46 protein-coding genes and 3 tRNA genes are annotated in these 49524 nt (G+C 59.2%); 20 read left to right on the plus strand and 29 right to left on the minus strand.

Features of this window, described 5'->3' with window-relative positions:
* The first annotated feature begins 35 nt into the window (after positions 1-35).
* The 3 genes from ACB042_RS19040 to ACB042_RS19050 all read left to right on the plus strand — a co-directional run bounded on the left by ACB042_RS19040 (position 36) and on the right by ACB042_RS19050 (position 316).
* Positions 36-111 (plus strand) — tRNA-Val (locus tag ACB042_RS19040).
* Positions 112-147: 36 nt separating this feature from the next.
* A tRNA-Lys gene (locus ACB042_RS19045) sits at positions 148-223 on the plus strand.
* Positions 224-240: 17 nt separating this feature from the next.
* Positions 241-316 (plus strand) — tRNA-Val (locus ACB042_RS19050).
* Positions 317-629: 313 nt separating this feature from the next.
* Here ACB042_RS19050 and ACB042_RS19055 read toward each other — a convergent pair.
* Positions 630-1943, minus strand: a complete 1314-nt coding sequence (locus ACB042_RS19055) for a sodium-dependent transporter (protein ID WP_371178928.1) — start codon at positions 1941-1943, stop codon at positions 630-632.
* A 430-nt stretch (positions 1944-2373) separates the two neighbouring features.
* Here ACB042_RS19055 and ACB042_RS19060 point away from each other — a divergent pair, with 430 nt between their 5' ends.
* Positions 2374-3093, plus strand: coding sequence for a substrate-binding periplasmic protein (locus tag ACB042_RS19060; RefSeq protein WP_371178929.1), 720 nt, complete (start codon positions 2374-2376; stop codon positions 3091-3093).
* 3 nt (positions 3094-3096) lie between these two features.
* Here the strand turns inward: ACB042_RS19060 and ACB042_RS19065 are convergent, their stop codons facing one another.
* Both ACB042_RS19065 and ACB042_RS19070 read right to left on the minus strand, forming a co-directional pair.
* The gene (locus ACB042_RS19065) at positions 3097-4410 is read right to left on the minus strand and encodes a sodium-dependent transporter (RefSeq protein ID WP_371178930.1); all 1314 of its coding nucleotides are present in this window, start codon (positions 4408-4410) and stop codon (positions 3097-3099) included.
* Between the two features lie 211 nt (positions 4411-4621).
* A complete protein-coding gene (locus tag ACB042_RS19070) occupies positions 4622-5461 on the minus strand; it encodes an isopenicillin N synthase family dioxygenase (protein WP_371178931.1) in 840 nt (279 codons plus the stop codon).
* A 206-nt stretch (positions 5462-5667) separates the two neighbouring features.
* On the opposite strand from ACB042_RS19070, the gene ACB042_RS19075 reads away from it, so the two are divergent.
* Entirely contained in the window at positions 5668-6231 is a 564-nt protein-coding gene (locus ACB042_RS19075) for a DUF2799 domain-containing protein (protein ID WP_201904415.1), read from the plus strand.
* Positions 6232-6282: 51 nt separating this feature from the next.
* Here the strand turns inward: ACB042_RS19075 and ACB042_RS19080 are convergent, their stop codons facing one another.
* Complete coding sequence (locus ACB042_RS19080; protein ID WP_371178932.1) at positions 6283-7101, minus strand: Cof-type HAD-IIB family hydrolase; 819 nt, start codon at positions 7099-7101, stop codon at positions 6283-6285.
* Between the two features lie 110 nt (positions 7102-7211).
* On the minus strand, positions 7212-8441 hold the full coding sequence (locus ACB042_RS19085) for an MFS transporter (protein WP_371178933.1): 1230 nt from the start codon (positions 8439-8441) through the stop codon (positions 7212-7214).
* A 106-nt stretch (positions 8442-8547) separates the two neighbouring features.
* Here ACB042_RS19085 and ACB042_RS19090 point away from each other — a divergent pair, with 106 nt between their 5' ends.
* Together ACB042_RS19090 and ACB042_RS19095 are read left to right on the plus strand one after the other, a co-directional pair.
* Positions 8548-9171 carry a metalloregulator ArsR/SmtB family transcription factor gene (locus ACB042_RS19090; protein WP_042052419.1) on the plus strand — a complete coding sequence of 208 codons (624 nt, stop codon included), beginning with the start codon at positions 8548-8550 and terminating at the stop codon, positions 9169-9171.
* Positions 9172-9482: 311 nt separating this feature from the next.
* Positions 9483-9959, plus strand: coding sequence for an Lrp/AsnC family transcriptional regulator (locus ACB042_RS19095; RefSeq protein WP_005304871.1), 477 nt, complete (start codon positions 9483-9485; stop codon positions 9957-9959).
* A 131-nt stretch (positions 9960-10090) separates the two neighbouring features.
* Here ACB042_RS19095 and ACB042_RS19100 read toward each other — a convergent pair whose 3' ends face one another.
* Together ACB042_RS19100 and ACB042_RS19105 are read right to left on the minus strand one after the other, a co-directional pair.
* The gene (locus ACB042_RS19100; RefSeq protein ID WP_005343224.1) at positions 10091-10408 is read right to left on the minus strand and encodes a hypothetical protein; all 318 of its coding nucleotides are present in this window, start codon (positions 10406-10408) and stop codon (positions 10091-10093) included.
* Between the two features lie 145 nt (positions 10409-10553).
* On the minus strand, positions 10554-10781 hold the full coding sequence (locus ACB042_RS19105) for a hypothetical protein (protein ID WP_005335715.1): 228 nt from the start codon (positions 10779-10781) through the stop codon (positions 10554-10556).
* Positions 10782-10987: 206 nt separating this feature from the next.
* Here ACB042_RS19105 and ACB042_RS19110 point away from each other — a divergent pair, with 206 nt between their 5' ends.
* Together ACB042_RS19110 and chrA are read left to right on the plus strand one after the other, a co-directional pair.
* Positions 10988-11434 (plus strand): NUDIX hydrolase, encoded by a 447-nt coding sequence (locus tag ACB042_RS19110; protein WP_371178934.1) that lies wholly within the window; start codon positions 10988-10990, stop codon positions 11432-11434.
* An 82-nt stretch (positions 11435-11516) separates the two neighbouring features.
* Positions 11517-12668, plus strand: coding sequence for a chromate efflux transporter (gene chrA / locus ACB042_RS19115; protein ID WP_371178935.1), 1152 nt, complete (start codon positions 11517-11519; stop codon positions 12666-12668).
* A gap of 73 nt (positions 12669-12741) precedes the next feature.
* On the opposite strand, the gene msrB is transcribed toward chrA, so the two are convergent.
* The 4 genes from msrB to malQ all read right to left on the minus strand — a co-directional run bounded on the left by msrB (position 12742) and on the right by malQ (position 19802).
* A complete protein-coding gene (msrB, locus tag ACB042_RS19120; protein WP_040068248.1) occupies positions 12742-13128 on the minus strand; it encodes a peptide-methionine (R)-S-oxide reductase MsrB in 387 nt (128 codons plus the stop codon).
* Between the two features lie 68 nt (positions 13129-13196).
* Positions 13197-15353: a glycogen debranching protein GlgX gene (gene glgX / locus ACB042_RS19125; protein ID WP_158110549.1), complete on the minus strand. Its 2157-nt coding sequence runs from the start codon at positions 15351-15353 to the stop codon at positions 13197-13199.
* Positions 15353-17530 (minus strand): 1,4-alpha-glucan branching protein GlgB, encoded by a 2178-nt coding sequence (glgB, locus tag ACB042_RS19130; protein WP_100652812.1) that lies wholly within the window; start codon positions 17528-17530, stop codon positions 15353-15355. The genes glgX and glgB overlap by 1 nt, the downstream gene beginning before the upstream one ends.
* 82 nt (positions 17531-17612) lie before the next feature.
* Positions 17613-19802: a 4-alpha-glucanotransferase gene (malQ, locus tag ACB042_RS19135; RefSeq protein WP_371178936.1), complete on the minus strand. Its 2190-nt coding sequence runs from the start codon at positions 19800-19802 to the stop codon at positions 17613-17615.
* 347 nt (positions 19803-20149) lie between these two features.
* Between malQ and gap the strand changes: the two genes are divergently transcribed.
* Positions 20150-21145 carry a type I glyceraldehyde-3-phosphate dehydrogenase gene (gene gap / locus ACB042_RS19140; protein ID WP_005335708.1) on the plus strand — a complete coding sequence of 332 codons (996 nt, stop codon included), beginning with the start codon at positions 20150-20152 and terminating at the stop codon, positions 21143-21145.
* Positions 21146-21231: 86 nt separating this feature from the next.
* Positions 21232-22098 carry a D-hexose-6-phosphate mutarotase gene (locus ACB042_RS19145; protein WP_069529712.1) on the plus strand — a complete coding sequence of 289 codons (867 nt, stop codon included), beginning with the start codon at positions 21232-21234 and terminating at the stop codon, positions 22096-22098.
* A 70-nt stretch (positions 22099-22168) separates the two neighbouring features.
* Here ACB042_RS19145 and nadA read toward each other — a convergent pair whose 3' ends face one another.
* On the minus strand, positions 22169-23242 hold the full coding sequence (gene nadA / locus ACB042_RS19150) for a quinolinate synthase NadA (RefSeq protein WP_005362945.1): 1074 nt from the start codon (positions 23240-23242) through the stop codon (positions 22169-22171).
* A 140-nt stretch (positions 23243-23382) separates the two neighbouring features.
* On the opposite strand from nadA, the gene ACB042_RS19155 reads away from it, so the two are divergent.
* Entirely contained in the window at positions 23383-25488 is a 2106-nt protein-coding gene (locus tag ACB042_RS19155) for a methyl-accepting chemotaxis protein (RefSeq protein WP_371178937.1), read from the plus strand.
* A 69-nt stretch (positions 25489-25557) separates the two neighbouring features.
* Here the strand turns inward: ACB042_RS19155 and ACB042_RS19160 are convergent, their stop codons facing one another.
* Together ACB042_RS19160 and ACB042_RS19165 are read right to left on the minus strand one after the other, a co-directional pair.
* Complete coding sequence (locus ACB042_RS19160) at positions 25558-26013, minus strand: NfeD family protein (protein ID WP_005335704.1); 456 nt, start codon at positions 26011-26013, stop codon at positions 25558-25560.
* On the minus strand, positions 26010-26933 hold the full coding sequence (locus tag ACB042_RS19165) for an SPFH domain-containing protein (RefSeq protein ID WP_005335703.1): 924 nt from the start codon (positions 26931-26933) through the stop codon (positions 26010-26012). The genes ACB042_RS19160 and ACB042_RS19165 overlap by 4 nt, the downstream gene beginning before the upstream one ends.
* Positions 26934-27130: 197 nt before the next feature.
* On the opposite strand from ACB042_RS19165, the gene cysG reads away from it, so the two are divergent.
* The 5 genes from cysG to cysC all read left to right on the plus strand — a co-directional run bounded on the left by cysG (position 27131) and on the right by cysC (position 33539).
* On the plus strand, positions 27131-28576 hold the full coding sequence (gene cysG, locus ACB042_RS19170; RefSeq protein ID WP_371178938.1) for a siroheme synthase CysG: 1446 nt from the start codon (positions 27131-27133) through the stop codon (positions 28574-28576).
* Positions 28577-28672: 96 nt separating this feature from the next.
* Positions 28673-29641, plus strand: a complete 969-nt coding sequence (gene cysD, locus ACB042_RS19175; protein WP_371178939.1) for a sulfate adenylyltransferase subunit CysD — start codon at positions 28673-28675, stop codon at positions 29639-29641.
* Positions 29642-29653: 12 nt separating this feature from the next.
* Complete coding sequence (gene cysN, locus ACB042_RS19180) at positions 29654-31081, plus strand: sulfate adenylyltransferase subunit CysN (RefSeq protein ID WP_139410352.1); 1428 nt, start codon at positions 29654-29656, stop codon at positions 31079-31081.
* Between the two features lie 4 nt (positions 31082-31085).
* The gene (locus ACB042_RS19185; RefSeq protein WP_005354701.1) at positions 31086-32810 is read left to right on the plus strand and encodes an SLC13 family permease; all 1725 of its coding nucleotides are present in this window, start codon (positions 31086-31088) and stop codon (positions 32808-32810) included.
* A 138-nt stretch (positions 32811-32948) separates the two neighbouring features.
* Positions 32949-33539 carry an adenylyl-sulfate kinase gene (gene cysC, locus ACB042_RS19190; RefSeq protein WP_331377778.1) on the plus strand — a complete coding sequence of 197 codons (591 nt, stop codon included), beginning with the start codon at positions 32949-32951 and terminating at the stop codon, positions 33537-33539.
* A gap of 242 nt (positions 33540-33781) precedes the next feature.
* Here cysC and ACB042_RS19195 read toward each other — a convergent pair whose 3' ends face one another.
* The 12 genes from ACB042_RS19195 to ACB042_RS19250 form a co-directional block, all read right to left on the minus strand.
* Positions 33782-34705: a hypothetical protein gene (locus tag ACB042_RS19195; RefSeq protein WP_270905617.1), complete on the minus strand. Its 924-nt coding sequence runs from the start codon at positions 34703-34705 to the stop codon at positions 33782-33784.
* Between the two features lie 109 nt (positions 34706-34814).
* On the minus strand, positions 34815-35303 hold the full coding sequence (locus ACB042_RS19200) for a hypothetical protein (protein WP_371178940.1): 489 nt from the start codon (positions 35301-35303) through the stop codon (positions 34815-34817).
* A gap of 84 nt (positions 35304-35387) precedes the next feature.
* On the minus strand, positions 35388-36125 hold the full coding sequence (locus tag ACB042_RS19205; protein WP_371178941.1) for a hypothetical protein: 738 nt from the start codon (positions 36123-36125) through the stop codon (positions 35388-35390).
* A 595-nt stretch (positions 36126-36720) separates the two neighbouring features.
* On the minus strand, positions 36721-38358 hold the full coding sequence (locus ACB042_RS19210; RefSeq protein WP_371178942.1) for a PAS domain-containing methyl-accepting chemotaxis protein: 1638 nt from the start codon (positions 38356-38358) through the stop codon (positions 36721-36723).
* Between the two features lie 276 nt (positions 38359-38634).
* Complete coding sequence (locus ACB042_RS19215) at positions 38635-39495, minus strand: TIGR03899 family protein (RefSeq protein ID WP_047439578.1); 861 nt, start codon at positions 39493-39495, stop codon at positions 38635-38637.
* Positions 39496-39599: 104 nt separating this feature from the next.
* The gene (locus tag ACB042_RS19220) at positions 39600-40073 is read right to left on the minus strand and encodes a DUF3299 domain-containing protein (protein WP_026034852.1); all 474 of its coding nucleotides are present in this window, start codon (positions 40071-40073) and stop codon (positions 39600-39602) included.
* Between the two features lie 32 nt (positions 40074-40105).
* The gene (locus ACB042_RS19225) at positions 40106-41353 is read right to left on the minus strand and encodes an ABC transporter permease (protein WP_206877523.1); all 1248 of its coding nucleotides are present in this window, start codon (positions 41351-41353) and stop codon (positions 40106-40108) included.
* Positions 41347-42036 carry an ABC transporter ATP-binding protein gene (locus tag ACB042_RS19230; RefSeq protein ID WP_005335686.1) on the minus strand — a complete coding sequence of 230 codons (690 nt, stop codon included), beginning with the start codon at positions 42034-42036 and terminating at the stop codon, positions 41347-41349. Before ACB042_RS19230 ends, ACB042_RS19225 begins: the two co-directional genes overlap by 7 nt.
* A 4-nt stretch (positions 42037-42040) precedes the next feature.
* Positions 42041-42631: a DUF2796 domain-containing protein gene (locus tag ACB042_RS19235; protein WP_371178943.1), complete on the minus strand. Its 591-nt coding sequence runs from the start codon at positions 42629-42631 to the stop codon at positions 42041-42043.
* A gap of 31 nt (positions 42632-42662) precedes the next feature.
* Positions 42663-42962, minus strand: coding sequence for a DUF2607 family protein (locus ACB042_RS19240; protein WP_100645133.1), 300 nt, complete (start codon positions 42960-42962; stop codon positions 42663-42665).
* A gap of 44 nt (positions 42963-43006) precedes the next feature.
* The gene (locus ACB042_RS19245) at positions 43007-43549 is read right to left on the minus strand and encodes a YtfJ family protein (protein ID WP_005343253.1); all 543 of its coding nucleotides are present in this window, start codon (positions 43547-43549) and stop codon (positions 43007-43009) included.
* 220 nt (positions 43550-43769) lie between these two features.
* Positions 43770-44660 carry a hypothetical protein gene (locus ACB042_RS19250; protein WP_110303536.1) on the minus strand — a complete coding sequence of 297 codons (891 nt, stop codon included), beginning with the start codon at positions 44658-44660 and terminating at the stop codon, positions 43770-43772.
* Between the two features lie 139 nt (positions 44661-44799).
* Between ACB042_RS19250 and ACB042_RS19255 the strand changes: the two genes are divergently transcribed.
* Positions 44800-45147, plus strand: a complete 348-nt coding sequence (locus ACB042_RS19255) for a hypothetical protein (protein ID WP_371178944.1) — start codon at positions 44800-44802, stop codon at positions 45145-45147.
* A 28-nt stretch (positions 45148-45175) separates the two neighbouring features.
* Here the strand turns inward: ACB042_RS19255 and ppa are convergent, their stop codons facing one another.
* From ppa to ACB042_RS19270, 3 genes are all read right to left on the minus strand, one after another.
* Positions 45176-45706, minus strand: coding sequence for an inorganic diphosphatase (ppa, locus tag ACB042_RS19260; RefSeq protein WP_005335667.1), 531 nt, complete (start codon positions 45704-45706; stop codon positions 45176-45178).
* A gap of 216 nt (positions 45707-45922) precedes the next feature.
* Entirely contained in the window at positions 45923-47503 is a 1581-nt protein-coding gene (locus tag ACB042_RS19265; protein WP_371178945.1) for a DUF3369 domain-containing protein, read from the minus strand.
* Positions 47504-47612: 109 nt separating this feature from the next.
* Positions 47613-48494, minus strand: a complete 882-nt coding sequence (locus tag ACB042_RS19270; protein ID WP_005354677.1) for a LysR family transcriptional regulator — start codon at positions 48492-48494, stop codon at positions 47613-47615.
* Positions 48495-48652: 158 nt separating this feature from the next.
* Between ACB042_RS19270 and ACB042_RS19275 the strand changes: the two genes are divergently transcribed.
* Both ACB042_RS19275 and ACB042_RS19280 read left to right on the plus strand, forming a co-directional pair.
* Positions 48653-49039 (plus strand): multidrug efflux SMR transporter, encoded by a 387-nt coding sequence (locus ACB042_RS19275; protein WP_005335660.1) that lies wholly within the window; start codon positions 48653-48655, stop codon positions 49037-49039.
* Entirely contained in the window at positions 49036-49356 is a 321-nt protein-coding gene (locus tag ACB042_RS19280; protein ID WP_201902495.1) for an SMR family transporter, read from the plus strand. The genes ACB042_RS19275 and ACB042_RS19280 overlap by 4 nt, the downstream gene beginning before the upstream one ends.
* Positions 49357-49524: the final 168 nt, after the last annotated feature.

A 49524-nucleotide genomic window follows, 5' to 3' on the forward strand; every position in this document is an offset into this window, starting at 1 on the left:
AATCCAGCACGACCCACCATCATTTCAGAATCCCAGGTCGTTTAGCTCAGCTGGGAGAGCACCTCCCTTACAAGGAGGGGGTCACTGGTTCGATCCCAGTAACGACCACCATATTTGCAGTAAAAAGTTTAAAAAAATGATTTAGATGGGTCGTTAGCTCAGTCGGTAGAGCAGTTGACTTTTAATCAATTGGTCGCTGGTTCGAATCCAGCACGACCCACCATCATTTCAAGAATCCCAGGTCGTTTAGCTCAGCTGGGAGAGCACCTCCCTTACAAGGAGGGGGTCACTGGTTCGATCCCAGTAACGACCACCATATTCGCAACCGAAGCTGAGATATCAGCTGCGGTTGCAGAGAAAGTCCCCACTCAGATGGGGATTTTTTTTGCCTGAAATTCAGTACTCCAGCTTCTTCTGTTGCCGTTGTGGCGAGCAAAGCACCACCTCTTATTGTGCCACTCTGCCACTTTGCCACTCCGATCCTTCTTCATCCTGCTCTTCCGAGATTGTTCGACGGCCACTGACTTCACTCCTGTCCATCGTGATGCTGCTCATATGAACGCCTGTTAAAGCAAACGCCAGCAATAAAAAGGGCAGGCCAAGGCCTGCCCGCACGGATTCGCAAGGTGTTACATGATCCCGCGGATCAGGATCCCGCTGATCAGCAGCGGCGCCACCACGCGCCAGCACCAGAGCAGCGCCAGACGCAGGGCGGGTGACAGGCCTACAGGGAGAATGGCATCACCCAAGCGCCAGCCCAGCAGCAGGGTCAGTACCAGACCAAACAGCGGCATCATCAGGTTGGAGGTGAGATAGTCGAGCAGCTCGAAGATGGTCTTGCCAAACAGGGTCAGATCGCTCCATGGGCCGAACGACAGGCTCACCGGAATGCCGGAGGCCATGATGAGCAGAGTCAGTACCCGGCAGGCACCACGGCGCGACCAGCCCCACTCCTCGGTGGTGAAGCGCACCAGATGCTCCAGCATGGAGATGGAGGAGGAGAGGGCGGCGACCAGCAGCAACAGGAAGAAGACTACCCCCAGCCCCTGACCGAGCGGCAGATGACTGAACACGGCAGGCATGGTCATAAAGGTGAGTCCTGGGCCTGCGGTAGGGTCGATACCGGTGGAGGCCAGCGCCGGGAAGATCATCAAGCCCGCCAGCACCGAGATAAGGCTTGCCAGTGTGACCACCCAGACCCCGGAACGCAGCACCCCTTCGCTATTGGGCAGGTAGGCGCCATAGGTCGTGTGTACCCCGAGCCCGATGGAGAGGGAGAAGAAGGCCAGCCCCAGCGCGTCCAGCACGCTCTGGCCGGTCAGCATGGAGAAGTCCGGCAGCAGCAGCTGGCGCACACCCGCCATGGAGCCCGGCATGGAGAGACCGACCCCCACCAGCAACAACATCATGATGAAGAGCGCGGGCATCATCCAGCGCAGTGCCCGCTCCACCCCTTTCTGAATACCGCCCTGCACGAACCACCAGGTGAGCCCGGCAAAGATCAGATGGGTCAGCACCGGCCACCAGGGGTTGCTGACATAGCCGTTGAACAGGGCGGTGAGGGAACTCCCCTCGCTCAGGTTGAGCTTGCCTGCCATCGCCAATGCGGCATAACCCACGGTCCAGCCGCCCACCACGCTGTAGAAGCTGTAGATAAAGAAGCCGCAGAGGATCCCCATATACCCCATCCAGCGCCAGTTCGGCCCCACCAGCTTGCGGAAGGCGCCGAGCACCCCGCGCTGGCTATGGCTGCCGAGCAGGGTTTCGCCGACCTGTACCGCTACCCCCAGGGTGAAGCTGAACAGCAGAAAAACCAGCAGGAAGGCGCCACCGCCATTGGTGGCGGTCACATAGGGAAACTTCCAGATGGCACCAAGGCCAATCGCTGTGCCTGCTGCGGCCAGCACATGACCGAGACGGGAAGACCACTGAACCTGGCTCATACAACCTCCGGGTAACACGACATCGAAGCAATACTCCTCTGTAGCAATAAACGACAGACCATAAAAAAGGCCGCCTGAGGCGACCTTTGCAATGAACATTCAGAAAAACTGTGCGTGCAAGGTCACCTCTCTTGCGAGCTAAAAAATCGACCAAACAGCACGAGGATGGCAGACATGAGGTGACAACCTGACTAATGAATGAGGAAACAGCCTAAACCATGGAAAGAATAATTGACACATAAAATCAAAATTTTTTTGTGTGCCGCTGTCACCACTCTGACTATACGTACAACTCAATGGGGGAAAACCTCGCCGAGCCGTATCTTTTCTACCTTGTGGCTATTTACTGGGCGATAATCGACGTAGCTTCTTCTGGAACTAGTGACCGCGACATGGCGCTGACGGGAACAACGATGAGACAGGATGTCGTATGAGATGGATGGTGCTGCCCTGGTTATTGATCAGCCTGAGTGTGTCGGCGCAGCCCGGATTAACCCTGCTGAGTCACGACTTACCCCCCTTTACCGAATACCGCGACGGCAAGCTCGACGGATTCGCTATTCGTTTGATTGATGAGGTGCAGGAGGAGCTTGGCACCCGCTATCCGGTGCGGATTTACCCGCTCAAACGGGCGCTGGCGCTGGCACGGGTCGAGCCCGGCTATGGACTGTTCGTGGTACAGCGGCTCCCGGAGCGGGAGTCCCATTTCAAATGGGTTGGCCCGCTCTTTATCAATCGGGTCTTTATCTATCAGGCGCCGGATAGTCGCCACCCGCTGACCTCGCTGGCGCAGCTGCGGGAGCTGCCCAGAGTGGGGGTCGTGCTGGGTAACGCCGATGATGTGCGGCTGACCCATGAGGGCTACACCAATCTGGTGCGCTACAAGACGGTCGGGGAGGCGATAGAGCGGCTGATGCTGGGCAAGATCGATGCCTTGCCGATGGCGGAGCTGGTGATGGAGGCCACCCTCGACAAGATGGGGTTATCCCGGCGCAGCATCATCAGTAGTGGTGTTCTGCTTCATCAGGCCGGTCTCTATATCGTCTTTTCCAAGGGGACGGATGATGCCGAGATCACCCGCTGGCAGCATGCCCTGGAGGCCGTCAGAGCGGCCCAGGGACGGGCCGATAGGCCCACCCGCGAAGAGTAACCGTTACACCAGACCGCGAATCAAGATCCCGCCGATCAGCAAGGGGGCAATCCAGCGCCAGCAGTTCATCAGCAGGTGATGCCAGTGGCTGGCAATCCCCTGCGGCAGCGCCTTGCGTCCCAGCTTCCAGCCCAGCAGCAGCGTCAGCATCAGGCCGAACAGCGGCATCATCAGGTTGGAGGTGACAAAGTCCAGCAACTCGAAAATGGTTTTGCCAAACAGGGTGGCGTGTTGCAGCGGGCCAAACGACAGGCTGACCGGAACACCGCTAACCATGACGAATCCAGTGATGGCGCTGCAGGCCGTGCGGCGTGACCAACCCCAGGTCTCGCACAGGAAGCACTGCAAATGCTCCAGCAGGGAGATGGCCGAGGAGAGCGCCGCAAAGACCAGCAGGGCGAAGAAGATCACCTCAAGCACCTGACCAAAGGGCAGCAGCTGAAACACCGCTGGCATGGTCATAAAGGTGAGACCGGGGCCGGAGGCCGGGTCGATACCGGTCGAGGCCAGCACCGGGAAAATCATCAGCCCCGCCAGTACTGCCACCATGCTGGCCAGCAGCACCACCCAGAGGCTGGAGCGACCAACCCCTTCGCTGGTCGGCAGATAGGCACCGTAGGTGGTGTGAATGCCCAGACCGATGGAGAGGGAGAAGAAGGCCAGCCCCATGGCATCGAGCACGCCGGACATCCCCAGCTTGCTGAAGTCGGGCATCAGGAAGTGACGTACCCCCGCCATCGCATTGGGCAGGGTGAGGCCAAAGGCGACCAGCATCAGGATCATCAGGAACAGGGCTGGCATCATCCAGCGCAAGGTGCGCTCCACCCCTTTCTGAATGCCCCCTTGCACCACCATCCAGGTGAGGGCGGCAAATAGCAGATGGGTGAGAATGGGCCAGACGTCGCCGCTGACATAGTCATTGAAGCGGGCGGTGAGGGCTGCTGCATCACCATAGTTGAGATCGCCGGAGATGGCCATGCCGGTATAACCCAGGGTCCAGCCGCCCACCACGCTGTAGAAGCAGTAGATGAGCAGGGTAGAGATCACCCCCATTACCCCAACCCAGCGCCACTGTTTGCCGAGCAGATCGGAGAAGGCACCGACTACCCCGCGGCGACTCATGCTGCCGAGCAGGGTCTCCCCCATCAGTACCGCCACCCCCAGGGTGAAGCTGAACAGCAGAAAGACCAGCAGGAAGGCGCCGCCACCGTTGACTGCGGTGACATAGGGGAATTTCCAGATTGCGCCGATACCGACCGCGGAACCCGCTGCGGCGAGGATGTAGCCGAGTCGGGATGACCATTGGGACTGCTTCATAAGAACTCCAATCGAGCGCCCCTTGGCAGGGGCAGAATGGCGCTCATGTTACGGAGGTCACGGCGCAATCACTACGACGGTTATCAGGTGTAAATGCGATTTGTTGGCATGAATGGCTAATTTAATTCTGTTTTTTGCCCAATCCTGCCACCAAATAAAAACCGGAGCGAGATTGCTCCGGTTTGGTCTCTGACAATTGCTCGTCGGTGGACTAGATCACTCCGAGCTCCCGCAGCCGCTCCATCAGGTAGCTGTGGGCGGTATGACGCTCGGAGAGCACCACATCCGGGCGCGGGTGGAGGAACAGCGGCAGGGAGATACGCGACTTGGCGGCACTGCCACCGGTCGGGTTGATGACGCGGTGAGTGGTGGAGGGGTAGTAGCCGCGAGAGGCCTCCTGCAGCATGTCGCCGATATTGATGATGAGGGTGCCAAAGTCACACGGCACGTCCATCCACTCGCCGTCGGAGCCCTTCACCTGCAGCCCCGGCTCGTTGGCGGCGGGCAGAATGGTGAGCAGGTTGATATCTTCGTGGGCGGCTGCACGGATGGCGCCCGGCTCCTCGGTGCCATCGAACGGCGGATAGTGCAGCACCCGCAGCAGGGTCTTCTGGCTCTCTTCGATCATCGAGGAGAGGGGGCTGCTGTAGTTGGCGGCGATATCGGCCGGGGTGTACTGCTCGACCCAGCCCAGCAGCTCGGCGGCCAGACCGTTGGCCAGACGATAGTACTCCATCGCCTGCTCCTTCAGCTCTTCCGGCATCTGGCCCCAGGGGTAGATGTGGAAGTACTCCTTGATGTCTTTCTGGCTATGGCCCTTGGCCACCTCGGAGACCGACGGCGGGAAGTAGCCATCCTGAGTCTCGCGGTTGAACAGGAAATCCCGCTTCTGCTCGCTCATGAAGAAGCGATACCAGTTGTCGTAGATGGACTGCACCAGCTCTTTCGGGATGGGGTGGTTGGTCAGCACGCCAAAGCCGGTGGTTCGCAGGGATTCGGTGAAGCGTTGGGCCGCATCGGGTGAGCGGTAATCGACGGTCAGGACTTTCATTGTTTTTGTTGCGCGCCAGTTAAAATATGGCGCAGTTTACCTTGCGCCTGATAACAAGGAAAGCGGGTTGGCCGCCCGTCTGGCACGGCGTTGAATAGTGACAAAAACATCAAATAAACCGCGCCAGACCGCACGGGAGCGCATCCCTTGTTATGGCCTTTTATCCTCTCTAGAATGCCGCTCACTATCTTTTCCGGAGTCTGTTCATGTCCCCCAAAATCCTGTTGCTGACCCTGCCGGTATTGCTGGCGGGATGCAGTGCCCTGTCAGAAGATGAGTGCCGCACCATGAGTTGGTACAACCTGGGTTATCAGGATGGAGCGGAGGGCAAAACCCGTCAGGCGACCCGCGATTACGTTTCGTCTTGCAGCGAATATGGCCTCAAAGTGGATGAAGCCGAGTGGAAACGGGGCTACGACAAGGGGCTGGAGCTCTACTGCATTCCCGAGCTGGCCTACAGCAAGGGCAAGGAGGGGCAGGCCTATCTGGGGGTATGCCCCAATGACGCCAGCTTCCTCAAGCAGTATCAGCGTGGCTACGAAGAGTACAAACTGGCTGCTCGCCTGCGGGAGATCAGCGACGAGCTGGAGCGTACCGAGCGTGATATCGATACGCTGGAGCGCAGCATCCGCAACGAAACCAACACGGAACAGCGCGACTACTACCGCGCTAAGCGCGATCGGGCCATTCGCCACTACGAATCCCTGCGCCGGGAGTACAACCGTCTGCGCTATCCGGATCGGGTGATCCAGTTCTCCTTCGGCGGTTAATCTCTCTCTTCATGGCCAGCCCGCGTGCTGGCCATGTTGCATCTTGTCAGCTCAGGGCAGTACCCAGCGCTGTAGCGCCAGTGCGATGCCATCTTCGTTGTGGTCGGCCGTGACCCGATGGGCATGGCTTTGGATCTGCGGGGCCGCATTGCCCATGGCCACCGCCAGCCCCACCTGCTCGAACATGCTGATGTCGTTGTTGTTGTCCCCAAACGCCACCACCTGCTCCATCGCAATCCCTTCGCTGGCGGCCCACTGGGCCAGCCGGTTGCCCTTGCTGCAACCGGGCTGTACCAGCTCCACCGCATAGGGGGCCGCCCAGTCACGGGTAAAGGGCATCTGCTCGACCACCTCGCCCATAAAGGTGTGCAGGCGTGCCGGATCCTGATTGAACAGCTCCAGTTTCCAGACCGGGTTGTCGAGCCAGCCTGCCAGCTCCTCGACCGGGTGGAGGGCGATCTTGAGGTGGTCCGGCTGATTGGCCGACCAGTGGCGGATGCGGGTGACATGCTCTTCGCAGCCGATGTAGCCGATCCCCTCGCTCAGGTGGAACAGGGCGCCCATCTGCTGTGCCTCGACCGCGGCCAGCAGCTCGGTAAGCGGGGCGACCGCCAGCGGGTCGCCGCTGAGGAGCCGGTTTTGCACCGGATCATAGAGATAGGCGCCGTTGCTGCAGATGAGGGGGGTATCGAGGGCCAGTTCGTGGTGGAAGGGGCGTGCCGTCATGTAGTGGCGCCCCGTGACCAACAGCACCTTGATGCCGTGGGCGCGGGCCTGCGCCAGTGCTGCCCGGGTGGCCGACGAGATCTTGTGATCCCGGGTCAGCAGGGTGCCATCCATATCGAGCGCGATGGCCTTGTACTCACTCATAGCTCCTCCAGCATCGAACAAATCCGTAAAGAGCTTTACCGTCCCAGACCCGGCGCCCCGATGCAAGTTTTGCCCGCGGCCGAAGCGCCGAACTGTGATCCCTTCGTGGCTCAGGTGCAGCTGGCCAGCTGTTGACGACGGTCGGCACGGCGGCGCAGCAGATAGAAACCGGCGGCACTGGCAAGGGAGCAGAGGGTGGCGAGATAGAAGGGCCACTCGGTACCGGCCAGCAGCACCAGACTGCCGAGCAGCACCGCCAGGATCTCGCTGCCTACGGCGAGGGCGCGGTAGAGCCCCATCGCCTGCCCCTGTTGCTCCGGGTGACTGCGGTTGGAGATCGCCACCGAAGTGGCCAGCTCCCCCAGACTCATGCCGATGCCAGCGGGAACGAAGGTAAGCGCCAGTCCCCACCAGTGCACGGGCAGGATAAAGAGCAGCATGCCGCTCGCCATCACCAGATGGCCGACAATCCCGAGGGAGCTGCCGCGCCAGTGGCGGGCTATGCGAGAGCCGAGCCAGGAGCCCGCCATCATGGGCAGGCTCACCAGCACCGCCGCCTGCGCCAGCTGGGCCGGATCCCAGGCCAGCCGCTCCACCAGCCAGATATTGAAGTAGGTGAAATAGAGCTGCACGGCGCCATAGCTGATCAGGGTGAGCGCGAAGTAGGGCAGCAGGACCGGTTGCAACAACAGCTGGCGGCTGGAGAGGGTCGGGGCCTGCCGGGCGGCCGCCACCGGCGGACGATAGGGGATCAGCCAGTAGACCAGCAGCAGGTTGAGCAGGGTCATTCCTACCGCCAGCCAGGCGGCCAGACTGTAATCCCCCGAGATCACCGCGGCGTAGCCCCCGATCACCGGCCCCACCACCCAGCCCAGATTCATGCCGATATTGATCCAGGCGAAGCTGCGCGCCTTGTGCTCCTTGCCGGCGAGATCCGCCGCCATCGCCTGCACGATGGCGATGTTGCCGTTGCACAGCCCCTCCACAATCCGGCTGAGCAGCAACAGGGGGAGGGAGCGCCAGGCGATACCGAGTGCCATCAGGGCATAGCCTGCCAGTACCCCCGCCAGCGAGAGCAACAGCAGTGGCTTGCGGCCATAGCGGTCGGAGAGGCGACCGAGCCAGGGGCTGCCCACCAGCTGGAACAGGGGATAGAGCCCCATGATGACCCCCAGCCACACCTTGCGGCTCCAGTCGGAGGCTTCCGGCGTCAGCATGCCGTGGGCCGGATCCAGCAGCAAAGGTGCCAATACCGGGGAGGGGAGACTGAAGCCTGCAACTGCCAGCGTGACCGTCATGACCAGCACCCAGAGGGGATTTTTGTGCTCGTGTTTCTCCATGCTGCACCCATTAAGTAAAGTTATTGGTTTATTTATGCTGGTTCATAGACGGGATTAAGTAAAGTGAATTGTTGATTTAATAAAGGGCGCTCCCCATAATGAGATCATGAACGCAAGCACCGACAAGATCCTGTTTCTGCTCAAGAGCCATGGCCCGCAGAGCGCCGCCGCGCTGGGGGAGCAGTTGCAGATGACCTCCATGGGCGCCCGCCAGCACCTGCTCACGCTGGAGCAGGAGGGGTGGGTCACATTCAGCGACGAGGCGCGCGGGCGCGGTCGTCCCGTGCGGCTGTGGCAGCTCACCGAGCAGGCCTGGCAGCGCTTCCCCGATAGCCATAGCGACCTGACCGTGCAGTTGATCGACAACGTGCGCGAGCTGTTTGGCGAGGAGGGGATGGAGCGGCTGATCCAGCAGCGGGAGCAGCAAATGCTTGCTCGCTATCAGGAGGCGCTGGGGTCCCATGGTCTATCTGGCCGGCTGGCGGCGCTCAAGGAGCTGCGTACTCGCGAGGGCTACATGGCGGAGATCCGCCGCGAAGAGGATGGTAGCTGGCTGCTGTGGGAGAGCCACTGCCCCATCTGTGCGGCAGCGCGTACCTGCCGCGGTTTCTGTCGCAGCGAGCTGGCGCTGTTTCGCCAGCTGCTGGCGCCGGCGACGGTGGAGCGGGAGCAATATCTGCTGGAGGGGGCGCACCGCTGTCTCTATCGCATCACGCCGCCCGCGCTCTGATTGCGTCAAACGCCCAAAAACAACAAAGCAGGCGCCGGGATGCCTGCTTTGTTGCCTTCGGGGAGGGGGTTCTCTCGTTCCAGCCCGTCGTTTCCCGATAAGGTAAGACGGCTGATGGGGCTCTTGACCCGGTAAGGTCCTTCACCGCAGAGACCCGGTCAGGTATCTGCTTTGCCACCGGAAGATGTAACCATAGTATCCCTCCCGTGCCGGTGAGTGGTTGCAAAGTAACCACTTATTTCGGTTGTTTTTGCAATAGTTCACCCTTAATCTAGGAAAAGTGGATTAGTCATTGCAACGAGGAAGGGTAAATGCTGAAACTTGATCGCATAGACAGACATATTCTCGAGCTGATGCAGGAGAATGGCCGCATCAGCAATCTGGAACTGGCCGAGCTGGTCGGGCTCTCCCCGTCCCCCTGCTCCCGCCGGGTCAAGGCGCTGGAGGATGCCGGCCTCATCGACACCCACGTTACTTTGCTCAACGCCCGCCAGCTTGGCCTCACCCTCACCGCCTACATTCACATCTCCATGGACAGACACACGCCCGAGCGGTTCGAAAACTTCGATCGCGCCATCAGCGAGTTGCCCGAAGTGCTGGAGTGTGATCTCATCACCGGCAACGATGCCGACTACCAGCTCAAGGTGGTGGTGCGCGACATGGAGCACTACCAGCACTTCCTGCTGGACAAGCTGACCCATATTCCGGGGGTGACCGGGGTGCGCTCCAGCTTCGTGCTGCGCCGCATCAAGCACAAGACGGCGCTGCCGCTCAACCATCTGGGTTGAGCCCGCGCAAACCGCTTATAGAAACAGAAAGAGGAGGCCAGTGGCCTCCTCTTTTGCTATTCGCTCTTGGTTATTCGGTAGTGGTTATCGGGTCTGGATTAGCTGTCGCGGTGACGGGGCTACTGCCGCTGTCAGACGCTGACCTGGCTGATGTCTTCCACCTGCAGCAGCCAGCCGCTCTGCTCCTGCTGCGGTTCGCCGCTGACCCGCAGCCGCTCGCCGGTCGGCACCCACTGCCCCTCGGGCAGGGAGACCAGCAGACTCTCGCTGCCGTTGTCGAACAGCCAGCGATCTTCGCCAAGCGATTCAATCAGATAACCTTCCATCTCCACTCTGGACTCGGCTTGCCAGGATGGCGCAACGGAATCACGGCTCTCGATGAAATCCCCCTGAACACCAAAACTGGCTAGCCCCCACAGAATGGAGAGCCCTACGATGGATGTTTGCATCTTGTCTCTCCTCTTTTGGAACTGTAGGGCCAGTATGGGAACAGAAAACTGAGCGCACCATGAACAAGGTGGCAAAGTGCTGGCGAGATCGCGAAAAAATCCGGCCAATTGGCCGGCAGTGTCATTTTATGGTGCCTGGATCACACTATTTGGCGGCTTCTTCTGCCATCCGTTCAGCTCTTGGCTTATTCGTCCACATGGCTACCCCGCGATGATCCCCACAGATCCCCTCTGCCACCACGGCGCGAACCCGGGTGCCATCTTTGCAAATGGCCTGCCAGGCGTCGGCATCATCGATGGCGAGCGAGTTGGGGGGCGGCGTGGTTTGGCAAGCCGTGAGCAGCAGGGCGCACAGGGGGAGCAATTTTTTCATGGCGGACTCCTCGGGGTGATGGGGGACTGAGAGGATGGGGATAACCTCTCCATCCGGGCTTCACTCCCCAGCATCAGTGATAACCGGTTAAGGGGCAAGGGGAGGGGCCACAGACAGGCGCAGGTGCCGTGCAGCCGGGGCTTGCCCTGTGCCCTCCTTGGGCCTAAGGTGGGGCCGTTTTATTGCCTGATTGAAGGAGCGTTTTCATGTCCACTCTTTATCCCCGCGTCGGGGTCGGCGTCATCCTGACCAACCCCCAAGGCCAGGTGCTGCTTGGCAAACGCAAGGGGAGCCATGCCCCCTACTGGTCGATCCCGGGTGGGCATCTGGAGTTGGGGGAGAGCTTCGAGTCGGCGGCGATCCGGGAGGTGGCTGAGGAGACGGGACTAGAGATCCACGGGCCCGAGGTGGTAGCGGTGACCAACAACCTGGAGACCTGGCGCGAGAGCGGGCTGCACTATATCTCGGTGACGCTGCACGCTAAGGCCGATGGTGAGCCGCAACTGCTGGAGCCGGAAAAGTGCGAAGGCTGGGTCTGGTGCGATCCGCGCGCGTTGCCCGAGCCCCATTTCGACGCCAGCCGTCAGTCCATCGCCTGCTGGCTGGCGGGACGCTGCTATCTGCCGGGTGATGTGCCCATGGTGTCGGCCTAATCAGTCTGATTGTCATAAAACGATCATCGCGCTGTCATAATATCTCCTCTCCATCGGGAGAAGAGGGATGAGGGAGAAGAGCGTGGGACAGGTATTTATTCAGTTTTTATGGCTGGGATGCATCAGTTTTGGCGGCCCGGCCGCTCATATCGGCTATTTCCAGCGCACCTTCGTCCAGCGGCTCGGCTGGCTGACACAGGCCGAATTTGCCCGCTTGCTGGCGCTGTGCCAGCTGCTGCCGGGGCCTGCCTCCAGCCAGCTTGGTTTCGCCATCGGTCGTCATCGCGCCGGTCTGGGCGGGGCGCTTTCTGCTTTTGTTGGCTTCACGCTGCCCTCATTTCTGCTGCTACTGGCGGCCGCGATCGGCATCGGCCAGCTGGGCAGCAATCTGTGGCTCGATGCGGCGTTGCACGGCCTCAAGCTGCTGGCGCTCATCGTGGTGGCCGATGCGGTGTTCACCATGAGTCGTCAGTTTTGTGCCACGGGAATGACCCAAGGGATCATGGTGGTGACCGCTGCTGCACTCTGGTGGCAGCCTGGTCTGCTGACTCAACTGTTGATGCTGGCGGGAGCTGCATTGATCTGCGCCCGCAGCCAGTGCGGGGCGGGTAGTCGCCCTGCCTTCGCTGAGCTGCCTTCTGCCGCCAGCAGTCAGCCTCATTGGCCGACCCTGCTGCTGTTTGGCATCCTTTTTATCAGTCTGCCGCTGCTCGCTAGCCCGATTGGTCAACTGGTTGCCGACTTCTATCGCGCCGGTAGTCTGGTGTTTGGCGGTGGCCATGTGGTGCTGCCGCTGCTGCAAGAGAGCGTGGGCCACACTCTCAACGAGCAGCAGTTTCTGACCGGTTACAGCCTGGCCCAGTTGGTGCCGGGCCCCATGTTTACCCTTGCCACCTATCTTGGCGCCCAGCTGCAGCCCGAGATGCCGCTGCTCGGGGCCCTGTCGGCGACCCTGGCGCTCTTTGCACCCGGTTTTCTGCTGCTCTGGGCGGTGGGCCCCTGCTGGCAACAGTGGCTGGCCCGGCCCCGTCTGGCGGGGGCCGTCACCGGAATCAACGCCGCCGTGGTGGGCTTGTTGTTGGCGGCCCTCTATCAGCCGGTGTGGCAGAGCGCGGTGCTGGCGCCGACCGATCTGGCGCTGGCGGCCATCGGCTTTTATCTGCTGCGGGTGGTGAAGTTGCCGGTGCCGGCCATCGCGGCCCTGTTGGTGATGGCCACCATCCTGCTGGCGTGAAGCCGGTGAAATCCCGATAAAAAACGGCGCCTCCGTGATGGAGGCGCCGTTTTTATTGCAATGGGTCAGCCGCTTAAGCGTCGGGATCGAAATCCAGACTCAGGCTGTTGACGCAGTAGCGCTGGCCGGTCTCGGTCGGTCCGTCGGGGAAGACGTGACCGAGGTGAGAGCCGCACTGGCGGCAGGTGATCTCCACTCGCTTCATGCCGTGGCTGTTGTCCTCGGTGTACTCAACCGTCCCCTCTATGGCCTTGTCGAACGAGGGCCAGCCGCAGCCGGAATCAAACTTGGCTCCTGAGTGAAACAGCACGCTCTTGCAGCAGACACAGAGGTAGTCGCCGCTCTTGCGATTGTGGAGCAGGGCGCCGCTGTAGGGGCGCTCGGTGCCCTTCTCCCAGCAAACGTGAAACTGCTCGGCGGTCAGTTTGCTGCGCCACTGTTCCGGATTGTTACTGCTCATACCGACTCCTTGCCATCCATACCGGAGCCCAGCATAGCGGCTCCGTAAAGCTGACTCCAGCATGCCTCTTATGCTTTGCCTGTATCTGTGATCGAGGTGGCAACCATCTCCTCACCGGATGCAGGGAGAATTTCCTGCTGCGGTGGCTGGGCATCCTCCGCCGTGCTGGCCAGCGCCACCCGCTCCAGCAGTTTGAGGGAGTGGGCCCGGCCGACTGCCACCTGCCGTTTGATGTCATCCGGCAGGAAGGGGAGGCCATCGTTGGTGGCGGTGTCGATGGTCTGGATCCACTCCAGCCCTTCCCCTGGCGGTGGCAGGCGGAACTGGATGTCGTAATCGCTGGCGTTGAACAGCACGTACCAGCGCTCGCCGACACAGTTGATCATGCCGATATCCATGGCGAACGCCTGCCCCATGGGGGCGTGCCAATCCTGATCGGTGAGCTGGTGGCCGTCCGGGTGATACCAGTTGACCTGATGGCAGCTGGATGGGGTGCCATTCCAACTATCGTCGCTCAGTTGCAGGTTGGAGAAGACGCAGGACTCCGCCCGCAGCGCCATCATCTGCTGGGTGAAAGCGAACAGCCGCTCATCCTCCGGTCGCCACTGCCAGTTGACCCAGCTGATCTGGTTGTCCTGACAGTAGGCGTTGTTGTTGCCAAGCTGGCTGCGTCCCATCTCGTCGCCGGCGAGGAAGTGGGGAGTGCCTTGGGAGAGCAGCAGGGTGGCAATCAGATTGCGTTTCTGCTGCTGGCGCAGGCTGTTGACCCGCGGATCCAGAGTCGGCCCCTCTACCCCGTGGTTATAGGAGAGGTTGTTGCCGTGGCCGTCCCGATTGTCTTCACCGTTGGCCTGATTGTGGCGCTGGTTGTAGGAGACCAGATCCTCCAGGGTGAAACCGTCGTGATAGCAGAGGTAGTTGACGCTGGTGTGGGGGGAGCGCCAGTTTTTCGGGAAAATATCCCGCGAGCCCACCAGACGAGTGGCGAAGTCCCCCATCTTGCCCGCATCACCGCGCCAGAAGGCGCGCACCGTATCGCGGTAGCGGTCGTTGATCTCCTGCCACTGGCTCGGGAATTGACCCAGCCGGTAGCCGAAGGGACCGATGTCCCAAGGTTCGGCGATGAGCTTGACCTGTGACAGCACAGGATCGGCCATCACGGCCTTGAAGAAGGCGCCCATGGGCTCGAACTCCCCCGCTTCCCGCGCCAGCGTCACCGCCAGATCGAAACGGAAGCCGTCCACCTGCATCTCGGTGACCCAGTAACGCAGAGCATCGAGCACCAGCCGCAGGGTGTTGGGGTGATCCAGATTGACGCTGTTGCCACAGCCGGTCACGTTGGCGTGACGGGTGTAGTCCGGGCCGTGGGGACCCGCTTCGAAGGCGTAGTAACCGGCGTTGTCAAAGCCCTTGAACGAGAGGGTGGGGCCATCGAAGCCCGAGGCGGCAGTGTGGTTGTAGACCACATCCAGGATCACCTCGAGCCCGGCCCGGTGCAGCTCGCGCACCATGGTCTTGAACTCGGTCACCGCCTCGTCGGCCCTGGTGCTGTAGCGCGGCTCCGGGGCGAAGAAGGCGATGGGGTTGTAGCCCCAGTAGTTGGTCAGTCCCAACTGCTCCAGTCGCGGTTCTGACATGAAGGCGGCCACCGGCATCAGTTGCACCGAGGTGATACCGAGGCTCTTCATGTGCTCGATAACCAGCGGGTGACAGATGCCAAGATAGGTGCCCTGCAGCGCTTTGGGGATCCCCGGGTGCTGCTTGGTAAAGCCCTTGACGTGGGTCTCGTAGATAATGGTGCGGGCCGGACTGATCCCGGGTTTGCCAACCCCTTGCCAGTCAAAACTGTCATCCACTACCACCGACTTGGCAATCATCCCGGCACTATCACCCTGATAGAGGGCTTCATCCCAGTAGGTGGGACGACTGAGCGCCCTGGCGTAGGGGTCAATCAGCAGTTTTTGCGGATCGAACAGCATCCCCTCCTGCGGAGTACCATAGACCCGATAGCCGTAGCGCTGACCGGCCTTTACGCCGCGCACGTAGCCAAAGCGATACTGGCCACGGCGGCCGGGCAACTCCAGCCGCATCAGCTCCTGCTCCTGCTCGTCGTACAGGCAGATCTCCACCTTGTCCGACTGGGGGGCCCAGACGCAGAAGTGGCAACCGTTCTCGTCAAGGCGGGCCCCCAGCGGGTGGCCCACCCCTTTTTCCATTACAAGCATCAAGACTCCTGTTTGATAAACAAGGTCGCCAGCGGCGGCAGATCCAGCACTATGCTGTGTGCCATCCCTTGCCAGGGGGTCGGCTCGGCAGCGAACACCAGACCTACATCATAGTTACTGCCCCAGTAATACTCGCTGTCGGTGTTGAGCACCACCCGATAGTGGCCCCCAGCTGGGACGCCGATCCGATATTCGAGACGGGGCACCGGGGTGAAGTTGCAAGCCACCACAATAGTCTGCTTGCCCTCTTTATCCGCCCGCAGCCAGGCAAAGATGCTGTTGTCGGCATCGTTGTGATCCAGCCAGCGGAAGCCGGTCTGCTCATAATCGGCCTGATACAAGGCAGGCTCATGACGGTAGAGGTGGTTGAGATCGTGGATCAGCCGCTGCTGACCGGCATGCTTGGGATATTGCAGCAGGTGCCACGGCAGCTGGGCGTCGTGGTTCCACTCGTTGCTCTGAGCTATTTCGGTGCCCATGAAGTTGAGCTTCTTGCCCGGGTGGGCGTACATGAAGCCCATGTAGGCGCGCAGGTTGGCGGCTTGCTGCCACTCGTCGCCCGGCATCTTGTAGAGCATGGAGTGCTTGCCGTGCACCACCTCGTCGTGGGAGAGCGACAGGATGAAGTTCTCGTCATAGTGGTAAACCATGGAGAAGGTCATGTCGTTGTGGTGGTAGCGACGGTGGATCGGCTCTTTCTGCATATAGGTGAGGGTGTCGTGCATCCAGCCCATATTCCACTTGAAGCCAAAGCCGAGGCCGCCGAGGAAGGTGGGGCGGGAGACACCGGCAAAGGCGGTGGACTCTTCGGCTATGGTCATGGCGTGGGGATACTTGCCGTAGACCTCCTCGTTGGTCCACTTCAAGAGGCTGATCGCCTCGTAGTTGTGGTTGCCGCCATCGACGTTCGGTACCCACTCACCGGCGTTGCGGGAATAGTCGAGATAGAGCATGGAGGCAACCGCATCCACCCGCAGGCCGTCGATGTGGAACTTGTCTAGCCAGAACAGGGCGCTCGCCACCAGGAACTGGCGCACTGTGTCGCGGCCGAAGTCGTAGATGTAGGAGTTCCAGTCCGGGTGCCAGCCACGGCGCGGATCCTCGTACTCGTAGAGCGGGGTGCCGTCGAAACGTGCCAGTCCGTGGGCATCGGACGGGAAGTGGGCGGGCACCCAGTCCAGAATGATGCCGATCCCGGCCTGGTGGCACTGGTCGACGAAGTATTTGAAATCATCGGCGGTGCCGTAGCGGCTGGTGGGGGAGAACATGCCCACCGGCTGGTAGCCCCAGGAGCCGCTGAAGGGGTGCTCGGAGACCGGCAGCAGCTCGATGTGGGTGTACTCCATCTCCTTGACGTAGGCGACCAGCTCCACTGCCAGCTCGCGCCAGCTCAGGCTGTCGCCGTTGGGGTGGCGTTTCCAGGAGCCGACGTGCAGCTCATAGATGGAGAGCGGCTGCTCGCGCTTGTCGTTGTGCTGGCTGGCAATCCACTCGGCATCCTGCCACTGGTACTGGGCGTGGTCATAGACCACGGAGGCGAACGACGGATACTGCTCACTGTAGAAACCTACAGGGTCGCTCTTGTGGGGCAGCCGGTTGCCCATGGGGTCCTTGAGCTCGAACTTGTAGCGATCCCCGGCCTTGAGGCCCGGCACAAACAGCACCCAGTGACCGCAGAGGCTGCGCTGCATCGGATGGCGGCGGCCATCCCAGAAGTTGAAATCGCCGATGAGGCTCACGGCGGTGGCGCTCGGTGCATAGACCGCAAAACGCACCCCTTCCACCTGCTGGCCAAGATGCTCTACGGTGCGCAGCTGGGCGCCAAGGGTGTGGTAGAGGTTTTCCGGCTGGGCAGTCAGTTCGGCCAGGCCTGCCCAGGCGGCATCCTGAAACTGATAGGGGTCGATAACCTCGGTAGTGGCATCTTGGTAGCTGGCGATCAGCTGATAGGGGAAGGAGTTTTTGCGGCGGGTGAAAACAGTTTCAAAAAGACCCGATTCATCGGTGGGCGCCAGGGTGGCAACGACTTTGCCCGACTTGAGATCCTTGACGCGGACTTCGAGGGCATCAGGCAACCAGGCGGTCAGTTTGAGGCCGGGCCCATCCGGATTGGCCTGCAGGCCTAAGTGAGAGAAGGGATCGGAACAGCGGGCAGCAACCAAACGTTCAACGAGCATCGAGATTTCCTTTCATGACAGAGCATCCACTCCGGCCGAAGCCGGAGTGGATTTAGGTGAGAACGCTGTGGGAGACAGCGTCTCAACGACTGGCCTCATCACGGGCTTGGCTCATCTTGCCAGCCAGTGCCTTGAGTGCCTCATTGGCAAAAATATCTTCCAGATCAGCGGAAAGCTTGCGGCGCCAGTTGGGGTATTCGTAACTGGTGCCCGGTACGTTGACCGGCTTGTCCATCTCCAGCCAATCTTCCAGCTGGGTACTGAACAGGGCGCAGTTGCCGCGGGACATGTGGATCTGCAGACCGTGGTTGAGTTCGGTGTTCATGCCGACCCAGTTCACGTCATGACTGATGTTGTCAGAGATGACCTTGTGGGCATGCAAGCTGTCGAGGATCCGCTGTTTGGCCTGGTGGCGATCAGCATACAGAGTCTTCAAAACATCTTCATCCGGATACAGACCCAGTTGACGGCCGAGCGCCAGATCATCGCAGTGCCAGAAGCCCTTGAGGGTTGGCATGTCGTGAGTGGTCAGGGCCGACATCGCCTGCTCGGTGTAGTGCGCCGGGGAGATAAAGCCGCCATCTTCCTTGGAGCGCTCGAAGAAGAACACCTTGTAGGAGTGAACGCCGTTCTCTTTCAGGGTCACGTCGATCCCCTCCGGCACGGTGCCCAGATCCTCGCCGATCAGCAGGCACTGATTACGGTGGGATTCGAGGGCCAGAATGCCCAGCAGATCGTTGACCGGATAGTAGATGTAGGCGCCCTTGGCGGCGGACGCTCCGGGCGGTACCCACCACAGGCGCAGCAAGGCCATCACGTGGTCGATACGCAGTGCGCCGCAGGAGCGCATGTTGGCACGGAACAAGTCCACCATCGGCTGGTAGGCCGCTTCAAACAGCTTGTTCGGGTTCATCGGGGGCAGGCCCCAGTTCTGACCAAGCGGGCCGAGGATATCGGGCGGCGCACCGACCGAGGCTTTCGGGCAGTAGAGATCCTGGTTGGCCCAGATCTCGGTGGAGCCTTCGGAGACGCCCACCGCCAGATCCCGGTAGATCCCCATCACCATGCCGGCAGCCTTGGCACGGGCATCGGCTTGCGCCAGCTGCTCGTCGGCCAGGAACTGCAGATAGAGGTAGAAGTTGACATCTTGCGGGTGCGCGGCCATCCAGGCGGCAACGGCAGGATTGTGGTAATCGCGCAGCTCCTGCGGCCATACCGGCCAGCCCCAGGCATTTTCGCCTTTGGCATAGAAGTGGGCCTGCAGGGCATCAAATGCTGCCTGCTGTTGCAGGCTGTCGCCACCGGCGGCCACGAAGGCATCAAAGGCGGCCTGACGCTCGGCGCTCAGGGTGGCTTCATCGAACACCTGACGCAGCATGCCGAGTTTGGTCTGGATCACGCCGGTGTAATCGACGTTCTCTTTGGCGCGCAGATCGGCCAGATGTTGCTGGAAGGCAGGACTTGCCACTTCCGCCTTCAGGCGATCGCTCTGCTGGAATTCGGGCACCGCTTCCACATTGATATAGGCCACGTTGAGCCAGCGACGGGAAGAGGGGCTGTAGGGACTGGCGCTCTCCGGATTGGCCGGATAGAGGGCGTGGATAGGGTTGAGACCGACGAAGTGGGCACCCCAGGCGGCCGCTTTCTCGACCAGCTGGCCCAGATCGCTGAAATCACCGATACCCCAGTTGTGGCGGCTGCGCAGGCAGTAGAGCTGCACGCTCGGGCCCCATACCTTGCGGCCATCGGCAATCGGCGCCTGCTTGTAGCAGGCCCTGGGGGCGACGATGAGGCGCATGGTGGCCAGCGGCTCGTCATTGCCCTCTTCCAGCAGCACCAGCTGGTGATAACCCAGCTCAGGGGCCATATCCAGAGTGACGCGATAGGCCTGGCACTCCATCTCTTCAAATTCGGCCACGCCGACAAGCTCACCCTCGATGGGGGTGAATTGACCGGACAACACAGCACCCTGCTCCTGCTGGAGCTGCCAGGTGAGGGCGTCGTTAACGAATTCGATGGGGAGGCGAACCTCAAGGGTAACGGCGTCGCCGGTGCGAACCACCATCACAGGATCCAGCGCCCGCAGCCAGTGCTGGCGATGTTCCTCTTCCAGCTGCTGCACCAGTGCGGCCTCGTCATCGACGCGGTAGCCCATGGCGCCCAGCATGGCGGCCTTGCTCTCTTCTGATACCTGGGCCGGGTGGCCCCAGGCATCGACATACTCGCTGGCGATACCTTTTGCGGCAGCCAGCTGTTCAATCAGGGTGGTCATAGTTTGAGAATTCCCGCTGTGGATTCTATCTATACTATTTTGTTTGATTTTTATGGGGTGGTACTTGAACAGTGGCTCTTTGGCCATGCTAAACCGCGCACATTTTTACATATCTCTGTGAATGGTTGTGTGACCGAGTAGGCACTATTGTTGATATCTGCGCGATGCCACGATCTGGCACTTTTTTCGTCAAAACGTGGTAATCAGTTACATAAACAGAAAATTAATTTCACAGTTTTTCATGATATAGCGCAATTTCAGACAGAATGTTGGTTGACTCACCGGAGAGTTCTAGTAAATTTACAAGCGGAATTTTCTTTGACTACTGAACAGTTAGGTAACTAAATATGACTATCAAAGTAGGTATTAACGGTTTTGGCCGTATCGGTCGTTTCGTATTCCGTCTGGCTTGCGAGCGTGCAGACATCGAAGTTGTTGGTATCAACGACCTGATCGATGTTGACTACATGGCTTACATGCTGAAGTACGATTCAACTCACGGTCGTTTCAACGGTACCGTTGAAGTTAAAGACGGCAACCTGGTTGTAAACGGTAAAACCGTACGTGTTACCGCTGAGCGTGACCCGGCCAACCTGAAGTGGGGCGAAATCGGTGTTGACGTTGTTGCTGAAGCTACCGGTCTGTTCCTGACCGACGAGACTGCTCGTAAGCACATCGCTGCTGGTGCCAAGAAAGTTGTTCTGACTGGCCCGTCCAAAGACGCTACCCCGATGTTCGTAATGGGTGTTAACGACTCTACCTACGCTGGCCAGGACATCGTTTCCAACGCTTCCTGCACCACCAACTGCCTGGCACCGATCGCCAAGGTTCTGAACGATACCTTCGGTATCGAGTCTGGCCTGATGACCACCGTTCACGCTACCACTGCTACCCAGAAGACCGTTGATGGTCCGTCTGCCAAAGACTGGCGCGGTGGCCGCGGTGCGGCTCAGAACATCATCCCGTCCTCTACCGGTGCTGCCAAGGCTGTTGGCGTAGTTATCCCGGAACTGAAAGGCCTGCTGACCGGTATGGCTTTCCGTGTTCCGACTCCGGACGTGTCTGTTGTTGACCTGACCGTTAACCTGAAGAAAGCTGCCACCTACGCAGAAATCTGCGAAGCGATGAAAGCTGCTTCCGAAGGCGCTATGAAAGGCGTTCTGGGCTACACCGAAGACGAAGTTGTATCTACCGACTTCCTGGGTGAGCGTCAGACCTCCGTATTCGACGCCAAGGCTGGTATCCAGCTGAACGACAAATTCGTTAAAGTTGTATCCTGGTACGACAACGAAATGGGCTACTCCAGCAAAGTTCTGGACCTGATCGCTCACATCTCCAAGTAATTTGGGATGCGCAATCGCGTAGCTTGAAAAAGGCGGCCATTGGCCGCCTTTTTGTTTTTCGGTTTCCCCTGATGACAGGAGTCCACATGCAATCCATTCGTCCCCTGACAGCCAATTGCAAGCTTGCCAACAATGCGGCCGGTCTGCCGGTTCTCACCATCAACAACGACTATGCCAAGGCAGAAATCAGCCTGTTTGGCGCCCATGTGCTGAGCTATCAGCGTCATGGCGAGCCGGCCTCCATCTGGCTGAGTGACAAGGCGGTGCTGGATGGCAGCAAGCCTGTTCGCGGTGGTATCCCGATCTGCTGGCCCTGGTTTGGTCCGGCGCCCGCCCGCGTCGGTAGCGGCAAGCCCTCCCACGGTTTTGCCCGTACCACCCTCTGGATGCTGGACGGGGTCTCCGATCACGCCGATGGCACGCTCGTTCATCTCTCCCTGCACGACAGCGATGCGACCCGTGCCCTGTGGGATCACTCCTTCGAGCTGGAACTGGACGTGCTGGTGGGCAAAGAGCTCTCGCTGGTGCTGACCACTCGCAACACAGGTGCTCAGCCGTTGACCTATAGCGGTGCGCTGCACACCTATTTGCAGATCAGCGCCCCGGAGGCGGTGAGCGTGAGCGGTCTGGGCGAGCCCTATGCCGACAAGCTGACCGGACAGGATGCCAAGCAGCAGGGTGCATTGACCCTGAGCGGGCCGCTGGATCGGGTCTACTGGCAGCCAGAGGCGCTGGTGAGGGTGCAGGATGGTGAGCGCGAGACCCGGGTTGTCAGTGGCAACCACGACAGCGTGGTGGTCTGGACCCCATGGCTGGAAGGGGCCACCGCCATGGCCGACATGAGCGACGATGGCTATCGCACCATGCTCTGCGTCGAAGCTGCCATTGCCGGCGACGCTGGGGTGACCGTTGCGCCGGATGAAGAGCACAGCCTCTCCACCGTAATCATCTGAGTTGGATTAGGTTCAGATAAATAAAGAGGGCTTCCGCGGGAGCCCTCTTTGCATCTCGTGACGGCGGCAATCAGGCGTTGCCCTGGGTCTTGAGCTTGAGTTCGGCGGCGAAATTGAGCATCCGGTCTAGGGGGATCAAGGCTTTGACCCGCAGATCTTCATCGACATGGATCTCGTGGCGCTCGGCACCGTCGGTGAGCGCCTCCTTGATCGCCACCAGACCGTTCATCGCCATCCAGGGGCAGTGGGCGCAACTGCGGCAGGTAGCGCCATCGCCACCGGTCGGTGCTTCCACCATCTCTTTCTCCGGACAGGCCTGCTGCATCTTGTAGAAGATGCCCCGATCGGTCGCCACGATCAGCTTCTGCTGGGGCAGCTCTTTGGCCGCCTTGATCAGCTGGCTGGTGGAGCCCACCGCATCGGCCAGCTCGATCACCGAGGCGGGGGATTCCGGATGAACCAGCACGGCGGCGTCCGGATTCTGCTCTTTCAGCTCGCGCAGGGCACGGGCCTTGAACTCGTCGTGGACGATGCAGTGGCCCTGCCAGCGCAGCATCTGCGCCCCGGTCTTCTTCTCGATATAGGCACCCAGATGGCGATCCGGGCCCCAGATGATTTTGTGACCCAGACTGTCGAGGTGTTCGACGATCTCGAGCGCGATGCTGGAGGTCACCACCCAGTCAGCCCGCGCTTTGACCGCAGCCGAGGTATTGGCGTAGACCACCACGGTATGGTCGGGATTGGCATCGCAGAAGGCGGAGAACTGCTCGATGGGACAGCCCAGATCGAGGGAGCATTCGGCCTCCAGCGTCGGCATCAGCACCCGCTTGTGGGGGCTCAGGATCTTGGAGGTTTCCCCCATGAAGCGCACTCCAGCGACGATCAGAGTTTGCGCCTCGTGATCGCGGCCAAAGCGGGCCATCTCCAGCGAGTCACCGACGAAACCGCCGGTGGCTTCGGCCAGCGCCTGGATCTCGGGATCCGTGTAGTAGTGGGCAACCAGTACCGCCTTGCGCTCCTTGAGCAGCGCCTTGATTTCTGTGGTCAAGGTCATTCTCTGCTCGGCACTCAGGGGAAGAGGTTTGGCCGGAAAGGGGTAGTCCATTGCGACTACCGGCGGGACACTGCTCAGTGCATTGCTCATTGCGACTGTTCCATCAACGCTCGGGAAGGCAAAAATTATAACCAGAAGCCTGCCACAAACCCATCAACAAATCGGGTGAAGCGCAAGTGGGCGAATATACTCAAGTAATTCGTTGTTATTCTGCCATAAGGAGTTGTCGCATGAAGCAACGTTCCCTCAAGTTCAAGCTGCTGTGCCTTACCATGGGGCTGTTTCTGCTGACCGGGCTGGCCATGACCCTGTTGCAATCGGCCTCTTTCAGCTCCCTTCGCAACATGGTGATGACCCAGACCAGCGATGCACTGGAAGAGGAGGTCTCCCGCAGCTTGCAGTATCAGGCGGAGCGCTATGCCATCCAGATTGCCTCGCTGATGCAGAACTCCTATCAGATCCCCCTGACCGTGACCGCCCAGATTGAAGCCGGGATGGCCAAGCCGGAACTGCGCTTGTCGCGGCCCCAAGTGGAGTCTTTGCTCGGCAGCAGCCTGCAGCAGGCGAGCGGGATCAGCTCCATCTACGCCCAGTTTGAACCGGATGGCTATGATGGCGAGGATGGCAACTGGCTGGACGGGGCCAGCCACTCGGTGGCAGGAAAGGGGAGTCTGGAGGTCTATTTCACCAAGGAGCAGGGAGGGGCCGTCGCTCAGCAAGCGGTGGACGCTGCTGCCAGCGAGGCCAAGTTTGATACCTCCCTCAACGAGTTCGGCATTCGCAACAGCGAGTGGTATCTCTGTGGCCGCGATACCCGCCAGCCCTGCCTGATGGAGCCCTACCTCTACGAAATCAGCCCGGGCAACAAGATGCTGATGACCAGTCTGACAGTGCCCGTGCTGCGTGACGGCAAGTTTGTCGGGCTGGCCGGGGTGGATATGAACCTGCCCATCTTCCAGCAACTGGCTGAAAACCTTGGCAAGAGCCTCTATGACAACAAGGCGGATGTGACCCTGGTCAGCAAGATAGGGCTGATTGTGGGCAGCAACCGCTATGCCGACAAGCTGGGCCGTCCACTCAAGGAGGTAGGCCTGACCCTGCCTGACGGTCAGCCGGTCAGCAGCGACAGTGACTTCATTCTTCATCAGCCCATCCGGGTCGAGGCTGCCAATACCCAGTGGTGGTTGATGATCAAGGTGCCCAAGGCGCTGGCGCTGAGCAAGGCGCACGCCATCAGCAATGAACTGGGCACCTTGCTGGTGGATGCCCAGCGGCAGCAGATCATCGCCATGGGCGGGATCACTTTGCTGGTGCTGGGCTTGCTGGTCTGGTTCATTCAGACCATCACAGCGCCGCTTTCCCTTATCAGCCGCCATGTGGGCCATCTCTCCAGCAACGAGGGGGACCTGACCCAGCAGATGGAGATCGACACCCATCAGGAGCTGATCGATCTGGGTTCCCAGCTCAATGCCTTCCTCGGCAAGCTGCGGGGCATGGTGCAAATGAGCAAGGGGATCGGTCAGCAGGTCTACCAGCAGGCGCGGGAGATGAAACATACCGCCGACACCATGCGCAACAGTCTGGACGAGCAGAATCTGGAGCTGGAGAGCGTAGTGAGCGCTATGCATCAGATGAGCACCACGGCAGTCAGTGTGGCAGGTTATGCCGAACAAGCGGCGCAGGAGTCGGAAGCGGCGACCCACCATATCAATACCGCCCAGCAGACCCTCAGCAATGCCCGCAACGAGATCCATACTCTGGTCGGAGATATGCATGAGGCGGATAAAGCGGTGGCGCTGGTGGCCCAGCGCAGCACCAATATCAGCCGGATCCTCGATGTGATCCGCGCCATTGCCGAGCAGACCAACCTGCTGGCCCTCAATGCCGCCATCGAGGCGGCGCGGGCAGGGGACATGGGCCGCGGCTTTGCGGTGGTAGCAGACGAGGTGCGGGCGCTGGCGACCAAGACCCGTGAATCGACCGACGAGATCGGCCAGCTTATCGGTAGCCTGCAGACCGAAGTAAGCAGCAGCCAGCGTCTGATGAATACCGGCATCGAGCGCTCCACTACCACGGTGCAGGGCACCGAGCAGGCGTTCGAGGCGCTCAATCGGGTGGTGGCCCAGATCCAGCAGATCCACGACCACATCAGTCAGGTAGCCACCGCCGCCGAGCAGCAGAGTGCGGTGAGCGATACCATCAACCAGAACCTGATGCGGATCGGTGATACCGCCAACGTGATCGGGCAGGAGGCCAGCTCCAGCCATCAGCTGAGCGAAGCGCTGGAGCAAGCGGCCACGGCGCTGGCCAGTCAGCTCGATCGGTTGCGTACCTGAGTGGCCGCCAGAGAGACAAAAGCCCGCGAGCGATCGCGGGCTTTTTTATGACTCGACGGCAGAGTTGCGTCAGTTGCGGGGTTCAACCAGCAGGATGTGGGAGTCGGCCCCGACCACCCTGACCTTGCTGCCCGCAGGCAGCGACTCGTCGCAGCGCACCGTCCAGACCGTGTCGTCCAGATGCACCCGACTGGTGCCCTGAGTCACATCATCCAGCAGGGTCAGCTCGCGGCCCATATAGCTCTGCATCCGCTCGTTGATGGTGCTGGCGGCATCCTGACCCGAGTTATCGCGCTGGTGCTGCCAGCGCCACCAGGCCCAGGTGGTGAGCAGGGATTGCACCGCAAACAGCAGCAACTGCGCCTGCCAGCCAAATGGCCAGATCAGCAGCAGCAGGCCCACTTCCAGCGCGGCGATGCCGGTCCAGAGCAAAAAGCCCACCGAGCCGAGCACCTCGATGGCCAGCAGAATGAAGCCGAGCCCCAGCCAGTGCCAGTGGGTCAACCCCTCTAACAGGGCTGTCATGACTTGCTGCCCTTGCCATCTTTATTGAACAGCTCGGCCATACCAGCCACCGAGCCAATCAGGCTGCCCGCTTCCAGCGGCATCATGATGATCTTGCTGTTGGGGCCTTCACCGATGCGGGCCAGTGCCTCGGTGTACTTCTGAGCTACGAAGTAGTTGATGGCCTGCAGGTCTCCTTCCGCAATTGCCTGGGAGACCATATGAGTCGCCTTGGCTTCTGCCTCGGCAGCCCGCTCCCGCGCTTCGGCGGCGAGGAAGGCGGCCTGACGCTCACCCTCGGCCTTGAGGATCTGGGACTGTTTCTCCCCTTCCGCTTTCAGGATCTTGGACTGGCGCACCCCTTCGGCCTCCAGCACCTCGGCCCGTTTCTGACGCTCAGCCTTCATCTGGGCGTTCATCGCCTCGACCAGTGCCAGCGGCGGGCGCACATCTTTAATCTCGATGCGGGTCACCTTGATGCCCCAGGGGGCGGTGGCGGCATCCATGGTGCGCAGCAGCTTCTCGTTGATGGTGTCGCGCTGGGAGAGCATCTCGTCCAGCTCCATGGCGCCGAGCACGGTGCGCATATTGGTCATGGTGAGATTGCGGATGGCGCTGGTGAGATCGTTGACCTCATAACCCGCTTTGCGGGCATCCACCACCTGCACGAAGCTGATGGCGTCGATGGTGACGTTGGCGTTGTCGCGGGAGATCACCTCTTGTGCCGGGATGTCCAGCACCTGCTCCATCATGATGATCTTGTGGCCGACCCGATCCACGTAGGGGATCAACAGGTTGAGGCCCGGGGTCAGAGTGCGGGTGTAGCGGCCGAAGCGCTCCACCGTCCAGTTGTAGCCCTGGGGCACGATCTTGATGCCCGCGCTCAGGGTGGCGAGCACCAGGAACACGAAAATCCCTAGCACAATCAATGATTCATTCATCATTTAGCTCCTTATGAAACACAGTCCCTAGCCTATGGTCTGGCGTCAGGTACCACAAGTGACTTTGTACGCCTTTGTCATGAATTGGGTTTGCTAATTACCAAAACGCATTAAAAAGCATTTTTTATTATTTTGAGGGATAAGCTGCCCTGCCTATAGTCGCCCCATATTAGTCGTGTTCCGAGGGATGGGCCGAAATGGATTATTTACCTATGTTTGCCAAGTTGGAAGGCCGCCCGGTACTGCTGGTGGGCGGGGGCGAGGTTGCCCTGCGCAAGGCGCGCCTGCTGCTGGCAGCCGGTGCCCGGCTGACCCTGGTCTCCCCGGAGCTTGAACCGGAATTTGCGGAATTCACCGGTCGTTTCACCCATCTGGCGGAGCGCTTCACCCCGGCCCATCTGGCTGGTCAGATTTTGGTGGTGGCGGCGACCGACAACCTCGAAGTCAACGCACTGGTTTATCAAAGTGCCAATCAGCTGGGTCTGTTCGTCAATGTGGTGGATGACCCCAAACGCTCCAGCTTTATCTTCCCCTCGATCATCGATCGCTCGCCGCTGATGGTGGCGGTCTCCAGCGGCGGCAAGGCGCCGGTGCTAGTGCGCCTCTTGCGCGAGCGGCTGGAGAGCCTGCTACCGCGCCATCTCGGCGGGCTGACCGAGCTCTCCGGTCGGGTCCGTGACAAGGCCAAGCGGGTGCTCTCCTCTATTTCCGATCGCCGCCGCTTCTGGGAGCGGGCCTTTGCCTCCAACACCCTCGCCAGCCTGATTGAGAAAGAGGATTGGCAAGGTGCCGAGCAGTGGCTGAGCGATGGCCTCGACCAGGCGAAAAGCGAAGTGGGCGAGGTGGTGCTGGTCGGTGCGGGTCCCGGTGATCCGGGCCTGCTGACCCTCAAGGCGTTGCAACAGATTCAACAGGCTGAAGTGGTGCTTTACGACCAGCTGGTCTCCGCCGAGGTCCTCGATCTGGTGCGCCGCGATGCCACTCTGGTGTCGGTCGGCAAGAAGGCGGGTGCCCACAGCGTACCGCAGGAGGAGACCAATCGCCTGCTGGTTGAGTACGCCAAGGCGGGCAACCGGGTAGTGCGGCTGAAAGGGGGCGATCCCTTTATGTTTGGCCGTGGCGGCGAGGAGCTGGAAGTGCTGGCCGATGAAGGTATCCCCTTCTCGGTGGTGCCCGGCATCACGGCTGCTGCCGGCGCCACCGCCTATGCAGGTATTCCGCTGACTCACCGTGATTATGCCCAGAGCGCCGTCTTTATTACCGGCCATTGCCAGAAGGAGGGCAAGGAGCCCGACTGGCAGCAGCTCGCCGCCACCAGTCAGACCCTGGTCATCTACATGGGGCTGATGCGCTCCGAGCATATCCAGCAGCAGTTGGTGGATCACGGCCGAAGCCAAGCCACCCCCATCGCCATCATCGAGCGCGGCACCACATCCCGTCAGCGGGTGCTGACCGGCACGCTGGCCGACTTGGCCGAGCTGGCCAAACAGGCGGTGAGCCCGTCGCTTATCGTCATCGGCGAAGTGGTTGCCCTGCGCGAGCGGCTCGCCTGGTTTGGAGAAAAGAGCGGAGAAAAAAGCGGCCAGCAGCACGCCAACCCGGATCTCGATGGCTGCGACCTCAAGCTGGTGCAGCTGGCCTGACCCGGAAAGAGATATTTGATGCGGTTGCCAGCGCGGCCGCGCACTGAACCACCCAGCGCCTTGAGCAGGCGCATAAGCAATGACCCGAGGACCAACATGGACCGTGAAAGATTGACCCACTTGCAGCAGCCGAACGCGGAGAGCAGTCATGCAGGTGTCTCTCGTGAAAGATTGACACATCTGCAGCAGCTGGAAGCCGAGAGCATCCATATCATCCGCGAGGTGGCTGCCGAATTTGAAAACCCGGTGATGATGTACTCCATCGGCAAGGACTCCTCCGTCATGCTGCATCTGGCCCGCAAGGCCTTCTATCCGGGCAAGATCCCGTTCCCCTTGCTCCACGTCGACACCGACTGGAAGTTCAAGGAGATGATCAAGTTCCGCGACGAGACTGCCAAAAAGTACGGGCTGGATCTGATCGTCCACAAGAACCCGGAAGGGCTCGCCATGGGCATCAACCCCTTCGTCCACGGCAGTGGCAAGCATACCGACATCATGAAGACCGAGGGGCTCAAGCAGGCGCTCAACAAATATGGCTTCGATGCCGCCTTCGGCGGTGCCCGCCGCGACGAGGAGAAGTCTCGCGCCAAGGAGCGGGTCTACTCCTTCCGTGACAAGTCCCACCGCTGGGATCCGAAGAACCAGCGCCCGGAGCTGTGGCGGGTCTACAACAGCCAGGTCAACAAGGGGGAGAGCATCCGGGTGTTCCCGCTCTCCAACTGGACCGAGCTGGATATCTGGCAATACATCTATCTGGAAAAGATCGACATAGTGCCGCTCTACTTCGCCGCTTACCGTCCGGTGGTGGAGCGGGGTGGCATCAAGATCATGGTGGATGACGATCGTATGCCCATCGGCCCGGAAGACGAAGTGAAGCAGGAGCTGGTGCGCTTCCGCACCCTCGGCTGCTACCCGCTGACCGGGGCCATCGAATCCGATGCCACCACCTTGCCGGAAATTATTGAAGAGATGCTGCTCACCACTTCGAGCGAGCGGCAAGGGCGGCTGATTGACCACGATCAGGCCGGCTCCATGGAGCAGAAGAAGCGTCAGGGATATTTCTAAGGAGTCGTCAGCATGAACAGCCATATTCAGACCGCCATCACCGAACAGGGCATCGAAGCCTATCTGCACGCCCAGCAGCACAAGAGTCTGCTGCGTTTTCTCACCTGCGGCAGCGTGGATGACGGCAAGAGCACCCTTATCGGTCGCCTGCTGCACGACTCCCAGCAGATTTATGAAGATCAGCTCAAAGCGCTGGAGTCCGACAGCCAGAAGCTCGGCACCACCGGCGAGAAGCTGGACTTGGCGCTGCTGGTCGACGGCCTGCAAGCGGAGCGCGAGCAGGGTATCACCATCGACGTGGCCTACCGCTATTTCTCCACCGCCAAGCGCAAATTTATCATCTCGGATACCCCGGGCCACGAGCAGTACACCCGCAACATGGCCACCGGCGCCTCCACCTGCGATCTGGCCATCATTCTGATAGATGCCCGCAAAGGCGTGCTGGATCAGACCCGCCGCCACAGCTTTATCGCGAGCCTGCTCGGCATCAAGCAGTTCGTGGTGGCGGTCAACAAGATGGATCTGGTGGAGTTCAGTCAGGAGGTGTTCGAGCGTATCAGTGCCGATTACCGCGAGTTCGCCAAGAAGCTCAGCGTAGACACCATCCATATCGTGCCGGTCTCGGCGCTGGACGGTGACAACGTGGTGAACCAGAGCGACAAGCTGGCTTGGTACGAAGGCGAAACCCTGCTCTCCCTGCTGGAGTCTGCGGAAGTTGAGCGCGAGCTGGAGCGCCACCCGGTGCGCCTGCCGGTGCAGTATGTGAACCGCCCCAACCTCGATTTTCGCGGCTTCGCGGGGACCTTGGCCTCCGGCATCCTGCGGGTGGGCGACAAGCTGGCGGTACTGCCATCGGGCAAGGAGAGCACAGTCACCCGCATCGTCACCTTCGACGGCGATCTGGAGTACGCCCTGCCGGGTCAGGCCATCACGGTCACCTTCGCCGACGAGATCGACATCAGCCGCGGCGACCTGCTGGTGGATGCCGCCAAGCAGCCGCAAGTGACCCAGAATGTGCTGGCCCATATCGTCTGGATGGGGGAGGAGTCCCTGCAACCGGGCCGGGTCTACGACGTCAAGCTGGCCACCAAGAAGAGTCGCGGTCAGGTGGAGGCCATTCGCCACCGCATCGAGATCAACAAGCTCGACGAGCTGCCCGCCAGCGAACTCAAGCTCAACGAGATCGGCCTGTGCGAGCTGAGCCTCACCGACCCGGTGGCGTTCGACCCGTATCAGGAGATCCGCGATACCGGCAGCTTTATCCTGATCGACCGGCTGACCAACGTCACCGTCGGCGCCGGCATGATAGTGGAAGGCTTGGCCGCCAAAGCGGTAAAAGGGCACTACAGCGAGTTTGAGATCGAGCTCAACGCCCTGGTGCGCAAGCACTTCCCGCACTGGCAAGCCCTTGCCATCGGTAACGACACAAGCAAGGAGTAAGCCCATGACCTGGCAACAATTCCTGGTGCTGGGTCTGCTGGCTGCTCTCGTGGCCCTGCTGATCCAGGGCAAACTCCGCCCGGCGCTGCTCTTCTCGGGCGCCGTGCTCATCACCTACCTGAGCGGGCTGGCGGATATCAACGCCGTGGTGGCGGGCTACACCAACAGTGCCCTGCTGACGCTGGTGCTGTTGCTGCTGGTGTCGCTGGCGGTGGAGAAGACCCGCATCATGAGCTGGTTCGCCAATCTGGTGGGCACGGGTTCATTCAACAAGGTGCTGGTGAAGGTGTGGTTCTCCACCGCCTTCCTGTCTGCCTTCGTCAACAACACCGCCGTGGTGGCCTCCATGCTGGGCGCGGTCAAACGCAACCCCAACCATGCGCCGTCACGGCTGCTGCTGCCCATGTGCTTCGCGGCCACCTTTGGCGGGGTGCTGACCCTGATCGGCACCTCCACCAATCTCATCGTCAACAGCTTCCTCATCAAGATGGGGGCGCCGCCGCTCGGCATGTTCGACTTCTTTATGGTGGGAGCGGGCACCCTGCTGACCGGTCTGGTGGCCGTGCTGCTGTTTGCCCGTCACCTGCCGGAGCAGGATACCGAGATGAGCCGCGAATCCGGCTACTTTCTCGAGGCCAAGGTGGGCGCCGGTTCACCGCTGGCGGGGCGCAGCGTCAAGGAGAACGGCCTGCGCAGCCTGAAAAGCCTCTATCTGGCGGAAATCATTCGCGGTGAGCAGGTGATCTGCCCGGTGCAGCCGGAACACGAGCTGCACGAAGGGGACGTGCTGCTGTTTTGCGGCGATGTGGAGAGCGTCGGCGTGTTGCAGGAGATGAAGGGGCTGGATCTCTACGGCCAGCACCGCCTCAACGGCCAGCATCTGGTGGAGGTGATCGTCAGCCACAGCTCGCGGCTGGTGGGTCAGACCATCAAGGATGCCGAATTTCGCACCCACTTCGATGCGGTGGTGCTGGCGGTGCGCCGCGGCGAAACCCAGCTTACCGGTGGCCTCGGCCAGATTGAACTGCACGCCGGTGATACCCTGCTGCTGGCCCCCGGCCCCCAGTTTGCCCGCAACAAATCGCTGGGACGGGAGTTTGTGGTGGTGAGCGGGCTGGAAGCCTCCACCCGTCTCGATGGCAAGCGTAGCGCCGCCGTGGTGCTGGGCTTTCTCGGGGTGTTGGCGCTCTCGGTATTCGATCTGGTGCCGCTGTTCAAGGGCTTGCTGCTGATGCTGGTGGCGCTGCTGCTCACCCGCATTCTGACCCTGGACGAGATCCGCCGCCGCTTCCCGCTGGATATCTGGCTGGTGGTGGGCGGGGCGCTGGCCATCGCCGATCAGCTGGAAAAAAGCGGACTGGCCAAGCTTATCGCCGACTGGCTGATGGGGGAGTTCAACGGTGCCAGCCCCATCATCGCCTTTATCGGTATTTATGTGTTTACGCTGGTGTTGACCGAGCTGATGAGCAACAACGCCGCCGCCGCGCTGGCCTTCCCCATGGGTTACCAGCTGGCGCTCAGCATGGATGTCTCGACCATGCCGTTTATTCTGGCGGTGCTGTTCGGGGCGAGCTCCAGCTTTATCCTGCCCTACGGCTACCAGACCAACCTGATGGTCTATGCCGCGGGCAACTACAAGATGCCGGACTACCTCAAGCTGGCCCTGCCGGTCTCGCTGGCCTATAGCCTCGGGGTGATTGTGATGGTGCCCCTGCTGTTTCCGTTTTAAGGCATAAGTGCCAATCAAGGCGTGTTGGGTGAGCAATGCCATGGCACCAGCACGTTGGCGGCGGATAGTCCGAGGCGGCTCCCCGTGGTGCCGGACAGTTTAAGTTTTGAGGCGTGAGCGCCAATCAAGGAGTGTGGGATGAGCAATATCGTGTGGCACAAGCATGCCGTGGACAAACAGAGCCGGGCCGAGCTTAAAGGGCAAAAACCGCTGGTGATCTGGTTTACCGGGCTCTCGGGGGCGGGCAAATCGACCCTGGCGGGGGCGCTGGAGCAGGCGCTGGCGGCACAAGGCAAGCACACCTATCTGCTGGATGGGGACAATGTGCGCCACGGCCTGTGCGGCGATCTCGGCTTCGACGACGCCGCCCGTCAGGAGAATATCCGCCGGGTCGGCGAGGTGGCAAAGCTGATGGTGGATGCGGGTCTTATCGTGCTCACCGCCTTTATCTCGCCATTTCGTGCCGAACGGGCGCTGGTGCGCAGCCTCTTGGGTGAGGGGGAGTTTGTCGAAGTCTTTGTCGATGCGCCACTCGCCATCTGTGAAGAGCGCGATCCCAAGGGGCTCTATAAAAAGGCGCGGGCAGGGGAAATTACGAATTTTACCGGTATCGACTCCGCCTACGAGGCACCGGAGCAGCCGGAAATTCATCTGCTGAATGCTGGTAAATCGGTGGAGGCGCTGGTGGGGGAGTTGTTGACTGCCCTGCGCCAGGGGAATTACCTGTAGTTGGATCGGAAGAACCTATAACAAGCGCCCGGCGGCCGGTCAGTTGGCCACCACAGGCGCTTATGGGCTGGCGACCACCACTATAAGCAAAAGTTGGGTCATTGTCGGAAAACCCATAAATCCAGCTAATAGCGGCACCGATGAGCCTTGAGCTGTTCCAAGGCACCCCGCAAGGGGATCTTCCGATCCTTGCATATATCGCAGCGGGGTTATTCGCGATTGTCCGAATACGCTGCGTTATTCTAACCCTCGGGCTTATATTTGACTACTTCAGATGTTGATGGGAACAATGAACCGCTTATTTCCATGGTGCCAACAAAATTTCCAGAGCCTGTATCTATTACTATATGAGCGGCTTCGCCATTTTTGCCGTCGTAAAAGCCTCCAGCAACCAATTCTTTCCCATCATATGATATCTCACCGATATTAAGGTCTCTATATTTTGAACGATAGCCAAAGACAGCGATTAACTCTTGAGGGTGTATAGTCCGACCAGCGGTATCTTTGAATGCAACTTTATTATCAAGATTGAATCCAACTTTTAACCAAGGATTATTACTATTCTCTTCATTTTCTTTTAGTTCTTTAAATGCAAGTTCACTAACATTGCTTAATTTAAAGAGCATTCCTGCATATTCAGCAACAGGGATCCAATCATCCTCAAGTCTTACTAATACAGATGTACTCATTTGGAAGTTTGGATCTGTTTTATTAGTGTCTGCATTTAGTGAGATAGAGCGTAGGAAATATGTCCGACCATACATTGAGAGCCCTTTTAGTCGCTCGTATATAGACGTCCATTGTTCTTTTCTTGCTGCGTCAAAAGTTAATAGTTTTATGTTGTTCTTGGCTGCATATTTTTTTGCAGTACCAGTGAAGCCATTTTTCGATACAACTATTGTTTGTTGAATTCCTATTTTTCGATGTTTTTCCTTAAGCCCCTCAATGATTTTTATGTCTGCTGGACGAACTATTTCAGTGCATTCAATCCCGATCTTTATTGGGCAATTTAGGTATTCAACTTCAACAAGAATATCGACTTCTCTATTCGTTTCTGCTTCTAAATCATACAGCATAGCTGATTCAGTAATTTTTGCCCCAGAGGGGGAAAGATGCATGTTTATTATTTTCACAAGCTTCTGAAAATCATTTGTTCGTTTAGGCATAAAACACCAATATATACTCACAGGGTATACGATAATTTATTTTTAGGCTAATGCCACATTAAGGTATTAGCGACACATAGTAAAAATCACACGTGTTATGCATCACTTTTTAAACTGTTTGTGAGCCGTTTACACGCTCGAAGCTTAGTTCTTCATGACGGACGGTTTCTTGACGGCTTCTATAAGCCCAAGAACCTGTTAACTTTTTGCCACGTTCTTCAATTTTAAATAGTCCTGATACAAACGATAAAGATGAATTAGATGTACTTCTCATTTTTATAATCAAGAACCCTTCCCAAGTTTCGCCATCAATGGTTAAGTGTTGAATATAATCGTTATCGCTATGTTCCACTCGCATAGAGCCCAAACCATAAATTCTATGAGCACTCTGGTTTAGGTCTAGCTGACATGAATATGTGACTCCATTATAATATTGGATATTATATTTCCACGTTCCTTTTAAATCTATGCCTTTGTAAATACGCTCTTGATACCAAGGGATAAATGCCTTTTTTACCATTAAGCTAAATAGCCATAAAATGACTGTTGTTAGGATGCCAGAGATAGCACCCCAAAATACTGTTTCAATAACACTCATAACTATACGATGCTCTCTTATTTATCTGACGGCTAATGTTTGCAGCAGGAGCACGATGCTAGAAGCGTTCCTTGTCCGCACTTGTTAAGAGTTTCCACTTTCGTGAGCAATTATTATTTCGCTGTAGAATTTATCAGCAGTAAAGGCGGAGTCATTGACCATGCTTAAAGCCTCGCCGATTGGTACACTATGAGTCTCATAATTTGTAACCCAAGATCCTATAAGAATCATTTTCGTGTACTCATCTGGCTTTTCTTCATCAGCAGCGTAATCAATGTGTGCAATACTTGTTCGACTCAATGCTTGGATTAGCGTTTTAATTTGCTCATCAGAGAAACCACGACCAAGGGATGCTGTAAGGCCTGGAGTCTTAAAGCCAGAGGGTCCACCAAGGTATGAGGTTATCGGAATACCATGAGATTTTAGAATATCCTCAATATTTTTTGCTCCTTTGATACCTTGGTTAAGCATAATGCTATAGCCATCCCAGATTCCGCCCTCTTCCTTAGGTGTGCTTTCGGCTTCTTCGTGAGGCCGCCTTTTGTCTCGTCCATCTTTTGCAATCAAGTACTCGTGATAATACGAGTCCTCTTGCATTTCTGGTCGGAACCTTGTCTGAAGAAGGAAGATACAAATTAGAAAAACTGGCACGTTGGCTATAGCAGCAATGACGAGCGTGCTTTTCAACCAAATTGGTGTATCGATTGTTATAGCCGCACCTAAGAAGCTTCCGTTTACGATGATCAGCCCGACAAGCCACGCCCCCAATAGTTGTATTGGTTTGGTGATTCGATGAGGTTCGATCTTTGGTTGCTGAGGCATAATTATTTCCGCTTAATGCTCAAAGCTGGTGTACACCTTTTGGCGTCGCCCTGCCTTTACTTGTTAAATTTTGACCATCTCGTATGTTGGGCTAAAAATCGTAAGTTGGTGCTAAATGAAGTGAAGCCCAACGTTTACCGCGAAACGTATCTGCAAATTTGTTTTACCGATCGGCCCGCTCCATGTTTATCCCGCTCTGGTTGAGGTGAGCATGCTCGTCTATCAGGCTTCGCTACGCTCTGCACCAACTTACAAAAACCACGCTACCGCCCCTGAATTACAGCCTCCAGTCTGCTGCTTTTTACCTGCGTTTTGGCACTGACTTGGCTCATGGCTGACTCCCGCGAGAGGTTGCCAAGCGACTATGTTACCGAACGGGGCTGGGGTGAAAAGCGCAAGCGGGCCGTTTCCTGAGCAAGATCAATAAATTAATCATTAATGGGTTTAAATGTGGTCACTCAACCGCTTGGGCCCATTAGCGCAGAGGGAAATCGGACAGTGAAACGGCAGTGTCGCCTTTTGCTGACGGGCATTAAAAAACCCTATGGACCCAAAGGCCCATAGGGTTTTGCTGCGGTGATTGTTTGGGTAGTGGTTATCTGGCTTGGCGTACCGGCACGGCGCGGGTGGTGGCCACTTCGTAGCGGCTTTGGCTTGCCGGAGCCCCCTTCTGGAACTGGCGTACCAGCCGGTCGAGATCGCTCAACTGGTTGACCAGCTGGGTGATGCCGTGCACGGCGTGTTGGCTGCCGACGCTGGAGTCATCGGCCAGGGTCTTGATGCTGAGCACGTTGCGGTTGATCTCGGCGGTAACGTGGGACTGCTCCTGCACCGCCTGGGCAATCTGGCTACTGCCGGAGGCGACTTGCTGCAACATGTTGTTGATTTGCTGGAGTATGGTGCCGGTCGCGGTGGCCTTCTGCTGGCAACTGTCGGCAAGCTGGCAGCCCTTCTCCATCGCTTGCTCAGCCTCGCCAGAGCTGTTTTGCAGCTCGGTGATCATCTTCTGGATCTCGCTGGTCGAGGATTGGGTCTTGATGGCGAGGGTGCGGATCTCATCGGCCACTACCGAGAAGCCGCGACCCGCTTCGCCAGCCCGGGCCGCTTCGATGGCGGCGTTGAGGGCCAGCAGGTTGGTCTGGTTGGCGATGTTGTTGATCACATCGAGGATGCCGTCGATATCACGGCAGTGGCCGACCAGCGCACTGATCACGCTCTTGGAGGTGATAAGTTCGCTGTTCATGCCCGCCACAGCAGCCACGGTTTCGGCCACGCTACTGTTGCCGCTCTTGAACAGCACGGCCGTTTCATCCAGCAGGCTGGAGGAGTCAGTCGAGCTTTGTGACACCTCGCGAATGGACTCCGACATTTCGGTCACGGCGGTCGCTACCTGATTGGTTTCGGCCTGCTGCTGTTGCAGGTTGTCGGTGATGGATTCGGCGTTGCGCAGATCCCCCTCGGCGGCCTGCAGGATCTTGCTGCAAGTCTGCTGGGTGCGGGCCAGCACGGCGTTGAACTCGGCCTGATTCATCACCATCGAGAGTTCGATGGCGGCGATGTTGTCCACCTTGTTGGTATAGAGCAGCTGCATCAGCGGGTTGTCAAAGCGACTGCGGGCCATCTTGTTGAGCTTGCCGAGGCGACGGGAGAGGGCATTCAGGGTGATGGCCGCTATCGCCAGCGGCAGGGCGGCCAGCGCCAGTTGCCAGTTCATATCGTGACTGTAGCCCAGGGCAAACATGGCGAGCAGGCTCAGCAGCAGACAGAGGTTGATGGCCAGGGTATGGGAGAAGGTGGGCAACTTGAGCGCCAGCGGCAGCTTGTTGTTGCGCAGCTCGGCATAGACCTTCTCGGCCCGCTGCTTGATCTCCTCGCTCGGGGCGGTGCGTACCGACTGATACTCCACCACCCGGCCACTGGCATCCTTGATGGGGGTGACAAAGGCGCTGACCCAGTAGTGATCGCCATTCTTGCAGCGATTTTTCACCGGCCCCATCCAGCTCTTGCCATCCCTGATGTGACCCCACAGATCGGCAAAGGCCTGTTTCGGCATGTCAGGATGGCGCACCAGATTGTGGTGTTCCCACTTCAGCTCGTCGAGCGAGAAGCCTGCAATATCGCAGAACTCATCGTTGGCGTAGGTGATGCGGCTCTCCAGATCCGTGGTGGAGATGAGGCTCTGGTGGTCTGGATAGAGACGCTCTCTTTGGGTAACCGGTTGATTGATTCTCATGGCCTTGCTCCCGAGCTGTGGTGGTTAAATTTTGATCTGCATCAAGACGTGTGCAAAGGGCGGGCCAGCTGGCAAAACCTAATGATTGATGTGTTATTAGTGCCGTTTTGGCAGGAAAAGATCGTTGCTGTTTGCAATATGCAACGGAGCTGACGGGGTGTGCCTCTGCGGCATCTGCAATTTGCAACCTATTCTGGTCAAGCCCATGAGCTGGGAGCCAGAAGCTTGATGCGAAGGAGCCACGAACCGACGGGGCATCAGCTGCCCCGCCAGAGATCAGGGGAGAGGGTCGGGAGCGGGTGAGGAGGGGGCGCTGACGAGCTGCATCACTTCAATCTGGATACCCTGCACCAGCACGGTTTTCAGATCTTGCAGGTACTCCTCCAGTGGCGATTCTTGCAGCAGCTGGGCGAGCTCGTTGCCCACCGGGGTGAGCCGGTAGTAGAGCAGGGTGATGTTGTTCTGCTTGCACTGCAGTCGCCAGCGCTGGTTGCCGAACTCCAGCTCGACCCCATCGGCGGGCAGCGGGCCGGACTCCAGCTCCGCGCGATGCAGCAGCCCCAGCTCAAACAGTTGCAGCAGGGCGTTGTAGGGCAGTCGGTATTTGCCAAGGCCGAGGCGCGTCGCCTTGGCGCGGCTCAGCAGGGTGGCCCCCTTGTGCAGCCCCAGCAGCAGTCGCTGCTCGTCGCTGCCGGTGTAGTGGCAGGTCAGTGAACAGATGCGCTGGAACAGCTGGGCCTCGCGCTGGGTCATCTCTTTGAGGGTGGCGAGCGCCCGAATGGAGAAGCGGCCCGGCGTGGCGACTTCCAGCGCGAAGATCCGCCCCCACAGCTGCTGCATCGGCACCATGCTGATATCTTCCGCCAGTTGCAGAAAGCGGGTCAGCCAGTCGCTGTCCATCTCGCCGCCAGCCGCCGTCTCTTCGCAGTGGCGGGAGGCCATCACCATGATGGCTTCCAGATTGCGCTGGCGGGCGGCCTGATCCGCCAGATGGCGAAAGGTGGCGCGCTGTTCGAAGGTGCTGTCGGTGTTGCGGGTGAGCATGCCGTCGATACCGCGACTGCGGGCCAGACGCAGGGTCTGCTCCTGGCTGCTCAGGATCGAACTCTCTTTTTTCGGGGGGGGGAGGTCTGCCATGCTGACTCCATTCGCACAGGTTCTGGAGCTGAATGTTACTCCAACCGGGATGCCAAGATAACAAAGCGGCCTCCGTGGAGGCCGCTTTTTTTGCAACGGGAGGATTACTCCTCGTAGACGCTCACCTCGACCGCTTCCATCGAATAGGAGGCGGTGGCCATCTCGTGGCTGGAGCTGACCGTGCGCATCTTGCCCTTCACCCAGATGGCATCCCACAGATCATCCACCGGCGCCCCCTTGGGGTAGCTCACATAGATCACCTGATTGGTGGGGGGCGGCGGCACATGGATGCAGGCGCCGAAGTAGGGCACCAGCAGGAAGGCGGTGATCTTCTTGGCATCCCCTTCCAGCGGCACCACGAAGCCCGGAATGCGCACATCCTGGTTGTCCAGCTTCTTGTTTACCCCGCCCACCGGTTGCGGCACCGACATGGGGTCTTCGTGATTGACCTGGGGCGGTGGCAGCAGTTTTTCCCCTTCCGGGATGAGCACATCCCAGTCGATGGTCTTGTAATCGGCGGCCAGGGCGGGCAGCACCAGCAGGCTGGCGAGCAGCGCCACAATTTTCCACTTCATCATCTGTCCTTCTGTTTCTATTTTTGGGCGTCTCGCTAGACGCGAATGCTCATGCCATCGCTCAGGCTGTAGCGGTAAGCGCGGGCGGCAGGGAGCAGGCCAATCACCATGCCAGCCAGCCAGACTACGCCCAGCAATTGCCACTCGTAGGTGCTCGGCAGCCCCAGACTCAGTTGCAGGCCATAGTGGCTGAGCAGCCAGGGCGAGGCAAGCCCCTGTCCCAGATAGAGCACGGCGACCCCGAGGGCGATGCCAACCGTGGTCAGCGCCATCGCTTCCAGCGCCAGCAGCAGGAACAGGTGGGCAGGGCCCGCGCCGAGGGATCGCAAAATAGCGAGCTCCCGGCGCCGCTCGTTAAGCCCCGCCAGCAGGGTAGTCAGCATGCCGATGAGGCCCGCGACTACCACAAAACCGGCGATCACCGACAGCGCGGTTTCCGCCACGCTCATCAGGCTCCACAGCTCCTGCAGGGCGGCCCCCGGCAGGATCGCCATCAACGGCTCCTTGGGATAGGTGTTGATGCTACGTTGCAGCTGGAACGCCAGAATGCGGTTGCTCAGCCCCACCATAAAGGCGGTGATGGTTTTCGGGGTGAGATCCTGCGCCAGCGCCTGCTCAGGTGTTACGTTCTTGCTGTGGCGGCCGGTATCCCAGCCCAGATGGATCGCCTCGATCCCCGCCAGCGGCACATGGATGGTGCGATCGATGGGCGTGCCGGTCGGCGCCAGAATGCCTACCACCTTGAACGGCAGATTGTCGTGCTGGCTGAACGAGGTGTTGCCAGCACCGTGGGCGATGACGATGGATTGGTCGAGATGATAGCCGAGCTTCTCGGCTACCTGGGCGCCGAGTACCGCTTCAAACGGCGTGTCGAAGGGCCGCCCCTCGCGCAGTTGCAGCGACTGCTGCTGACCGTACTTCAGGTGGGTGAAGTAGTCGCCATTGGTGCCGAGCACCCGAAATCCCTTGTGGGAGTCACCAAGGGAAAGCGGGATGGTCCAGGCGACGCCCGGTTTCTGCTTGATAGCCTGATAGGAGTCCCACCCCACGTTGTTGGTGGGGTTGCCGATGCGAAACACCGAGTAGAGCAGCAGGTTCACCTGACCGGAGCGGGCGCCGACGATGAGATCGGTTCCCGAGACGGTGTTGGAGAAGCTTTCACGGGCCTGGGTGCGCACCCGCTCCACCCCGAGCAGCAGGGTGACGCTGATGGCGACGGCCAGCAGGGTGAGCCCGGCGGTGAGGCGGCGGGCCCAGAGACTTTGCAGGGCGAGCTTTAGCATGATGCCCTCCGGTTAAGTTGTTGCAGGTTTTCGACCCGCGGGAACAGGGGTTCGAGATAAGGGTCGTGACTGACGAAGATGAGGGTCGAGCCCTGTTTGTCGCACTCCTCGAACAACAGCTTGATAAAGGCCGCCCGGTTGTCGGTGTCGAGGGCGGAGGTGGGCTCGTCGGCGATCACCAGTGGCGGCGAGCCGATCAGCGCCCGTGCGGCGGCAACCCGCTGCTGCTGGCCGATGCTGAGGGCATGGACGGGGCGATGCAGCGCGTCATCCGGCAGTTGCAGCTCCGCCAGCAGACGGCGCGCCTCCTGCTCCGGACTCCCTTGCAGGCGAGCCCGTTTGGCGGGCGAGAAAGTGAGGGCAGCGGTCACGTTGTCCTGCACCGAGAGAAAGGGCAGCAGATTGAACTGCTGGAAGATATAACCCAGATTGGCCGCCCGGAAGTGGTCACGGGCACGGCCAGAGAGCCGGGCCAATGGTTGGCCCAGCACCTCCAGGGTGCCGTGGTTGGCGGTCTGGATCCCGGCCAGCAACCCGAGCAGGGTCGACTTGCCAGAGCCCGACGGGCCCTTGATAAAGACCCGCTCACCCTCGCGGATGGTGAGGGCGGGCAGATCGAGTACAGCGTCGCCACCTGGCCAGGCAAAGGCCAGATCGCGGATCTCAACCACGGCTTTTTTCATGGCGTTACCAGCTCAGCTTGTTGGCGGACGGGGTCAGCTCGCCAGCGGTCTGGCCGGTGGGCAGGATCCCCTGCACGCTCAGCTTCTCAAGGCTCGGATAGACGCTGAACAGGGTCGCCTCAAGGCCGGTCAGTTTGGCTGGCGTGGCGCAGGTGTAGGTGTACATGGCGCCCATATCGGCGTGACCCGCTTCGTCATGATCATGGTGGTCTTCATGTTTGTCGCTGGCAGCCTTGTCATGGTCATGGTCATGGTCATGGTCATGGTCGTGATCATGCTCTTCTTTGGCGGCTTGCAGCTCCTGCTGGGTCAGTTTGCAGCCAGCGGTCGGGTCGAAGCGGAACAGGGCGTCAGGCTGCTGGAGGCGGGCGACCGCCTTGGCATACTGCGCCTTCTCTTCATCGCTCTTGGCGGCGTGCTCGAAGCCCACCAGATCGGCTGCGGGTGCCTGCAGCTCGATCATCAGCTGGTTGCCATCGACCACCAGATTGAGGTGGCCGTGGCCATGCTCGTGGGCGCCGTGGCTCTCGTGTTCGTCGTGATTGGCGTGTGCGCCAAAGGCCGCAGCGGCCAGCAACAGAGTAACTGCTTTCATCTTTAATCCTTTTTCAAAACAAATAGCGAAATTAAACAAAGGGATAGAGAAAAGCAGAGGCGGGCGGCGCACGGATGGCATAGCTGTGAAGCGTGGCTGTATCCGCCGAGCGTTGCATGGTTGCAACAGCGGGCAAAACAGAGGTCGAACCGGGGAAACAATAGGGGGTGGCGGTGATGACCTGCTTGCCATCCAGATGGAGGGCGCAAACCAGGCAGTGATGGTCGTCGTGGCCGGGCAGGGCAGATTCAAACTGGTGCCGGGCAAGGGCAGGCTGCAGCCATAACCAGCCCAGCAGCAAGATCCAGATTTTCAGCTTGATACGACCCATAGACCCTTATGGAAAGGGCGCCATCAGCGCCCTTTCTCTCTGACTTAGAGATGGGACTTGATGAGCCCCATCACGGTAGCAATGTTGTTGGCATCGAGCTGGCCATCTTTGGCAAACAGCACCTTGCCCTCTTTATCCAGCAGGATGATCGCCGAGCTTTCCGGCGTCAGATCCCAGGCGTTGCGCGCCATGCCCTTGGCATCCAGCACCATGGCGGACCAGGGGAACTCTTTCTTGCTGTCCTCGGCACTGCTCTTCACGAAGCCGGAGGTGCCCCAGATGGCGTCATTGCTGTTGATGACGGTAACGGTCTGGTACTTGTCTTGCGGCAGCTTGGCGGCCTTGATCGCCTCAATCATCGGGGCGTTCAGCTCCTTGGCACTGGAGCGACCGGCAATATGCTGGATCAGGAACACCTTGCCGGTGAGCGAGGTGCTCTGCCACGGCTGGTAGCCGATATCCTTGCCGTTCAGTACCAGCTCACCCTTGTCGCTGACATTGACCAGCGGAACCGGGTTGCCATCCTTGAAGTTGTGAGCAAAGACCAGAGATGGCAGCAGCGCCAAAGTAAGTACGAGATGTTTCATCCTGATGACACTCCATTTGTTATGTTATAACGAGTTTCGGATTGAGGGAATGGGCGAGCTTCATCCTAAACTGATCGGATCTGTTTAAAAAGTGTTAAATAAGATCGCAATTCAGAAGCGTCGGCGCCCCGCCAGTCAGGGGGTTGGCTGGCAAGGGCGGCTAGGATGGCATGACATCGATAAAAATCAATGAATTGGCTGCTGGTCTGAGCTGTCTGCGTCAGTAGAGCGATTCGCTGATGAGGGGGATCTTGGCCATGGTCATCTGCTGGGCCAGCAGGGACGAGCCAGTAAGCAGCACATGGCGCTGATTGTTGATCACCACCACATCACCGGGTACGCCACTGTCTGCCGTAATGGCCAGCCAGGCAGGGGAGACGCTGCCGATGCTGATATCCGGATAGATGATGCTGAGCACATATTGCGGCGCCAGCTCCGCCAGCAGACTGGCCATCAGCAGCGCCTTCTCGTCGCTGTCGGCCTTGTTATCTTGCAGCGCCTGCAGCGGCGGCGCGAAGTGATCCAGCTGCTCCGGCTGGGTGGGGATGGCGTTCAGCCACTCCTGCAGCAGGCTGACGCTGGTGGCGAGATCCTTGGCGGCAAACTGCTGCGCCAGCGGCTTGAGGTGCCCTTTGAAGTGGTAGAAGAGCTGGGAGTAATCGGGTCGCACGCAAGGCAGTTTGCGATTGGCCGGATGGACGCAGGGTATCACCCTCATCTGGTAGAAGGCATCCTCCTGATACTGCTGGTAGGCTTGCCAGAACAGCATCGACTCCATGCTGTCGTCCCGCAGGGTGAAGGCCTGCTCCAGATTGCGAAATTTGGTAGCGGTCTCCGGGCTGCTCTGATTGATCAGGTTGATGCTGTTGTAGAGCCGCGGGCTGATATAGGCGTAGAGGGTCTCCAGTGGATTGGTGAGGGAAGCCTTCAGCAGGCTCATCTCGTGGCGACTGGCGGCCATCACCTGGTCGTCGGTGGTCAGCTGGAAGTGCTTGCGCTGGCCATCGGTGGATTGCCACTGCCAGCTCATGTTGATCTCGCTGGCGTTGCTTGTGGCGCCAAGGGTGGTGTAGAGAGTGAGGCTGAGCAAGAGCGCGGGGGTCAGCTTCATGGTGGTGCTTCCTGCCGTGGACGATAATTAACAACTAGGTGAGCCGGCACCACTTTGGTGATGTTTCGTTTTGTGATCTGGATAACAGATTGATGTGACTTTTAATTTAATTGTGAAATTAAGTCACTCTGGAGGGGTTATGAAGCCTTGGATCATAGTGCTGTTTGGGCTGCTCAGCCTGCCAGCCATGGCGGGTCAGGTGATCGTCAACAAGGGGATGTCCGTTGCGGATACCTTTGCTCTGCGTGACCAGCTGGCGCGCGAACACGAATGGCAGGAGTGGCTGCGCTACCAGCAGGCCATCAAGTGGCTGGAGGTGTTGCCGGTCAACTGCGAGCTGATGAGCCAGCCGGGCGGCGGCTATCGCTGTGGCGGTGATTACTATCGTCCCTACCAGAAAGATGGCCGTGAAATATACATTCAGGGCAATCCTGCCGAAGATGCGGCCGGTCTGCTGCCGCAAACACCGACAAAAAAGGCGCCATAAGGCGCCTTTTTTACAAACCGAGTGATGCTTACTTGGCAGCGTAACGCTCGGCAGAGGTCTTGATCTCGGCTTCGGCAGCGGCCTTGTCGCCCCAACCTTCCACCTTGACCCATTTGCCCGCTTCCAGCTCTTTGTAGCGCTCGAAGAAGTGCTGGATCTGGGCTTTCAGCAGTTCCGGCAGATCGTTCACATCCTGGATGTGGTCGTACTGCTTGGTCAGCTTGGAGTGCGGCACGGCAACGATCTTGGCATCTTCGCCAGATTCGTCGGTCATCTTCAGCACGCCAACCGGGCGGCAGCGAATGACGGAGCCGGCCAGCAGCGGGTAGGGGGTCGGAACCAGTACGTCGACAGGGTCACCATCCAGAGAGAGGGTCGCGTTCACGTAGCCGTAGTTGCACGGATAGAACATCGGGGTAGACATGAAGCGATCGACGAAAATAGCACCGCTGTCCTTGTCGACTTCGTATTTGATCGGGTCGGCATTCTGCGGGATTTCGATGATGACATAGATATCGTCGGGCAGGCTCTTGCCGGCCGGTACCAGGTTCAGGCTCATGATAATTCCTTCGTTGTTAGTATCAGGTTTGCAGGCCGATATTATAGCGATGTGATGTTAAATGACCATATTTCAGCGGATATCGCTAACAAAGAAGGGGGATGTTTCCGCTTTGCGGCGCTTTGATGTGTGCGGGATGCAACAAAACGGCTGTTTTGATGCCCTGCCGCTGACCTTGGTCACCGGCAGGGCATGTGGAGTTGCGAGCAAAGGGGGTCAGAGCGAGTAGGGGAGTCTCGATTCGTTGACCAGTCGCGACAGGGCTGTCACTACATGAGGGTCAAACTGGGTGCCGGAGCGGGACTGGATATACTCCATGGTCTGCGCCAGCGTCCAGGGCTCCTTGTAGGGGCGCTTGCTGAGCAGGGCATCGAATACATCGACTACCGCCACAATCCGCGCCGACAGCGGGATCTGCTGACCAGCCAACTGCTGCGGGTAGCCCTTGCCATCGAAGTGCTCATGGTGGCCCCGAGCGATTTCGGCGCCGAGAGAGAGGTAGCTGGTTCCCTCCACCATTTCGCCCGCCTTGTGCAGGATATTGGCGCCGATACCGGCGTGCTGCTCCATGATGGCCCGCTCTTCCGGGTCGAAACGCCCCGGCTTGTGCAGGATATGATCCGGGGTGCCCACCTTGCCCACATCGTGCAGGATGGAAGCCATACCGATCATTTCGACAAACTCCGGGGTCAGCTGCTCGGGATAGGCCGCCATCTGCTTCAATTCGGTCACGATGGCATCCGAGAGCTTCTGCACCCGTAAGACATGCTCGCCGGTATCGGAGTCGCGAAACTCCGCCAGCGCCGCCAGCGCCACCACGGTGGCCTCTTGGGCGCGCAGCAACTGGTTGTAGAGATAGAGGTTGTCGTAGGCCGCCGATATGCGCTGACAGAAGACATCCAGCAGATCGCACTCGAGAGGATCGAGGGGCTGGGTCGGGGTAAAACTCAACACGAACTCGCGACCATTCTGGGCGGCGATATAGAGTGAATCCTGCGGGTGTTCAAAGCGGTTGCAGCGCGCCGCCAGTGCCTTCAGAACCGAGTCATTGAGGGTGGGAAAGTCGGTGATCTTGCCATCATCCAGCAGAGTCTCGTAGTCGCCGGTGGCGGCGAGGATCTCCAGCCCCTGTTCGCCGGGACGGCGCTCGGCACAGATAGCCCCTTCGGTGCCCACATCGAGAATGGCGCTGATCTGTTTCAGCACGCCGGAGGCAAACTCCTTGAGCGAATGAAGATGGTAGAGATCGCCCGCCCCTTCCAGAATTTTGCCGAGCCCCTGCCGGCTCTTGTCGATGGCGCTGAGAGTTTCGTATGAACGCAGGGATGCGATGACAGTGGTGTAGAGCTTTTGTACCGTCAGTTCGGTCTTGGTCTTGTAGTCATTGATGTCGTAATCGAGGATCACCCGCTGCTCGGGTGCTTGGCCGGGCTGGCCGGTACGCAGCACGATCCGCACCAGCGAGTTGTGCATTTCGTTGCGGATCCGGTGCACCAGCCGCAGACCTGCGTCTTCGGTCTCCATCACCACATCGAGCAGGATCAGCGCAATCCTGGGATTGGCCTCCAGCATGCGGCCAGCTTCGGCGCCGCTGTAGGCATTGAGCAGCTCCAGCGGACGGGATTTGTAGTGAATGTTGGAGAGGGCCAGGCGGGTGGCATGATGGATATCCGGCTCATCATCCACGATCAGCACTTGCCATGGGTTGAGTGCCTTGGGGACCACGACCTCCTCATCATCGAGTTCGATGATGTCGTCGTCCAGCAAGATATCGTCCTTGTCTTGGGCACTGCTCATATCGGTTACGCCTCCGGCGCTCAATGAGTATGTGAACAGTATGCACGATCACATCCGCTCGGATCATCAGGATAAGTAGATATCGTGAGCTGGCTCCGCCTCTTTATCGCTACTCGAAAGGTTCCAGATACCCCTGGATCGACTTCTTCAACCAGGCCAACACCTTGCCGTGATAGGCGTTTTCCGCCAGATAGACCCCGTAATCCCGCCACTGCAGGCTGAACTTGTGTTTCAGAGTCAGCAGGGAGCCTTGTCGCAGCTGGCTCTGGATCAGTGGCGATGGGAGCACCGCCCAGCCCAGTCCGTCCAGCACCGCATTGCGCATCAACTCGAAGCTGGAGAGGCCGATATGCTGGCCTCCCACAGGTAGCAGGCTTTTTACTGAAAATTCATCTACATACGAGAGGGTTACCTGGGTGTGATCGGTCAGATCCTGCTGTTTGACCCGCTTCAGTCCGGCCAGCGGATGGCTGGGTGCCACCACCATCAGGGTGCGGATCGGGTTGAGCACGTCGATATTGAGGCCGCTGCGCTCCTGATCCTCGGTAATAAGGCCAAAGGCGGCATCGACGAACCCCTCTTCCACCAGCGCCGGTAGTTCGGGTGGGGAGGCGAGCACCAGAGAGATACTGGTACCGGGAAACTGATTGTGCAGGCTGGCCAGCATCTCGCGCCACACCGGCTCGGGAATGGCGTCATCGCGGGCAACCCGCAGCGCCACTTCGGCCCCCGAGGCGTAATGTTTGCACTTCTGCTGCAGGCTGTTGGCTGCCTGCAGCAGGCGAGTGCAATCATCAAGCACCAGCTCGCCGATCTCGGTCAGGCGACTCTGATTGGCGCCTCGTTCAAAAAGTTCGACGCCAAGCTCAACTTCCAGCGCCGCGATGGCGGTGCTGACGGCGCTGCGGCTTTTGCCGAGGCGACGGGCTGTGTTGGCAATAGAGCCACTATTGGCGGACTCTACAAAGAGTTCTATCTGATATAGCTTCATGTTTTACAGGCTATGGCGGAGTTTTTCACCATCACCTTAGCGTGTCGAACCAAGGCAAGGCAAACCTGTGGCGTCGGAATAATCGACGCTGAGCGATTGTCGCGAGTTGCTTCTCCCCGTTTACCATCTCTCCCGTCGAAGCAACAAAGGCATCTTATATGTTATTAAGTCGTATGTTTCTGGCCCGGCTGTTTTTGACCGGCGCCATCGTGACCGAGGTCGCTGGTACCTCCAGCATGGCCATGATCCCCGAGCAGGGAGCTGGCTGGATGAATTACATCCCGATGTGGCTGTTGATCGGCTTCTCGTACTGGTTGCTGGCGAAAGCCGCCAAAACAATCTCCATTGGTATTGCGTTTGCGCTCTGGGAGGGGCTCGGGATCACCTTGATCACCATAGTGTCGGTCATGTTCCTTGGTTACGATGTGACCGTTCAGGAGCTGATTGGCCTGGCTCTCGCGATAGTGGGGATTGTTATGGTGACCATGGGGGAGACCCATGATGAGCCTGCAGACAAGTCAGTAGAAGCGGAGGCCACAGCATGAGTCCGTTTGTGATTGTACTGGGTGCCGCACTGATCGATATCGGCGCCAACATGGCCATTAACCGCTCCAAGGGTTTTCGTTACAAGGGGTGGGGATTCCTGGGGATCATGCTGGTACTCGGCGCCTTTACCCTGCTCTCGGAAGTGGTAAGTGGCGGTCAGATTGACCTGGCTGTTGCCTACGCCACCTGGGGAGCTATCGGCATCGTCGGTACGGCGCTGGGCGGTTTGCTCTTCTTCGGTGAGCGGCTCAAGCCCATCGGCTGGGCTGGCATGATGGTGATGGCGCTGGCTGTCGTTATGCTGACTACCGCCTGATAATCTGAAGCAATAACAAAAGCCGCCCGGTTTCGCCGGGCGGCTTTTTGTTTGGCCGTGTCCCGTCCTGAATATGGTTTACACCTTTCCCCCCAATAAATGGAGAACCCGATGGGACAAGGTGTGAAACGGACACAGCGCGATTACTCGCTGACTTTTAAACTGGCG

The organism is Aeromonas sp. S13(2024) (genome assembly GCF_041402405.1).
Lineage (GTDB): Bacteria > Pseudomonadota > Gammaproteobacteria > Enterobacterales > Aeromonadaceae > Aeromonas > Aeromonas veronii.

Excerpts from the sequence above, each read along its gene's own strand:
- ACB042_RS19055 (WP_371178928.1), bottom strand. The coding sequence starts at position 1,943 with ATGAGCCAGGTTCAGTGGTCTTCCCGTCTCGGTCATGTGCTGGCCGCA.
- ACB042_RS19060 (WP_371178929.1), top strand. The coding sequence starts at position 2,374 with ATGAGATGGATGGTGCTGCCCTGGTTATTGATCAGCCTGAGTGTGTCG.
- ACB042_RS19065 (WP_371178930.1), bottom strand. The coding sequence starts at position 4,410 with ATGAAGCAGTCCCAATGGTCATCCCGACTCGGCTACATCCTCGCCGCA.
- ACB042_RS19070 (WP_371178931.1), bottom strand. The coding sequence starts at position 5,461 with ATGAAAGTCCTGACCGTCGATTACCGCTCACCCGATGCGGCCCAACGC.
- ACB042_RS19075 (WP_201904415.1), top strand. The coding sequence starts at position 5,668 with ATGTCCCCCAAAATCCTGTTGCTGACCCTGCCGGTATTGCTGGCGGGA.
- ACB042_RS19080 (WP_371178932.1), bottom strand. The coding sequence starts at position 7,101 with ATGAGTGAGTACAAGGCCATCGCGCTCGATATGGATGGCACCCTGCTG.
- ACB042_RS19085 (WP_371178933.1), bottom strand. The coding sequence starts at position 8,441 with ATGGAGAAACACGAGCACAAAAATCCCCTCTGGGTGCTGGTCATGACG.
- ACB042_RS19090 (WP_042052419.1), top strand. The coding sequence starts at position 8,548 with ATGAACGCAAGCACCGACAAGATCCTGTTTCTGCTCAAGAGCCATGGC.
- ACB042_RS19095 (WP_005304871.1), top strand. The coding sequence starts at position 9,483 with ATGCTGAAACTTGATCGCATAGACAGACATATTCTCGAGCTGATGCAG.
- ACB042_RS19100 (WP_005343224.1), bottom strand. The coding sequence starts at position 10,408 with ATGCAAACATCCATCGTAGGGCTCTCCATTCTGTGGGGGCTAGCCAGT.
- ACB042_RS19105 (WP_005335715.1), bottom strand. The coding sequence starts at position 10,781 with ATGAAAAAATTGCTCCCCCTGTGCGCCCTGCTGCTCACGGCTTGCCAA.
- ACB042_RS19110 (WP_371178934.1), top strand. The coding sequence starts at position 10,988 with ATGTCCACTCTTTATCCCCGCGTCGGGGTCGGCGTCATCCTGACCAAC.
- msrB (WP_040068248.1), bottom strand. The coding sequence starts at position 13,128 with ATGAGCAGTAACAATCCGGAACAGTGGCGCAGCAAACTGACCGCCGAG.
- glgX (WP_158110549.1), bottom strand. The coding sequence starts at position 15,353 with ATGCTTGTAATGGAAAAAGGGGTGGGCCACCCGCTGGGGGCCCGCCTT.
- glgB (WP_100652812.1), bottom strand. The coding sequence starts at position 17,530 with ATGCTCGTTGAACGTTTGGTTGCTGCCCGCTGTTCCGATCCCTTCTCT.
- malQ (WP_371178936.1), bottom strand. The coding sequence starts at position 19,802 with ATGACCACCCTGATTGAACAGCTGGCTGCCGCAAAAGGTATCGCCAGC.
- gap (WP_005335708.1), top strand. The coding sequence starts at position 20,150 with ATGACTATCAAAGTAGGTATTAACGGTTTTGGCCGTATCGGTCGTTTC.
- ACB042_RS19145 (WP_069529712.1), top strand. The coding sequence starts at position 21,232 with ATGCAATCCATTCGTCCCCTGACAGCCAATTGCAAGCTTGCCAACAAT.
- nadA (WP_005362945.1), bottom strand. The coding sequence starts at position 23,242 with ATGAGCAATGCACTGAGCAGTGTCCCGCCGGTAGTCGCAATGGACTAC.
- ACB042_RS19155 (WP_371178937.1), top strand. The coding sequence starts at position 23,383 with ATGAAGCAACGTTCCCTCAAGTTCAAGCTGCTGTGCCTTACCATGGGG.
- ACB042_RS19160 (WP_005335704.1), bottom strand. The coding sequence starts at position 26,013 with ATGACAGCCCTGTTAGAGGGGTTGACCCACTGGCACTGGCTGGGGCTC.
- ACB042_RS19165 (WP_005335703.1), bottom strand. The coding sequence starts at position 26,933 with ATGAATGAATCATTGATTGTGCTAGGGATTTTCGTGTTCCTGGTGCTC.
- cysG (WP_371178938.1), top strand. The coding sequence starts at position 27,131 with ATGGATTATTTACCTATGTTTGCCAAGTTGGAAGGCCGCCCGGTACTG.
- cysD (WP_371178939.1), top strand. The coding sequence starts at position 28,673 with ATGGACCGTGAAAGATTGACCCACTTGCAGCAGCCGAACGCGGAGAGC.
- cysN (WP_139410352.1), top strand. The coding sequence starts at position 29,654 with ATGAACAGCCATATTCAGACCGCCATCACCGAACAGGGCATCGAAGCC.
- ACB042_RS19185 (WP_005354701.1), top strand. The coding sequence starts at position 31,086 with ATGACCTGGCAACAATTCCTGGTGCTGGGTCTGCTGGCTGCTCTCGTG.
- cysC (WP_331377778.1), top strand. The coding sequence starts at position 32,949 with ATGAGCAATATCGTGTGGCACAAGCATGCCGTGGACAAACAGAGCCGG.
- ACB042_RS19195 (WP_270905617.1), bottom strand. The coding sequence starts at position 34,705 with ATGCCTAAACGAACAAATGATTTTCAGAAGCTTGTGAAAATAATAAAC.
- ACB042_RS19200 (WP_371178940.1), bottom strand. The coding sequence starts at position 35,303 with ATGAGTGTTATTGAAACAGTATTTTGGGGTGCTATCTCTGGCATCCTA.
- ACB042_RS19205 (WP_371178941.1), bottom strand. The coding sequence starts at position 36,125 with ATGCCTCAGCAACCAAAGATCGAACCTCATCGAATCACCAAACCAATA.
- ACB042_RS19210 (WP_371178942.1), bottom strand. The coding sequence starts at position 38,358 with ATGAGAATCAATCAACCGGTTACCCAAAGAGAGCGTCTCTATCCAGAC.
- ACB042_RS19215 (WP_047439578.1), bottom strand. The coding sequence starts at position 39,495 with ATGGCAGACCTCCCCCCCCCGAAAAAAGAGAGTTCGATCCTGAGCAGC.
- ACB042_RS19220 (WP_026034852.1), bottom strand. The coding sequence starts at position 40,073 with ATGATGAAGTGGAAAATTGTGGCGCTGCTCGCCAGCCTGCTGGTGCTG.
- ACB042_RS19225 (WP_206877523.1), bottom strand. The coding sequence starts at position 41,353 with ATGCTAAAGCTCGCCCTGCAAAGTCTCTGGGCCCGCCGCCTCACCGCC.
- ACB042_RS19230 (WP_005335686.1), bottom strand. The coding sequence starts at position 42,036 with ATGAAAAAAGCCGTGGTTGAGATCCGCGATCTGGCCTTTGCCTGGCCA.
- ACB042_RS19235 (WP_371178943.1), bottom strand. The coding sequence starts at position 42,631 with ATGAAAGCAGTTACTCTGTTGCTGGCCGCTGCGGCCTTTGGCGCACAC.
- ACB042_RS19240 (WP_100645133.1), bottom strand. The coding sequence starts at position 42,962 with ATGGGTCGTATCAAGCTGAAAATCTGGATCTTGCTGCTGGGCTGGTTA.
- ACB042_RS19245 (WP_005343253.1), bottom strand. The coding sequence starts at position 43,549 with ATGAAACATCTCGTACTTACTTTGGCGCTGCTGCCATCTCTGGTCTTT.
- ACB042_RS19250 (WP_110303536.1), bottom strand. The coding sequence starts at position 44,660 with ATGAAGCTGACCCCCGCGCTCTTGCTCAGCCTCACTCTCTACACCACC.
- ACB042_RS19255 (WP_371178944.1), top strand. The coding sequence starts at position 44,800 with ATGAAGCCTTGGATCATAGTGCTGTTTGGGCTGCTCAGCCTGCCAGCC.
- ppa (WP_005335667.1), bottom strand. The coding sequence starts at position 45,706 with ATGAGCCTGAACCTGGTACCGGCCGGCAAGAGCCTGCCCGACGATATC.
- ACB042_RS19265 (WP_371178945.1), bottom strand. The coding sequence starts at position 47,503 with ATGAGCAGTGCCCAAGACAAGGACGATATCTTGCTGGACGACGACATC.
- ACB042_RS19270 (WP_005354677.1), bottom strand. The coding sequence starts at position 48,494 with ATGAAGCTATATCAGATAGAACTCTTTGTAGAGTCCGCCAATAGTGGC.
- ACB042_RS19275 (WP_005335660.1), top strand. The coding sequence starts at position 48,653 with ATGTTATTAAGTCGTATGTTTCTGGCCCGGCTGTTTTTGACCGGCGCC.
- ACB042_RS19280 (WP_201902495.1), top strand. The coding sequence starts at position 49,036 with ATGAGTCCGTTTGTGATTGTACTGGGTGCCGCACTGATCGATATCGGC.